This window comes from Rhodococcoides corynebacterioides (assembly GCF_019834675.1).
GTDB lineage: Bacteria > Actinomycetota > Actinomycetes > Mycobacteriales > Mycobacteriaceae > Rhodococcoides > Rhodococcoides corynebacterioides_A.
Window position 1 is genome coordinate 57,672 of sequence record NZ_JABUBU010000006.1, and the last position, 57,671, is coordinate 115,342.

Genomic DNA, 57,671 nt, shown 5'->3' on the forward strand with positions numbered 1-57,671 from the left:
ACCGACGCGAATCGCCGTTCTCGTCCGGCGTGAAGCGCGCGACGTCCTCGCCGCCCTCACCGGAGTTCGAGCGACCGCCGAGGCGGTTCATCGCGATGGCGAGCGTCTCGTGCGCCTCGGCGGAGATGGAGCCGTAGCTCATCGCGCCGGTGGAGAAGCGCTTGACGATCTCGCGCGCCGACTCGACCTCCTCGATCGGGATCGGGCTCCGGCCCTCGGTGCGGAAGCGGAACAACCCGCGCAGCGACGCCAGCCGCTCCGACTGGTCGTCCACCATCTGCGTGTACTCCTTGAACACCCGGTACTGGCCGGTGCGCGTGGCGTGCTGCAGCTTGAAGACCGTGTCCGGGTTGAACAGGTGGTACTCGCCCTCGCGGCGCCACTGGTACTCGCCACCGGTCTCGAGCTCCCGGTGTGCGCGCTCGAACTTGTTGTCCAGGTAGGCGACTCCGTGGCGCGCGGCCACGTCGGCAGCGATCTGGTCGAGGTCGATACCGCCCAGCGGCGAGGTGACGCCGTGGAAGTACTCGTCGATCAGGTCCTGCGAGAGACCGATGACCTGGAACAGCTGGGCACCGGTGTACGACGCCAGCGTGGAGATGCCCATCTTGGACATCACCTTGAGCACGCCCTTGCCGGCGGCCTTGATGTAGTTGCGCACGGCGGTGTCGTACTCGACGCCCTGCAGGTTGCCGCGCTCGATCATGTCCTCGATGGACTCGAAGGCCATGTACGGATTGACCGCGGCCGCACCGAATCCCACGAGCGTGGCCATGTGGTGCACCTCGCGGGCGTCACCGGCCTCCACGATCAGACCCACCTTGGTGCGCGTCTTCTCCCGCACCAGGTGATGGTGGACCGCCGAGGTGAGCAGCAGCGACGGGATCGGCGCCAGCTTCTCGTTGGACTCCCGGTCCGACAGGATGACGATGCGGGCGCCGCCGGCGATGGCCGCGGACACCTGCTTGCGGATGATCTCCAGCGAACGACGCAGTCCCTCACCGCTTTTCGCCACCGGGTACAGGCCGCGGACGACCACCGAGCGCAGCTCGTCGAGGTTGCCGTCGTCGTTGATGTGGACGAGCTTGGCCAGCTCGTCGTTGTGCAGAATCGGCGAGTGCAGCACGATCTGGCGGCACGCCTCGGCGGTGGGCTGCAACAGATCCCGCTCCGGGCCGATGGTGCCGCCGAGGCTGGTCACCACTTCCTCGCGGATGGCGTCGAGCGGCGGGTTGGTCACCTGCGCGAAGAGCTGCGAGAAGTAGTCGAAGAGCATCCGCGGACGGGCCGAGAGCACCGCGACGGGCGTGTCCGTGCCCATCGAGCCGATGGCCTCGGCGCCGGTCTTCGCCATGGGGGCGAGCAGGACGTTCAGTTCCTCGGTGGTGTACCCGAAGATCTGCTGGCGGATGAGCACGCGGTCGTGCGACATGTGCACGTGCGGCCGCTCCGGCAGCTGGTCGACGCTGAGCAGGCCCTGATCCAGCCATTCCTGGTAGGGGTGCTCGGCCGCGAGCTCGTCCTTGATCTCGTCGTCGCTGACGATGCGGCCCTGCGCGGTGTCCACGAGGAACATGCGGCCCGGCTGCAGGCGGACCTTCTTGACGATGCGCGACGGCTCGATGTCGAGAACGCCGACCTCGGACGCCATGACGACCAGACCGTCGTCGGTGACCCACAGACGCGAGGGACGCAGACCGTTGCGGTCGAGCACCGCACCGATGACGGTGCCGTCGGTGAAGCACACCGACGCGGGGCCGTCCCACGGCTCCATCAGCGTCGAGTGGTACTGGTAGAACGCCCGGCGCGCGGGGTCCATGGTCTCGTGGTGCTCCCAGGCCTCCGGGATCATCATGAGGACCGCGTGCGGCAGGCTGCGGCCGCCGAGGTGCAGGAACTCGAGCACCTCGTCGAAGCGTGCCGTGTCCGAGGCGCCGCGCGTGCACACGGGGAAGATCGCGTCGAGCTTCTCGCGGCCGCCGAAGGCGTCGGAGTCGATCAGCGCTTCCCGCGCGCGCATCCAGTTCTCGTTGCCGGTGACGGTGTTGATCTCCCCGTTGTGGGCGACCCGCCGGAACGGGTGGGCCAGCGGCCACGACGGGAACGTGTTGGTGGAGAAGCGGGAGTGCACCAGACCGAGAGCGCTCTCGACGCGCTCGTCCTGCAGGTCGAGGTAGAAGCCCTTCAGCTGCGGCGTCGTCAGCATGCCCTTGTAGACGATGGTCGACGGCGACAGCGACGGGAAGTACACGGACTCGCGGCCGGGGCCGTCCTTGCCCGGACCCTCGGTGCCCAGCTCGTGCTCGACGCGCTTGCGCGCGACGAAGGCCCGACGCTCGAGGTCCAGCCCGGTGAGCGACCGGTCCGGAGCGGCGACGAACAGCTGGCGGAACGTCGGCATCGCGTCGCGCGCCAACGCGCCCAGGGACGCGTCGTCGGTCTCGACGGTGCGCCAGCCCAGAACCTCGAGGCCCTCCTCGACGACGATGCGCTCGACCCCGGCGACGGCTTCCTGCACCGCGGCGCGAGCCTGCGGGAGGAAGGCGATGCCGGTGGCGTAGGCACCCTCGGCCGGAAGCTCGAAGTCCACGACGGCGCGGTAGAACGCGTCCGGCACCTGGATGAGGATGCCCGCACCGTCACCGGTGTTGGGTTCGGCGCCGGCGGCGCCGCGGTGTTCGAGATTGACCAGCGCGGTGATCGCCTTGTCGACGATGTCGCGGCTGCGACGGCCGTACATGTCGACGACGAACGCGACACCACAGGAATCGTGTTCGTGGGCGGGGTCGTAGAGGCCCTGTGCTGCTGGGTACCGGTGACCGGGAATCTGCATGGTGTCTTGCCTCACTGCGAGTCGAGCCAGAATCCGCGTCGGCCGATTCCTCGGGCACGCTCGCCGAGACGAGATCGAGCGCGCGAGGCGATCAGGAGCCGCCGCGGGGCGGTTCGAGAGCGGGTTCGCCGTTGAACACACACTCAGGTCGGGCTACCGGTCGGACCCATGGCCGCGCCGCTCGATGATGGTGCTCGAGCGGTGCGCCGGGCGGCCGAACCGGGTGTTGTCCGGGCAGGGGGGAGTGCTTGTGGGTCCACCCCGCGAGGAAAACGATAGGTCAGCACCCCGACAACATCACAAACAAGGGTAACCTTCTCGGCCCCTACCTGCGACGACGTCGGTGACGACGACGGAAAGCGGGCCGCCGGGCGACGCTGCCCGGCGTCGTGAGGGCCCGTCCGCGGGCGGGCGGTCGACGGAACCGATCGGGAGAACCCGGGGCGGTCGACGCGCCGCATCGGTGAGGACACGATCACGCAACGCCGACGATACCGGGCCGACACGAACCGCAACAGAGACGTGCACGACACAGGCGGTACAGGGACACAGGCAGTACAAGGAAACGGAGAAGGTCCCGAAACGACTACTGGCCGTAGCGATGAGAATCAGCTACGGCCAGCGTGGTGGGCGAAGGGGGACTTGAACCCCCACGTCCCGAAGGACACTGGCACCTGAAGCCAGCGCGTCTGCCATTCCGCCACTCGCCCGAGCGACCCGAGAACGGTAGCACGACGGTTCCGCCGAGCCGAAATCGTCGGCGCCTCGACGACCCGTCCGGACCGTTCGCCGGTTTTCGCGGGCCGCGGCCGAGCCGAGCGACGGATTCGGCCGTATAGCATGAATGAGCGTTCCCGGACCGCCGGGACACGCAGTCGTGTCCGAAGCGCAGTCGAGGGAGGGTGACGTGGGAGTCGTTCAACGGTTCGAGCGCAAGCTGCAGAGTGCCGTCGGCGACGCTTTCGCGCGGGTGTTCGGCGGCGGAGTGGTGCCGGCGGAGGTCGAGGCAGCCCTGCGCCAGGAAGCCCTCGGCGGGATCCGCACGCTCGACGGCGGACACGTCCTCGCGCCCAACGACTACGTCATCACCATCAGCCCCGCCGACCACGAGCGGCTGGCCTCCGACCAGGATCTGACCACCCGCGCGTTCTCCCGTCACCTGCAGGACTACATCGCCGAGCAGGGATGGCAGACCTACGGCGGCGTCGTCGTCCGGTTCGAGGCCGCGCAGTCGCTGCACACCGGTCAGTTCCGCACGGCCGGCCGCGTGGACCCCGACGCGGGGACCGACCGCGACCGCGTCCCCGCCGCCGGTCAGACTCGAGACCGTCCGCACCGTCCCACCCCGTCGACATCAGGAGCCGTCTCCATGACTCAGAATCCCGGGAATCGCACCGAGGGCGACGAGCCCGATCGCGACGCCGGATCCGTCACCCACGGCCCACGCAACGGCAGCGCCTACCCGGGCGAGACCGCGTCGGGCCCGGAGTCGGGCAACCGCGTTCGGCCGCCCGCCGGGTACCCGGGGCGTCCCGCGGCGGACGCACGGTCGCGCGGCCCGGTCGCGCCCTACGGCGCGCCGAACGCCGACCAGGGTGACCGTGCCGACGGCCCCGGCGGCGACCGCGGCCAGGACGATCGCGGCGCGGGCCGGGGCGGCTACGACTCCCCGTACGACCCCCAGTACGACGCGCAGTACGGCCAGGGCGGCTACGGCCGTGGCGGGTACCAGCCGGGCTACGAGCAGGCGGGCCACGACCAGCGCGGCTACGGCCAGGGCGGCTACGGCCAGGGCGGGTACCAGGGTGGGTACGGTCAGGGCGGATACCCGCCGGGTCGCTACCCGCAGGACGATCCGCGCGGCTACGGCCAGGGTGGCCAGGGCGGATATCAGCCGGGCTACGAGCAGGCGGGTCAGGACCAGCGCGGCTACCCGCAGGGCGGGTACGGCCAGAGCGGATACGACGACCGCGGCTACGGCCAGGGCGGGTACGACGACCGCGGCTACGGCCGTGGCGGCTACGACCAGGGCGCGTACGACCAGGGCGGGTACGGGCGGCCGGGTCCGGATCCGCGTGCGTACGGTCGTCCCGACCAGCCGGGTCACGACGCACGACCGGCGTACGACCAGCCGGCGTACGACCAGCCGGGTCACGAGCAGCAGGCCTACGGCCGGGCGCCCTACGACCCGTCGGCCGCGGACTCCCGCGCGTACGGCGGCGGTGCCGGGTACGACGGCGGCGCGGGCTACGACAGCGGCGCGGGCTACGACGGCCCGTCCACCCAGGGCTACCGCGCTCCCGACCTGCACGACGCTCCGGTGGGGACGACCACCGCGACGTTGTCGCTCGAGGACGGCAGCGGACGCCAGTTCCAGCTGCGCGACGGCGCCAACATCGTCGGCCGCGGCCAGGACGCCCACTTCCGGCTCCCCGACACCGGCGTCTCGCGTCGTCACTTCGAGGTGCGGTGGGACGGCCGCGTGGCGACGTTGTCCGATCTCGGCTCGACCAACGGCACCACGGTCAACGGGTCACCGGTGCAGGACTGGCAGCTGGCCGACGGGGACGTGGTGCGGGCCGGGCATTCCGAGATCCTGGTGCGCATCGTCTGATCCGCAGACGGCGGGCGGTCGCACCGACGTGGCGTCGGTGTACCGCCGCTGTCACCCCCTGCCCCTATGATGCTGCGAGGCGGCACACGTGACCCGTGTGCCGGCTCGATCCTGTCCACCCCGTCAACGCTGTCCACCCCGTCGACCACCCCGTCGACGCTGTCGAACCCCGGTCGAGATCCCCGTCGACGACCCACCGGTGCCACGAGGAGGTGATCGCTGTGCAAGGACTCGTGCTGCAGCTCACGCGCGCGGGCTTTCTGGTGGTGCTGTGGCTGTTCGTGTGGGCCGTCCTGCGCACTCTGCGCTCGGACATCTACGCCGCCTCCGGACTCCGCGTGCCACCCCGCTCCCGCAAGACACCGGTGTCGCTGCCGGGCCGCAAGCAGAAGGTGGCCAAGTACCTCGTCGTCACCCAGGGCTCGTTGGCCGGCACCCGCATCACCCTCGGGACGCAACCGGTCCTCATGGGGCGAGCCGACGATTCCACCCTGGTGCTCACCGACGACTACGCGTCCACCCGTCACGCGCGGTTGTCGCCGCGGGGCAGTGACTGGTACGTCGAGGACCTCGGGTCCACCAACGGCACCTACCTCGACCGCGTGAAGGTGACCACGGCCGTGCGCGTTCCGCTCGGCACCCCCGTCCGCGTCGGCAAGACCGTGATCGAGTTGCGCCCGTGACCCTCGTTCTCCGCTACGCCGCTCGCAGCGACCGGGGCCTCGTGCGCTCGAACAACGAGGACTCCGTCTACGCGGGCGCCCGTCTGCTCGCCCTCGCCGACGGCATGGGTGGCCACGCGGCGGGCGAGGTCGCCTCCCAGTTGATGATCGCCGCGCTCGCGCATCTCGACGACGACGAGCCGGGCGACGATCTCCTCGGCAAACTCGAGCGGGCCACCCGCGAGGGCAACGCCACCATCGCCGAGCAGGTCGAGGAGGACCCCGAGCTCGACGGGATGGGCACCACGCTGACGGCCATTCTGTTCGGCGGCCGCAAGATCGGCCTCGTCCACATCGGCGATTCCCGCGCCTACCTGCTGCGGGACGGCGAGCTGACGCAGATCACCCGCGACGACACCTTCGTGCAGTCGCTCGTGGACGAGGGCCGCATCACCGCCGAGCAGGCCCACTCGCATCCGCAGCGGTCGCTCATCATGCGCGCGCTGACCGGCAACGAGATCGAACCCACGCTCACCGTGCGCGAGGCCCGCGCCGGCGACCGCTACCTGCTGTGCTCCGACGGTCTGTCCGACGTCGTGAGCAGCGAGACCATCGCCGACACCCTGCGCGAGGGCGAGAACGACGAGTGCGCCGACCGCCTCATCGAACTCGCGTTGCGCAGCGGCGGGCCGGACAACGTCACCGTCGTCGTCGCCGACGTCATCGACCTCGACTACGGCCAGTCGCATCCGATCCTCGCCGGCGCGGCGTCGATGGACGACGACGAGGACACCCCGCCGCCCAACACGGCGGCCGGTCGGGCCGCGGCCATGCGGCCACCCCGCTCGACGCCGAAGCGGGTCGCGCCGACGCCTCCCCCGGCGCCGGAGAAGACGTCGCACAAGCTGCGGTGGACGCTGGTGTCCGTGGCGCTCGTGGCGTTGCTGGCGGCCGGCGCCATCGTCGGATGGTCTCTGCTGCAACGGAACTACTACGTGGGCACCGACGACGGCCGCGTGGTCGTCATGCGCGGCGTGCCCGGCTCGGTCCTGGGGTACTCGCTGCAGACCGTCGACCTGGTCGGGTGTGTCCGCGAGACCGCCGCGACCACCCCGGGTACGTCGACGGCACCCACCACGACCACCGCCCAGCCGACCACCGCCCCGCCGACCACCGAGGCGTCCGCCGCACCGGCGGCACCCGATGCCCCGGTGGATCCCGCGTCCCCCACAGCTGCACCCACGCAGGCACCCACTCCGGCACCCGAGCCGGAACCCGAGCCCGCCACCGTCGATCTCCGATCGCCGTCCGAGGCCGGTGACTGCCGCGTGCTCGGGGTGGACGATCTGCAGCCGTCGGCTCGCGAGCAGGTGCGGTCCGGGTTGCCGTCGGGAACCCTCGACGACGCCCGGTCGCAGGTGTCGCGCCTGGTGGCGACCGATCTGCTGCCGGTGTGCGAGGAGACGTCGACCACGACGCCGACCACACCGTCGGCCCCGACCACACCGACCGAGACGGCGCCGCCCGCGGATCCCGCCGCGCCGCCGACGGCACCGGTGACGGAGACCGCTACGCCGACGCCGACGCCCGCCCCCGTGGCCGGTCAGACGTGCCGGGTGGGTAGTCGATGACGGCGCCCTCCCAGTCCTCGGCGTCCTTCCCCAGCCCGCCCGGCGGGTTCGCCCCGGCGCCGCCGCAGTCCACCCGGCGCGGCGTGGAAGCAGCGCTGCTGGCCGCCGCGACGCTCATCACCACCCTGTCGTTCGTGCTGGTGGAGGCGAGTCAGGAACAGGCCGTCACGTGGGACCTGGCCAAGTACGGGCTGGCGTACCTCGCGATGTTCGCCGTGGCCCACGCCGCGGTGCGCCGGTTCGCCACGCACGCCGATCCGTTGCTGCTGCCCATCGTGGCGCTCCTCAACGGTCTCGGGCTGGTGTTGATCCATCGACTGGACCTGGCGGCGCAGGAGTCCGCGCGCTATCTGGGCACGGAGGAGCCGTCGCCGGACGCCAACCAGCAGGTGTTGTGGACCGCACTCGGCATCGCGTGCTTCGTCGCCGTCCTGATCCTCGTGCGGGACTACCGAACCCTCGCCCGCTACGGGTACACCCTCGGTCTCGGCGGGCTGGTGTTCCTCGCCCTGCCCGCGGTGCTGCCGTCGTCGCTGTCGGAGGTCAACGGGTCCAAGATCTGGATCCGGTTGCCCGGCTTCAGCATCCAGCCCGGTGAGTTCGCCAAGATCGCCCTGCTGATCTTCTTCGCCTCGGTCCTGGTGGCCAAGCGCGAGCTGTTCACCACCGCCGGCAAGCACGTGCTCGGCATGGATCTCCCGCGGGCGCGGGACCTGGGACCGGTCGTCGTCGCCTGGATCGTCTCCATCGGCGTCCTCGTCTTCGAGAAGGACCTGGGCACGTCGCTGCTGATCTACTCGACGGTGGTGGTGATGATCTACATCGCCACCGAGCGGGTCGGGTGGATCGTCGTCGGACTGACGCTGCTGCTCGCCGGATTCGTGCTGGCCTACAACAGCTTCGGCCACGTCAAGATCCGCACCGACACCTGGCTGGACCCGTTCGCGGACTACAACGACACCGGCTACCAGATCTCGCAGTCGCTGTTCGGACTCGCGACCGGCGGCATGGGCGGCACCGGCCTCGGCAGCGGGCGCCCGTCGCAGGTGCCCTTCGCCAACACCGACTTCATCGTCGCGACGGTGGGCGAGGAGCTCGGTCTCATCGGCCTCGCCGCGGTCCTGATGCTGTACCTGCTGTTCGTGCTGCGCGGGGTGCGGACCGCACTCGCCGTGCGCGACAGCTTCGGCAAACTACTCGCCGCCGGGCTGTCGGTGATCATCGCCGTGCAGCTGTTCGTCGTGGTGGGCGGGGTGACCAAGCTGATCCCGCTGACCGGTCTGACCACCCCCTTCATGTCGTACGGAGGGTCGTCCCTGCTCGCCAACTACGTCCTCGTGGCCCTGCTGATGAAGATCTCGGACGCCGCGCGCGCACCCGTCGTCCCGCAGAAGCGGGCGGCCGCCGGACCGCAGATCGGCGACGCACCCACCCAGGTGGTGAAGCGCTCGTGAACACACCCCTGCGCCGCGTCGCGATCGGCATCATGGCGATGGTCGTCGTGCTGCTCGCCAACGCCACGTACGTCCAGGTCATCAAGGCCGACGATCTGCGGACCGATCCGCGGAACTCCCGAGTGCTGCTCGACGAGTACGCCCGCCAGCGCGGTCAGATCTCGAGCGGCGGCCAGGTGCTGGCCGCGTCGATCGCCACGGACGATCGGTACAAGTACCTGCGGACCTACCCGTCCAACCCGGCCGCGCCGTCCAGCGCTCTGGCCAACGCGCCCGTGACCGGCTTCTACTCGATGCTGTACTCGAGCACCGGGCTCGAGCGTGCGGAGGACTCGGTGCTGAACGGGTCGGACAACCGGCTCTTCGGCAAGCGGTTCTTCGACCTGCTCGCCGGCCGCGACCCCCGCGGCGGCAACGTCGTGACCACCATCGATCCGGTGATGCAGCAGGTCGCGTACGACCAGCTCACCAGCAAGGGATACACCGGATCCGTCGTCGCCATCGAGCCGTCCACCGGCAAGATCCTCACGATGGTGTCCACCCCCAGCTACGACCCCAACGAGCTGGCCTCGCACGACGGTGAACAGACGGCGGCCGCCTGGGAGCGGCTCAGCCAGGACCCCACCAACCCGCTGGTCAACCGGGCCGTCTCGCAGACCTATCCGCCGGGATCGACGTTCAAGGTCGTCGTGACGGCCGCGGCTCTCGCGGCCGGTGCGTCCCCCGACACGCAGTTGACGGCGGCGCCCACCATCACCCTGCCGGACACGGCCACCACGCTCGAGAACTACAACGGGTCCACGTGCGGCGGCGGCGCCACCGCGTCGTTGCGGGAGGCCTTCGCGCGCTCGTGCAACACCGCGTTCGTCGAGCTCGGCATCGACACCGGCGCGGGCGCGGTGTCCGACACCGCCACGGCCTTCGGCGTCGGCGAATCGCAATCGGTTCCGCTGCCGGTCGCCCCCAGCACGGTCGGCGACATTCCCGACGACGCCGCCCTCGGTCAGTCGAGCATCGGCCAGCGCGACGTCGCCCTGACCCCGCTGCAGAACGCCGAGATCGCCGCGACCATCGCCAACCGTGGGGTCCGCATGGCACCGCACCTGGTGGCGCAGCTGCAGGCTCCCGACCTGTCGACGCTGGACACCACCGAGCCCACCTCGCTGGGTCAGGCCGTGTCCCCCGAGGTCGCGGGCACCCTCACCGACCTGATGATCGGCGCGGAGAACAACTCCGGCTCCGAGGGACGCATCCCCGGGGTGCAGATCGCGTCCAAGACGGGCACCGCGGAGCACGGCAGCGACCCACGCAACACGCCGCCGCACGCCTGGTACATCGCGTTCGCCCCGGCCGAGGACCCGAAGATCGCGATCGCCGTCATCGTCGAGGACGGCGGTGACCGCGCCCTGGCCGCGACCGGTGGATCGGTGGCCGCGCCGGTGGCACGCGCCGTACTCGGCGCCGGATTGCAGGGGAGGTGAGCCACGGGATGAACGGTGGACTGAACAGCGGTGCCCTCGTGGCGGATCGCTACCGGCTGATCCGGCTCATCGCCACCGGCGGCATGGGTCAGGTGTGGGAGGCGACGGACAACCGGCTGGATCGCCGCGTCGCGGTGAAGATCCTCAAGCCCGAGTTCTCCGACGATCCGGAGTTCGTGGAGCGCTTCCGCATCGAGGCGCGCACGACCGCGCTGCTGAACCACCCCGGCATCGCCAACATCTACGACTACGGCGAGGTGCGTGACCCGAGCGGTCAGTCGCTGGCCTACCTGGTGATGGAACTGGTCGTCGGCGAACCTCTCAACGCCGTGCTCGGCCGCATGGGTCGGCTGCCGCTGGTCCACGCGTTGGACATGCTCGAGCAGACCGGTCGGGCGCTGCAGGCCGCGCACCGCGCGGGCATCGTCCACCGGGACGTCAAGCCCGGCAACATCATGATCACGCCGGACGGCACGGTGAAGATCACCGACTTCGGTATCGCCAAGGCGGTCGACGCCTCGCCCGTGACCCGCACGGGCATGGTCATGGGGACCGCTCAGTACATCGCGCCGGAGCAGGCGCTGGGACAGGACGCGACGTCGGCGTCCGACGTCTACAGCCTCGGTGTCGTGGGGTACGAGGCCGTCTCGGGCCAGCGGCCGTTCGTCGGTGACGGTGCGCTCACGGTGGCCATGAAGCACGTGCGCGACGCCGCCCCGCCGCTCCCGGCGGACCTGCCCCCGCAGGTGCGCGAGCTCGTCGAGATCACCATGACCAAGGATCCCGCGGCCCGCTACGCCAACGGCGGGGAGTTCGCCGACGCCGTCGCGGCGGTCCGAGCCGGTCGTCGACCGCCGCACCCCGGCACCCCCCGTCCGTCGACGGGCACCACCCGAGTGGTGCCGCCGGTCGCCGGCGGTCCCGCGAGCACCCGCATGATGGGCACCGCGGCCGGCCGGTACGCCGCCGCGACGCCGCGGGAGCCGGAGCCGGATCGGAGCGGCATGAGTCCCGGTCAGAAGGCCCTCGCGTGGGCTGCGGCCGGGTTGCTGCTGCTCGCCGGCATCGTCGCGTTCGGCCTGTTCGTGTTCTCCGAGAGCGGCGGCGGTCCGACGGTCCCGGCGGTCACCTCGACCACCACGCCGACGCCGACCACCACCGAGCCCACCACGACGACGACGCGGCCGACGACCACCACGACGACCACGACCACCACCACCACGACCACGACGACGACCACCGAGCCCACCACCACGACCACCACCACGACGCCGAGCACCACCACGACCACCCCGGGCGGTCTGTTCGACATCCCCGGTCTGGGCGGCAACGGCAACGGGAACGGCAATGGACCGGGCAACGGGCCGGGTAACGGCGGACCGGGAGGAGGACAGCGATGACGACACCGCGCAAGCTGTCCTCTCGCTACGACCTCGGCGAGATCCTGGGCTTCGGCGGCATGTCGGAGGTGCACCTCGCCCGCGACGGTCGCCTGGACCGCGACGTCGCGATCAAGGTGCTCCGTCAGGACCTCGCCCGTGACCCCACGTTCTACCTGCGGTTCCGCCGCGAGGCGCAGAACGCCGCCGCGCTGAACCATCCGGCCATCGTCGCGGTGTACGACACGGGCGAGGCCGAGACCGAGACCGGTCCGCTGCCGTACATCGTCATGGAGTACGTCGACGGCGAGACGCTGCGCGACATCGTGCGCGCCGAGGGTCCGATGGCCCCCAAGCGGGCGATGGAGGTCATCGCCGACGTGTGCGCGGCGCTCGACTTCAGTCACCGCAACGGCATCGTCCACCGGGACGTCAAGCCCGCCAACGTCATGATCAACCGTGCCGGCGCGGTCAAGGTGATGGACTTCGGTATTGCCCGCGCCATCGCCGACAGCTCGAGCCCCATGACGCAGACCGCTGCCGTCATCGGCACCGCCCAGTACCTCTCACCGGAGCAGGCCCGCGGCGAGCAGGTCGACGCGCGCTCGGACGTGTACTCGCTCGGCTGCGTGCTGTTCGAGATCCTCACCGGCGAGCCGCCCTTCACGGGTGACTCTCCGGTCGCCGTCGCCTACCAGCACGTGCGCGAGGATCCGCGGTTGCCCTCGTCCGTCAACGCGGACATCCCGGGCGAGCTCGACTCGATCATCCTCAAGGCGATGAGCAAGAACCCGGCCAACCGCTACCAGAGCGCGGCGGACATGCGGTCGGACCTGATCCGCGTGCTCGGCGGTCAGCGCCCCAGCGCCCCGATGGTGATGAGCGACGACGATCGCACCACCATCTTCGGTGGTGCCGACGGCCCTCGCGTGCCGGATCGCGGACCGACGGACGTGCCGCCCCGCACCAGCGGTCGGCACGCCGAGCCCGTGCCCGACGACGGACGTCGCAGCCGCGGCAAGATCGCCCTCGCCGCCCTGGCCGCCCTCGTCGTGGTCGGAATCGTCGGGGCGTTCCTGTGGAATCTCGGGCCCGGCGCCGAGGCGCGGTCGGTGTCCGTTCCGGACGTCACCGCCCTCTCGGCCGACGACGCCCGGACCACGCTCGAGAACGCGGGCTTCCGTGTCGACGTGCAGCAGCGCACCGACGCGACGGTGCCCGAGGGTGCCGTCATCGGTACCCGGCCGGTCGCCGGTACGACGGTCGACGAGAACAGCACCCTCGTGCTCGAACTCTCGACCGGACCGGAACAGATCCAGGTCCCGGCGTTGACCGGGCTGACCAGCGACGCCGCGGCCGCCGCCCTCGATCAGGCCGGGTTGACCCTCGACCGGTCCGTGGGCCGGGCGCCGTCCGCGCGCGACCAGGTCGACAAGGTGGTCTCCCAGGAGCCGGCGCGCGGCTCGACGATGGTGCAGGGTTCGGCCGTGCGCATCACGCTCGGATCCGGTCCGCGCCAGGTCCGCGTGCCCGACGTCGTGGGGCAGAACATCGAGGTGGCGCAGCCGAACCTCGCCGGGGCGGGCTTCGTCGTCGACCGACGCAGCGTCGACTCGACCCGGCCCGCGGGCGAGGTCGTCTCGACGTCCCCGGCCGGTGGTGGCTCGGCGAGCGAGGGCGACACGGTCACGGTGCAGGTGTCCAACGGCGCGCAGTTCCTGCTGCCCGACCTCACCGGCCAGACACCGGTGCAGGCCGTCGACACGCTCCGCGCCGCCGGGTGGCAGGGCACGGTGGCCGACCTCGACCAGGTGGACGTGCCGACGCTGGACACCGGCCAGGTCAATCGCATCCAGCAGCAGGCCACGCCCGAGGGGACGACCCTGGCGAAGACCGCGCGGATCGGCGTCTCGGTGGGCAAATTCGGCCTCTGACGGGCACCCCCCGCGCCACCTCGGCCGCGAGGATGGACGCGGACCGCGAGGATCGCGCGCGGACCGCGACGGTCAGACCCGGGCCGCGCCCTCGAGGGTGCGGACCAGCGTCTCGGACGGCGCGTCCCCGCACACCTCGAGCCAGTTGGCCAGCATGCGGTGCCCACCGTCGGTCATGACCGACTCGGGGTGGAACTGCACCCCGTGCACGGGAAGTTCGCGGTGTCGCATCGCCATGACGATGCCGGTCTCGGTGGTGCCGGTGACCTCGAGCTCGTCGGGAATCGTCTCCGGGCGCACCGTCAGCGAGTGGTAGCGGGTCGCGGTGAAGGGATCCGGCAGGCCCGCGAGGACACCCTGCCCGGTGTGGTGCACCCGGCTGGTCTTGCCGTGCAGCAGTTCCGGGGCCCGGTCGACGACACCGCCGAACGACGCTCCGATCGCCTGATGCCCCAGGCACACCCCCAGCAGGGGAGTCGCGGTGCGGGCGCAGGCCTGGACCATGTCCATGGTGACGCCCGCGCGGTCCGGGGTGCCGGGCCCGGGGCTGAGCAGAACGCCGTCGGCGCGGGCCACGGCGGCGTCGACGTCGAGCAGCTCGGGATCGTCGTTGCGCAGCACGGTCGGCCGTGTGCCCAGCTGGCCGAGGTACTGGACCAGGTTGAACACGAAACTGTCGTAGTTGTCGACGACGAGAATGCGCATGCGAGCAGCCTAATCGCGTGAGTGGTGTGGTCCCCACCGACGCCGTCGGGCACGCACCGCGGCGGCGATCGTTCCGAGCACCAGCAGCAGACCGAGTCCCTGCAGGCCGGGTGAGTCGTCGGCGCCGCCGGCGATGACCGCGGCGACACCGACGACGATCCCGGCGAGCGTGAGCGACCAGCGGACCCACGTCACGGCCGTCACTCCTCCACCCACTCGAGCAGGTCTCCGGGCTGACACTCCAGCACCCGGCAGATCGCCTCGAGCGTGCTGAAGCGGATGGCCCGCGCCCGCCCGTTCTTGAGAACGGCCAGGTTGGCGGGCGTGAGTCCCACCTGGTCGGCGAATTCCCCGACCCCGATCTTGCGTTTGGCCAACTCCACGTCGAGACGCACCACGATCGGCATCAGATCACCGCGTCGAGGTCGGTCCGCAGGTCGGTCGCCTGGCGCAGGAGCGCCCGCATGACCACCATCAGCAGCGCGGCGACGGCGATGACGACCACCATGAGGAAGAGGAGCAGGGGCAGTCCCGGATCGGTCGCGGCGAACCCCACGGCGAGGAAGACCACCACCAGCACCGCCCAGGCGGCGACGATGGCACCGAGGATCACGTCGACCCACCGCCGCGACGACGCGGTGAAGATGCGGTTGCGCTGCACGAGCGTGAGCAGTTTCCAGGTCGCGACCACCACGACCTGGATGCACAGCACCCAGAAGATCGACACCGCGGTCAACGGCCAGCGCAGGCCGGCGTCCTCGGGGCTCTCCTCGGCGAGGTGGGCGAACTGGCCCGGCAGCGAGAACACCTGGAGGACGACCAGCACCGCGAACAGGACGGTGAGGACGAGACGGAGGAGGGGAACCACTCGACGTTCGATGGACATACACCGACTATCGACATCGATCTATCGATTGTCAACAGATCTGGTCGAGCCGTCAGTCGAGCCGACCCAGTATGCACGGGCGGCGACGATAGAGTGTCGATCGACGCCGGGGCACGCACCGCACGCCCCGCCCAGATGCCCCGCCCCCGGAATGAGGACGCCCGATGCCGAAGTCGAAGGTCCGGAAGAAGACCGACTACACGCTCGACCCGACCAACCGCACACCCGTCAAGGTGAAGGCGGCGCCGTCGAGCACGCTCTACCTGTCGGTGATGTTCGGTTTCATGTTGCTCGGTTTGGTGTATCTCATCGTGTACTACCTCGCCCAGGACGACATCGCGTGGATGGCGAACCTCGGAGCCTGGAACCTGCTCATCGGTTTCGGGTTCTGGATCATCGGCCTCGTCATGACGATGAAGTGGCGGTGACCGGCGGTTGCGGCGTCGTGCGCGCGCGAATTACACGCGTGTTGTTCATCAACAGTGTGGATAACTCCTGTGGATAACTCGTCCCCGGGCTCGGCCCGCACGTGGGGGACACCTCCGGCGCTGCTCGCGGTGTTGGTGATCGGCGGCGTGGTTCTGCTCGTGGCCGCCGCGCTGACCAGGGGCGATACGGCCGGGCAGCTGCTGATCGGACTGGCGGCGCTGTGCGCACTGGGTCTGGCCGCGGTCGGTGCCCGGCGGCGCCCCCAGCTCACGCTGACCGACGACGCTCTCCATATCAAGGGAATCCGCGGCGTGCGTCGCTACACCCGGGGCGACGTCGACACCGTTCGTCTGGTGCCGTACCCGCGACTCGGTCGGCGCGTCCCCATGATCGAGATGGATCTGCGCGAACCCGACGCGTCCGAGCGCCTCGTCATCCTCGGCCGGTGGGATCTGGGTACCGATCCGCGGACGGTGTTCGACGAGCTCGACGCCGCCGGGTGGGTGCCCGAGGGCTTCTCGTCGCGGTAGCCGCTCGGCCGCGGTGAGAGTTCGGCGGAGTCGCTCAGCCGAGCAGCACGCCCGCCCGCACCACCACGGCGAGCAGGGCGAGAACGCCGACCCCGGCGACGCCGACCCAGCCGAGCAGGCGCGTGCGCGCGGGATCCCCGCCGCGCAGGAAGAGCACGGCCGCGGTGGCGGCGGCGCCGGCGGCGAGACCACCGAGATGCCCCCACAGCGAGATGCCGGGGATGGCGATCGACAGCACGATGTTGAGGCCGATGATCGCGAGCACGGGCGTCGGGCTGCGCCGCAGGCGAACCAGGACGACGGCCTGGGCGCCGAGCAGTCCGAACACCGCACCGGACGCCCCGACGGTCGCCGACACCGGCGAGGCCAGCCACATCACGGCGGCGGCGCCGCCGAGCAGGGACACGGCGTACACGGCGAGGTAGCGCGCGCGGCCGAGTACGGCCTCGCAGTCCCGACCGATGACGTACAGCGCGAACATGTTGACCGCGAGATGGACGATGCCCGAGTGCAGGAAGCCGCTGCCGACGACACGGGCGTAGTCGCCGTCGGCGACCAGGATCGGGACCAGGGCGAACGACCGGAACAGTGCGCTCGCCTGATTGCCGACACCGCCGGCCTGCGCGGCGGTGAGGGCGTAGACGGCGACGTTGATCGCCATCAGCGTGAAGGTCACGACGGGCGTCGCGACGGCGGTGCGAAGCGTGCCACCGGCAACGGTGCGGGCCTGCGGCACCGAGCCTCCGGCGGCGGCCACGCAGTCGACGCAGTGCTGCCCCACGGACGCGGGGCGCAGGCACTGCGGACAGGCGGGCCGACCGCATCGAGTGCAGGACAGCCCGGTGGGAACGGTCGGATGGCGCACGCAGCCCGGCTGGGGCGGCATCGGAGCGCCGCCCCAGCCAGGTGTGCTCATCAGGAGATGGTGACGCGCTCGATGACGACGTCCTCGACCGGACGGTCGCCGCGGCCGGTGGGCGTCGTGGCGATCTCGTCGACGACCTTCTGCGACGCAGGGTCGACGACCTCGCCGAAGATGGAGTGACGACGGTTCAAGTGGGGGGTCGGGCCGACGGTGATGAAGAACTGCGACCCGTTGGTGCCGGGGCCGGCGTTGGCCATCGCGAGCAGGTACGGACGGTCGAAGGACAGTTCCGGGTGGAACTCGTCGCCGAACTTGTAGCCGGGGCCGCCGGTGCCGGTGCCCGTGGGGTCACCGCCCTGCAGCATGAAGCCGGCGATGACGCGGTGGAAGATGGCGCCGTCGTAGAACGGGCCTTCCGACGTGCCGGCGGCGTTCTTGGTGCTGTACTCCTTGGTGCCCTGCGCGAGACCGACGAAGTTCTCGACGGTCTTCGGCGCGTGGTTGCCGAAGAGCGCGATCTGGATGTCGCCGCGGTTGGTGTGCAGCGTCGCTGTCTGGGTCTGAAGTGGTGAGGTCACGTCGTCCATCGTGCCAGGCGCCCGATGTGCGAAGGTGAAGGCATGACGACTGCACCGGATCGTGCGACGGCGAAGAAGGCCCTGGGGATCGCCCGCGAGACGGCGACCACCCTGGCGAAGGGCCCGGCGGCCACGGGATTCGTGGTGACCCGGAAGGGTGTGCAGGTGCTGCGGGCACGTCGCGCCCGCGCCCGCGAGGACGGTGGGGTGTCGACGCCCGTGCGTGCACCGCGTACGACGCGCCGGTCGGGTCGATCGCGCGTCCTGCGTCTGGGGTTGCTCGGCCTGGTTGCCGCCGCAGCCGCCGGTGCGATCGCCGCGGCGCGATCGCGCCGCACGGAGCTGCCGCCCCCGGCCGCCGAGCCGCCGCGTCTCGACACGCCCGTGACCGGGACGTCACCGCAACCGCAGCAGTAACCGGAGAACGTCGGCGACGTCGATCGAGCGTGACCCGGGCACCACCTCGGTGCCCGCCACGACGGCCGCGACGTTCGACGCCGACACGCTGCCCGCGTCGAGGTACGCCGAGTGGCCCATGGCCCCGTCCGCGGCCAGCACCGTTGCTCCGGGGAGCTCGCTGGGATCGGTGCCGAACCGGCCCAGATCGGCCACCGGGTCGGTCGGCGCCTCGAGCACGAAGGGCGCCGGTGCGTCGGGCGGCGGGTCGTTCCACCCCGGCGACCCCATGAGCACCACCGCGTCCGCCGATCCGCCGTCCCGGAGGGCCTCCGCCGCGAGGACCGTTCCGTAGGAATGCGCGACGACGGCCACGCGGGGTGCGTCGTCGGTCAGGTGCCGGGGCATGTCCACCGCGCGCAGGGCGTGGGCCAGTGCCTCCGCGCCGGCACGGGCCGGGCCGAGGCCGGCCACCGATCGAGCCGGGTCGACGAGCTCGCCGTTCCAGGCCGGCGCCTCGTAGCCGAGCCACGTGATGCCCGCGACCACCTGGTCCGTGCGGCGCCCGGCGTCGGCCACGATGCGCGCGGTCTCCTCGTCGCGGGCGGCGAGATCGCCGTCGACCGTGGTCCCGGCGCCCGGGACGAACACCGCCACGCGATCCGCCCCGTCGATCGGCCCGACCGCGACGGCGACGGTGGTGCGGCGCGGGCCCTGGTCGTACTGCACGAGGCGTCGGCCGGGTTGCGCGAGCACGGCAATAGTCGAGTCGAGCGCGGCCAGCCGGGCGCGTGTCTCGGCCAGACCGGCGTCGGCGTCGGTCGTCAGGCCGCCGAGAAACGAGCGCTCCACCTCCGCGGCCAGGTCGCGTTCGACGCGGCGCAATGCCTCTCGATCGGCGAGCAGCCGCGGCCGGTGCACCGCGTCGAGCACACTCGCGGCGTCGACCCCGGCCGCGGCGGACGCGGCGTCGACCCCGGCCGCGTCACCCCCGTGTCCCGAAGTCGTGAACGCGGCCGCCACCCGCGCGTCCAGCTCGGTGCAGACGACGTCGTCGGGCGCGCCCCACCGTTCCAGCGCCGCACGTTCGTCCCCCGCGTCGACGGCGACGGCGCCCAGCCGTCGCAGCGTCGACACCGCGTCGTCGAAGCCGGCGAGAAGGGTGCGCACCCCGGTCCGAGCGGCGGTGGCCGCGGGGCCGTCCCAGTCGCTCGGGCGGAGGCAGACGGCGACGCGGTCGAGCACCGACTCGAGTTCCGTCACCGCCACCGTGAGCATCCGCCCCCGCTGCCACATGTCCTGTGCTTGCCACACGTCCCGCCCCGTCCACTCGTGACGGGCCGTTCCAGCGACGGTCCGTCCCCCACAGTGGACCGCACCGCACCGACCGCTCGGGCCGTTCATCCCCGGGGTGCGCGGTTGTCCCCGGGCGCGGCCGTCACCGGCTGTCGGCGGACGCGCCCGCGTCCTCGACCACCGCGCGGGGGACCGGGCGCGCCAACCGGTCCGCCCCGCGGGCGCGCTTCGCGCGGTAGAGCTCAGCATCGGCGGCGCGATAGATCTCCGACCAGCGCCGCACCGTCGGCATGCACACCAGCCCCACGCTCCACTCCGCCGAGTGCGCGCGGCGTAGTTCGTCGAGCAGGACGGCGGCGTCGTGCTCGGTGGTGCCCGGCATGAAGAGGACGAACTCGTCGCCCCCGAGCCGGCCCAGGACGTCCCCCTTGCGCAGCCGCGCCCGCCACGACGCCGCCACCCGCTCGAGGAGAACGTCGCCCGCGATGTGCCCGTACCGATCGTTGACGGTCTTGAAGTTGTCCAGGTCGAGCACGGCCATGCTGACGGGCAGACCCCGGGCGGCGTACGTCGGCAGCAACTTCTCCACACGCGCCTCGAGGCCCTGCCGGTTGAGCAGGCCCGTGAGGGGATCCCGGTTCGCGGAATGCCGCATCCGCCGACTGTGATTGCCGAAGAACTCCGCCGCGGCGACGATGCCCAGCGCGGTCAGCAGGTACGCGACGGCGGGCATGGTGGACGGGGACAACGCGGCGGCGACGACGCATCCGGCGAGGAGTACGACCACCCACACCCAGCCGCCGCGCTCGCTCCAGTACCCGGTCAGCTGCATCGCGAGGAGCATGGCCGCCTGGGTCAGGAGCAGGTAGGCGACGGCGCCGTCGGACGTCAGGAACACCGCCCACAGGCCTCCCACCGCGACTCCCGTGGCGATACCCAGGGTGCGGGTGGGAGTGGGGTGCGGGCCGAAGTGGACCAGGGCCGCGGCCACGGATTGCGCGACACCGACGACGATCATGACGACGGTGCCCGACGTCGTACCGGAGAACGCGACGGCGCCGGCCACGAAGAGAATCGACGTGAGGCCGAGATACGCCACCAGCGCGGTGGACGCCTCGAGGCGGCGGGCTGTGTTCACGTCAGCCAGTATCGGGGACGCCGGCCGATCACGGGACACCGCTGCCGTGGTGAATGGTGAGCAAGTGTGGGGACGATCGTCCCGAGAGAAGAGAGGGAGTGGAGCCTAGGAGATTCGAACTCCTGACATCTGCCTTGCAAAGGCAGCGCTCTACCAACTGAGCTAAGGCCCCGTCTCGGTGTCGGACAGCGAGTGCCAGACGCGACTCTCACGCACGATGGCGCGAATCGCGGCCGCCGTGGCGACCACCACGAGTGAGAGGGCGAACTTCATCGGTGACCTCCACACTCGATCGTGGGCCTAGGAGGACTTGAACCTCCGACCTCTTCCTTATCAGGGAAGCGCTCTAACCGCCTGAGCTATAGGCCCGCACCGTCGATCCGGGCAGCACCGTGATGCTTTCCGAACCGAGGCACGAGATTACCGCACCGCGCGGCCAGGACCAAAACGCCGCCGGCCGCCGACCGCGCGGTCCGTCAATCCCGGTCCGCGAGAGTCACTTCCAGCCCACCGACCAGGTCGGAGGACAGGTTGTAGACGAAGGAGCCGACCGTGGTGAGCGCGGTGAAGAGAACCACGTTGATCAGACCGATCACGGCCGCGTAGCCGAAGATCTGACCCGCCGACACCAGACCGGCGTCGCCGGACGAGGCCACGATGTCGGAGAACGCGTTGTTCAGCCGATCCCAGACCCCCATGCCGTCGAGCACGAGGTACAGCAGCCCGACGGCCACCATCCACACGAAGAACAGCGACACCGAGATCACCAGGGACAGCTTCAGCATCGACCACGGGTCGAGCTTCCGGACCTGCACGGTGGCACGCAACGGCTCACCGGGCGCCGACGGACGCGGTGTCGCGACCGGGAGGGCCCGCTCGGTGCGCGGTTCCTCGTGACCCGGATGCCGCACGGTGGACAGATCCGGCATGTCCGTCGGCAGATCCTTGCGCTCGATGTTGCGCGTGGGTCCGTCGATGACAGCGGCCTTGCTCGCCTTCGCACCGCCGTCGGATCGGCCCTGCGCCGCGGGGCCGCTGGGGCCGCCGGAGCCGCTCGGTCCGACGGGTCCCGCCGGAGCGCCCGGGCCGGCCGGAGGCCGGGGGCCGGCGGGGGGTCGAGGCCCTGCCGGCGCCGCGGGGCCGGACCCCTGCTGTCCGGACCCCGGTTGCACCGACGAGGCGGACCCCGCCTGGCCGGGTCGCTGCTGCAGGTTGGTCTGCGGCTGACGCTGCGGACCCTGCTGCACCCGACCCTGCTGCCCTGGAGACTGCTGGCCCGGGCCCTGCTGCGGACCCTGCTGCGCCGGGCGGGCCGGACCCTGCTGCGCCGGACCCTGACCGGCGGGCCGCGGCGGAGCGGCGTCCGCCCGCGGGGTCCCGGTGGGGGGTGTGGCGTCGGAACCGGTCGGCGCGCCGTCGGCTCCGGTGGGGCGACCGGCTGCGGGCGTGTCGGGATTGGTCACGGTGCTTACGACTCCTTCGATCCGTCGGTGTCTCCCGTCGGGAGATCCTCCGGCTCGTCCGCGTTGCGTGCGATGGCCAACAAGGTGTCGCCGTCCCCGAGGTTCATCAGACGCACGCCCTTGGTCTGGCGTCCGGCCCGTCGAACCTGCTTCGCCGCGGTGCGGATGACACCGCCGCTCGAGGTGATGGCGTAGAGCTCGTCGTCGTCGTTCACGATGAGCGCTCCCACCAGCGTGCCACGACGGGCGTCGAACTGGATGGTCAGCACGCCCTTGCCGCCGCGTCCCTGGGGCGGGTAGTCCTCCATGGCGGTGCGCTTGGCGTAGCCGCCGGAGGTCGCGACCAGCAGGTACGTGCCTTCCTTGACCACGTTGAGCGAGAGCAGTCGGTCCTCGCCGTTGAAGCGCATGCCCTGCACGCCGGAGGTGGCGCGGCCCATCGGCCGCAGGACCTCGTCGGTGGCGGAGAACCGGATCGACTGACCCTGGGCGGAGACGAGCAGCAGGTCGTCGTCGGCGCTGCACAGGACCGCGCCCACCAGCTCGTCGTCGCCGCGCAGGTTGACGGCGACGATGCCGCCGGACCGGTTGGAGTCGAAGTCCGAGAGCTTGGACTTCTTCACCAGGCCGGCCTTGGTGGCGAGCACCAGGTAGGGGGCGTCGTCGTACGTCTTGATCTGGATGATCTGCGCGATGCGCTCGTCGGGCTGGAACGCGAGCAGGTTGGCGACGTGCTGGCCGCGCGCCGTGCGATTGGCCTCGGGCAGCTCGTACGCCTTGGCCCGGTAGACCCGGCCCTTGGTGGTGAAGAACAGGATCCAGTCGTGCGTCGAGCAGACGAAGAACTTGCTGACGATGTCGTCCTGCTTGAGTCCGGCGCCCTGCACGCCCTTGCCGCCGCGCTTCTGCGAGCGGTACAGGTCGGTGCGGGTGCGCTTGGCGTAGCCGGTCTCGGTGATGGTGACGACGACGTTCTCCCGCGCGATGAGGTCCTCGTCGCTGACGTCGCCGTCGCTGGCGATGATGCGGGTCCGGCGATCGTCACCGTGCTTCTCGACGATCTCGGCGAGTTCGCTGCGGACGATCTCGCGCTGGCGCTCCGGCCGGTCGAGGATGTCCTTCAGGTCGGCGATCTCGAGCTCGATGGCGGCGAGGTCGTCGACGATCTTCTGACGCTCGAGCGCGGCCAGACGACGCAGCTGCATCGCCAGGATCGCGTCGGCCTGGATCTGGTCGACGTCGAGCAGGTCCATCAGGCCCTGGCGCGCGACGTCGGCGTCGGCCGACCGGCGGATGAGGGCGATGACCTCGTCGAGCGCGTCGAGCGCCTTGACCAGTCCGCGCAGGATGTGGGCGCGTTCCTCGGCCTTGCGCAGCCGATACCGCGTGCGCCGGACGATGACGTCGAGCTGGTGGGTGACGTACAGCCGGATCATCTGGTCGATGCGCAGGGTGCGCGGCACGCCGTCGACGATCGAGAGCATGTTGGCGCCGAAGCTGGTCTGCAGCTGGCTGTGCTTGTAGAGGTTGTTCAGCACCACCTTGGCCACCGCGTCACGACGCAGCTTGATGACGATGCGCATGCCGACGCGGTCCGAGGACTGGTCCTCGATGTCCGAGATGCCGGCGATACGACCGTCTTTCAGCTGCTCGGCGATGGAGGCGATCATGTTGTCCGGGTTGACCTGGTAGGGCAGCTCGGTGATGACGATCTGCGTTCCACCGCGCTCGCCCTCCTCGATGTCGACCACACCGCGCATGCGGATGGATCCGCGGCCGGTGCGGTACGCGTCCTCGATGCCCTGCGAGCCGACGATCAGTCCGTGCGTCGGGAAGTCCGGGCCCTTGATCCGCTCGATCATGGCCTCGAGGGCCACGTCCTCGGGGGCGTCGTAGTTGTCGAGCGTCCAGTACACGCCCTCGGCGAGTTCCCGAAGGTTGTGCGGCGGAACGTTGGTCGCCATGCCGACGGCGATACCGCCGCTGCCGTTGGCGAGCAGGTTGGGGAAGCGGCTGGGCAGGACCGTCGGCTCGAGCGTGCGACCGTCGTAGTTCGCGACGAAGTCGACGGTCTCCTCTTCGATGTCCGCGAGCATCTGCATCGCGAGCGGCGTGAGGCGACATTCGGTATAGCGCATGGCCGCCGGACCGTCGTTGCCGCGCGATCCGAAGTTGCCCTGGCCGTCGACCAGCGGGTAGCGCATCGACCACGGCTGCGCCATGCGCACCAGCGTGTCGTAGATCGAGCTGTCACCGTGGGGGTGGTAGTTGCCCATCGTCTCCGCCACGGGCCGTGCGGATTTCACGTAACCGCGGTCGGGGCGGTAGCCGTTGTCGAACATCGCGTAGAGCACGCGACGGTGCACGGGCTTGAGGCCGTCGCGCACCTCGGGCAGCGCGCGTCCGACGATCACGCTCATGGCGTAGTCGATGTAGCTGTTCTGCATCTCCTGCTGGATGTCGACAGGCTCGATGCGGTCCGAGGTGGGGCCGTCCCCACCGGTCGGCGGGAGGGTGGTGTCGGTCATGCTGATCTCCTTGTGCGAGACCGCATCCCGCGCACAATCGGTCGTCCGTCGGGACGGCCACCGGGCGCGGGCGCGGCTGGTCGCTACACGTCGAGGAAGCGAACGTCCTTGGCATTACGGGTGATGAAACTGCGGCGAGCCTCGACGTCCTCACCCATGAGGATGGAGAACAGCTCGTCGGCGGCAGCGGCGTCGTCGAGGGTGACCTGCCGCAGCACGCGCACGCTCGGATCCATCGTGGTCTCCCACAGCTCCTTGGCGTTCATCTCGCCCAGACCCTTGTAGCGCTGGATGCCGTCGTCCTTGTTGATCTTCTTGCCCGCGGCGAGTCCCGCCTCGAGCAGACCGTCGCGCTCGCGGTCGGAGTACGCGAACTCCGGTTCCGCGCCGCGCTGCCACTTGAGCTTGTACAGCGGCGGCATCGCGAGGTAGACGTAGCCGTGCTCGACGAGCGGGCGCATGAAGCGGAACAGCAAGGTCAGCAGCAGCGTCGAGATGTGCTGCCCGTCCACGTCGGCGTCGGCCATGAGCACGATCTTGTGGTACCGGAGCTTGGCGATGTCGAACTCGTCGTGGATGCCCGTGCCGAACGCCGTGATGATCGACTGGACCTCGGTGTTCTTCAGCACGCGGTCGATGCGCGCCTTCTCCACGTTGATGATCTTGCCGCGCAACGGAAGAATGGCCTGGTACATCGAATCGCGGCCCGACTTGGCGGAACCGCCGGCGGAATCGCCCTCCACGATGTAGATCTCGCACTTGCTGGGATCGTTGGAGCGGCAGTCGGCCAGCTTGCCGGGCAGGCCGCCGATGTCGGTCGCGCTCTTGCGCCGCACCAGATCTCGCGCCCGTCGCGCCGCGGTCCGCGCCTGCATCGAGGCCACCGCCTTGCTGACGATGAGCTTCGCCTCGGCGGGGTTCGCCTCGAACCAGTGCGTCAGGTGCTCACCGGCGGCCTTCTGCACGAAGGACTTCACCTCGGTGTTGCCGAGCTTGGTCTTGGTCTGTCCCTCGAACTGCGGCTCGCCGACCTTCACGGAGATGATCGCGGCCAGACCCTCGCGGATGTCGTCGCCGCTGAGATCGCCGTCCTTCTCCTTGACGAGCTTCTTCTCCTTGGCGTACTTCTTCACCACCGTCGTCAACGCGGTGCGGAACCCTTCCTCGTGGGTGCCGCCCTCGTGCGTGTTGATGGTGTTGGCGAAGGTGTGGACCGACTCGGTGTACGTCTGGTTCCACTGCATGGCGATCTCGAGCTCGTGGCCGGTTCCCTTGGCGCCGAAGCCGATCACCGACGGGTGCTGCGCCGTCTTCGACTTGTTGATGTAGCGGACGTAGTCCTCGAGACCACCGGGGTAGTGGTAGGTCTTGGTCTTGACCTTGGTGTCCGCGTCGCCCTCGGCCTTCGGCATCTCGGCGAGCTCGTTGTCCGCCGTCTCGTCGGCGATCCGCTCCGCGTCGGACGCGCGCTCGTCGGTCAGCACGATGGTCAGTCCCTTGTTGAGGAACGCCATCTCCTGCAGCCGCCGCGCGACGGTCTCGAACTTGAAGACCGTGGTCTCGAAGATGTCCGGGTCCGGCCAGAAGGAGATCGACGTCCCGGTGCGGTCCGTCGGCTCGCCCTTCTTCAGCGGCCCCGGAACGGACCGGTCGTAGGTCTGCGTCCAGTGGTGGCCGGCGTTGTCCACCTCGGCGAGCAGCGTCGTCGACAGCGCGTTGACCACGGAGATACCGACACCGTGCAGACCGCCGGACACCGCGTAGGAGTCGGAGTCGAACTTGCCGCCGGCGTGCAGCTGGGTCATGACCACCTCGATGGTGGGGATGCCCGACGCGTGCATGCCGGTGGGGATACCGCGGCCGTCGTCGACCACCCGGACGCCGCCGTCGGCGAGCAGGGTGACCTCGACGGTGGTGGCGTGGCCGGCCATCGCCTCGTCGACCGAGTTGTCGACGACCTCCCAGATCAGGTGGTGCAGTCCGCGCTCACCGGTGGATCCGATGTACATACCGGGGCGCTTGCGCACCGCCTCGAGTCCCTCGAGGACGGTGATCGACGACGCGTCGTACTGCTTGGACTTGTCGCCGGGTGTGTCGCTCTTCCCCGAATTCCGGTCGGCCACGATCAGCTGTTCTCCTTCACGCCTCGTCCGCTCCCCCGCACACACCGGGACCCCGGTGACGTCGGCAGAGGACCTCGACCGAATGCGCGCGGCGCCACGACGGGGCCGCGCTCGGTGGTCTGTACCGGTCCATCGTACCGGTAACCGACGGCGAGAGCCGCACCTTGCCGTGCGAAACGCGGCCTCAGTGCCACAGAGACGGACTTTCGCGCCCTTCTGCGGGTCCGATCATGGGTCCGGGCGGTCGGGAACGTCCACGCGGTCAGAGGTCGAGAACCAGATCCTCTCCGGCCGCCCGCGAGACGCACACCAACATGTGGTCCTCCCGCTCGGCCGGGGACAGCCGCCGATCGCGGTGGTCCGGCGTTCCGTCCAGCACGCGAACCCGGCACGTTCCGCAGAACCCCTGCCGGCAGGAGTAGGCGATGTCCGGTCGGGCCTCGCGCAGGACGTCGAGGGCGGTGCGGTCGGACGGCACCTCCACGGTCTCCTCGGACCGGGCGAGCGTGATGCGGAACGGTTCCCCGGACACCACCGGCGGCGGCGAGAACCGCTCCAGGTGCAGCCGCGTCGCACCGGTCTGCTCGATGCCGCCGCGCACCAGATCCATCATCGGGGGCGGACCGCAGGTGTAGACCGAGCCGCCGTCGGGAGCGTGCCGCAGGAGGTCGGCCGCCGTCGGCAGACCGTCGACGTCGTCGCTGCGCACCGTGACGCGCTCGGGCTCCCACGTGGAGATCTCGTCGAGGTAGGGCGTCGCCGCGCGGGAGCGACCGGTGTGCACCAGGTGCCAGTCCATCCCCACCGCGCGGGCACGACGCACCATGGGCAGGATCGCGGTGATCCCGATGCCACCCGCGACGAACAGCGCGGAACCGGCGGCCACGAACGGAAAAGCGTTGCGCGGCCCCGTGATCACGATGCGGTCGCCCACCTCGAGGCCGTGCATCTCCCGCGAACCCCCGCCGCCGTCGGGAATCAGCCGGACCGCGATCGTGTACGCGTCCGACTCGAGCGGATCACCGCACAGGGAGTACTGACGTCGTCGTCCCGAGGGGAGTTCGACGTCGACGTGACTGCCCGGATGCCACGAGGGCACGTCCTCGCCGTCGACCCGGCGGAAGGTGAACTCCACGACGTTCTCGTCGACGCACACCGTCCGGCGCGCCACGAGGGTCATGTCCAGCCGGCGGACGACGGTCGGCGCCCCGACCCCCCGGAACTCCGACAGATCGAGCATGGCGAAGACCTTGTCGAGCCCGTCGGTGATCTGGGCGAGCGCCTCGTCCTGCTCCGGCCCGCCGAACAGATCCGTCGGAATGGTGCGGCTGGCCCGGTATCCGCGCACCGTCTCGAGGACGCGGGCGGCTTTGCGCCGTCGGCTGCTCACGTCGCGGCGGCCCGCGCCGCGGGCGACGACGCGAGGTAGTTCACGGCCAGCGCGGTGGAACTCTCCTGCGAGGGGTGGAAGTCCTTGGCGAAATACCGCACCGACGCCTTGGCGATGTCCTTCGCCGAGGGGAACAGGCCGGCCTTCATGACCCGGCGAACGTCGCGCAACCGCGCCTTGCGCTGCGACGGCGGCAACGTCGGATCGTTCTCCATCATGAACTTCAGTCCGCGTCCCCACATCGAGACGATGGACGGCGTCACCATGATGTAGGTCCGGACGCGGCGCCACCGGCTGGTGTCGAAGTACTGCAGCACGTCGAACGCGACCGCCCGGTGCTCCACCTCTTCGGCCCCGTGCCAGCGCACCAGGTCGAGCATCGTCGGATCGATGTCGGCCTCGTCGAGTGCCGGTTCGGTGAGCACCCAGTGGCCGAGGAACGACGTCAGGTGCTCGATGGCCGCGATGAGCGACAGGCGTTCGACCAGGCTGTTCTTGGTGTCCGTGGGTCGCTTGTCCAGCGCCACCCGGAACAGGTATTCCATGTGGCTCACGTACGGGGTCGGGTCGAGGCCGCGACTCTTCAACCAGTCGTGCACGCCGGTGTGCGCCTGGGCGTGCATCGCCTCCTGGCCGATGAAGCCGATGACGTCCTGACGGAGCTTCTCGTCGTGGATCATCGGCAGCGCCTCGGTGAACACGCGCACGAACCACTCCTCGCCCTCGGGGAGGAACAGGTGCATCACGTTCATCAGGTGGGTGGAGACGACGTCGTCGTTCATGTAGTGCATGCGCATGTCGTCCCAGCGGAACTCCACGTCCCGCGCGGTCAGCGTCACAGGTCCCGGGTCGTTGGTCACCGACACGATTGTTCCTCCTCAGCCCTGGTGAGCGGTAGGCGGGGCTCGTGCGGATATTCGGTCCGACGCCGACGCCCGGACGGGTACGACAGTGGGTAGAGCCGTCGAACGGTCCGTGACCTGCCCCTCGTCCCGACCGTAGAACGGCCCGCGCGACGGATCAACAACTGTTGAGAATTGTCAGCACGACGCTGCGCGGACGTTGTCACCCGTCGGCGACCGGTCGACCGCGGACCGGCGTTCGGTCAGCCGTACGTGTCGCGCGGACCACGGCCGGAGACGTGCCTCTCGCCCTTGCGCCAGCTCGGCGCGGCCGGCCCGGTGATGCGCAGACTCGTGACCACGCCGCTGCCGACCGCCGCGGCGATCCGGCCGAGGATCTGGGACTGCATCAACCGCAGCTGCGTGGCCCAGGCCGTCGATTCCGCCGTCACGGCCAGCACGCCGTCCCGCAACGTCGACGGCTGCGCGTGCGCGGCGATGTCGGATCCGACCACCGACTCCCAGCGGCCGAAGACCGTGCCCTCGTCCACCTTGGCCGACCACCCGCGCGACGCCGCCAACGACGCGGCGAGCGCCCCGAGGGCCTGCGGATCACGATCGTCCGGGCGCGCGGACGACCACGTGCGCGTCCGACGGGGACGGCGGACGTACGGCGAGCGACCCTGCCCCACCGCCTTGCCGTTCGCCTTGGCCGCGGCCCGCGCCGCCTCGAGGGCCTGCCGCGCGATGTCCGACCCCCGCGGAGCGGACGACGGGGACTCGTTCGCGCCGGAACTCGCCGGTGTCTCGCTCATACGTCCTCCTCCGTGTCCTGTCGAGTCTGCACCCGGTCACCGACACCCGACTCGGGAACGTGGTGCGTCGCCACGGACGCGCGGCTCGGTGTCCCGTCCGCGGTCACCGTGTCGTGCGCCCGGACGTCGACGCGCACCGCCGACAACTCGTCGGGCACGTCCTCACCGACCGCGGCCGTCACCAAAACCTGCTCCGCGGTCGCCGCCACGCGCGCCAGGGCGGTTCGGCGGGCACGGTCCAGTTCGGCGAACACGTCGTCGAGCAGGAGCACCGGATCGCTGCCCTCGCTGCGCAGAAGCGCGAACGCACCCAACCGCAAAGCCAGGGCGTACGACCACGACTCACCGTGACTGGCGAAGCCCTTCGCGGGATCGGTGCCCAGCACGAGCTCGAGGTCGTCCCGGTGCGGCCCGACCAGCGTGGTGCCCCGCTCGATCTCCCGGGTACGCACGACCGAGAGTTGCTGCAGGAACGCCGCTTCCAGGACATCGACGTCGTCCGGCTCCTCGGCACGGTCGAGATCGAACAGCTCGGGCGGGGCGGAGTCGCCGATCGAACACTTGTAACCCACCCGCGCGGGTCGCGACCCCGGCGCGATGTCGCGATACGCCTGCGACACATGGGGTCCGACGTCGCGGCACGCGCGCAGTCGATGCGCGACGATCTCGGCCCCGAACGCGGCCAACTGGCTGTCCCACACCTCGAGTGTCGCCAGCGCCGACGCGCCGTCCTGCGACGTCGTGCCGCGGCGCAGCGCGTAGCCACCGGACTTGAGCAGTGTCGACCGCTGACGGAGCACGCGGTCGTATTCCGTTCGGACAGCAGCCATTCGAGGCGACCGGGCCACGATCAACTCGTCGAGATAGCGACGACGCTCGGTGGGCTCGCCGCGCACCATCGCCAGATCCTCGGGCGCGAACAGCACCGTGTTCAGCACCCCGAGGATCTCCCGCGGACGACGCACGGGGCTGGTGTTCAGCCGCGCACGGTTCGGTCGGCCCGCCGCGATATCGACGTCGACGGTCAGCTCACGACCGAGGTTGACCACCGTCGCGCGCACGAGGGCCCGGTCGGCGCCGGTTCTGACGAGCGGGGCATCCGTCGCGACCCGGTGCGAGGACAGGGTCGCGAGGTACCCGAGCGCCTCGAGCACATTGGTCTTGCCGTGACCGTTGGGCCCCACCAACACGGTGGCGCCGGGGGTCAGCTCGAGCGCGAGCCGTTCCCAGGAACGGAAATCGACCAGCGTGGTGGATCGAACGAACACCTACGCACCGGTGGTCTCGGTGTTCGGGGCGCGCTGCACCGCGTGGCCACCGAACTGGTTGCGCAGAGCCGAGACCGCCTTCATCGCCGGGGAGTCCTGCTGACGCGACGCGAACCGCGCGAAGAGCGCCGCGGAGATCACGGGAGCCGGCACGGAGTGGCGGATCGCTTCCTCGACGGTCCACCTGCCCTCGCCGGAATCCTGTGTGTACCCGGAGATCTCGCTGAACGCCGGGTCCTCCTCGAGCGCCTTGACCAACAGGTCGAGCAGCCACGACCGCACGACGGTGCCCTTGGTCCAGGCCCGCACCACGCCGGTGACGTCCTCGATGAGATCCTCGGCCGCGAGCAGCTCGTAGCCCTCGGCGTACGCGTGCATCAGGCCGTACTCGATGCCGTTGTGCACCATCTTCGCGTAGTGACCGGCACCGACCGGGCCCGCGTGGACGAAGCCGTCGGCGCGCTCGCCCTCGGGGCGCAGCGCGTCGAAGATCGGCATGGCGCGCTCGACGTCGCCGGCGGCGCCGCCGACCATGAGGCCGTAGCCGTTGTCGAGACCCCACACGCCGCCCGAGACGCCGGCGTCGAGGTAACCGATACCCTTCTCGGACAACATCTTTCCGTGCACGGCGTCGTCGGTGAAACGAGAGTTGCCGCCGTCGATCACCAGGTCGCCCTCGGACAGGACGTCGGCCAGCTCGGTGACGGTCTCGCGCGTGACCGGGCCGGAAGGCACCATGACCCACACGATGCGCGGAGCCGGCAGCGCCTCGGCGAGGGCCGCGAGAGACGTCACGTCGGTGACCTCGGGCCGCGGGTCGTACCCGACGACCTCGATGTCGTGGCGGCGCAGCCGCTCGCGCATGTTGAACCCCATCTTGCCGAGTCCGATCAGTCCGATCTTCATGCGTGGTGTCCTCTCGAAATGGCGGTGAGCTGTCGACCGGGGGCGACTCAGCCCGGAAGGCGTACCGGCATCAGCAGATACGTGTACTCGCTGCGGGGAGCGGCGAAGGTGCCGCTCTCGTCGGCGGTCAGCTCCTCCTCGCCGGCGGGCCGCAACACGGCCGGACGGCTGGGGGTGGTGAATCCGAACGACACGCGCTCCGCGTGCAGCGAGTTCAGACCGTCGGTGAGGTACCCGGGGTTGAACGCGATGGTGAGCGGTTCGCCCTGGAAGTGCGCTTCGATGGACTCCTCGGCGCGACCGGCGTCGTCCCCGCCGGCCGACAGCGTGACGGTGTCCGCGGCGAACTCGAGGCGCACCTGGGCGCCCCGCTCGGCGAGCAGAGCGACGCGCTTGATGGCGTCGAGCAGCGGGGCGATCGGCACGGTGGCGACGGCGGTGTGCTCCGCCGGCAGGAGCTGACGGAACTTGGGGAACTCGGCGTCGAGCAGCCGCGTCGTGGTCCGACGGCCGTCGCCGACGATGCCGAGCAGACCGTCGTTGCCCACGTGCGAGGCGGATCCGAGCGCGAGCTGCACGGCCGAATCACCGCCTCCGCCGATGCTTTTCGCGGAATCCGAGAGCGTCTTCGCCGGGATGAGCACGGCGGCGCTGGTCCCGGCGGCCGCGGGGCTCCACTCGAGCTCACGCACCGCGAGACGGAAACGGTCGGTCGCGGCCAGGACCACGGCGTCGCCGTCGATCTCCATCCGGATGCCGGTCAGCATCGGCAGGGTGTCGTCCTTGCCGGCGGCGACCGCGACCTGCGAGATGGCCTGCGCGAAGACGTCGACGGGCAGCGTGCCGGTCTGCGACGGCAGCTCGGGCAGCGACGGGTAGTCCTCCACGGGCATCGTCGGCAGCGAGAACTTGGCGGTGCCGCAGGTGATGAGCACCTTGGTGCCGTCGACGGTGACGTCGACCGGCTTGGCGGGGAGCGACTTGGTGATGTCGGCGAGCAGCTTGCCCGACACGAGCACCTGGCCGCTGCCGGCCACCTCGACCGGAACGCGCACCTGCGCCGAGACCTCGTAGTCGAATCCGGAGACGGTCAGCCCGGCGTCGTCGACCGCGAGGAGGACCCCGCCGAGGACGGGAACGGCCGGGCGAGACGGAAGCGATCGAGCCACCCACGCGACGGAATCGGAGAAGTCGTCTCGAGCGACTCGAAACTTCACGGTGCCCAGCTCCATCGCTCGGGTGATCCTCTCGGTCGGCGGCTCGTGGTCGGTACGGCACCACGCGAAGCGGTGGGCACAGCACACGCTAGGCGCTCGACGGCTCGCTGGAAAGTCGGGGCCACGGACCGCTCGGCGGCGGATCGGATGGCGGGTCGGGCCGCCGAACGGGTGTGGACCGATCGCTCCCCACACCTCTTTCGAAAAGAGTGTTCTTGGAAAGAACTACAAGCAACAGTCATAGGTCCTGTGGAACCTGTGGAGCGAGCCCATCCGGCGCTGGTGACACGGCGTGGCGGCTCGAGGATCGACCCGGGAGTGGATTCGGGACGCGGGCGGCCCGGGTGTGGACGGCCGATGACCCGTCGGAGAACTCCACGTTTCATCCCCGGGGAATCCCCGTTTTCCACACAGTTGTCCACAGGTGTGTATCGACGTGAGGTCGAGACGCAGAACGGCCCCCGATCGGTCCGCGCGGGCGGTGATCGGGGGCCGTCGAGACCCTTCGAGTGATGACGAGGGGCCGGGAGTCAGCGACTGGAACGTTGTTTGATGCGCGCGGTGAGTTCCTGAACCTGGTTGTACGTCCGATGCCGCTCGGTCATCTCCTTGCGGATCTTTTTGTCCGCGTACATGACGGTGGTGTGGTCCCGGCCGAAGGTCTGACCGATCTTGGGCAACGACAGGTCGGTGAGCTCGCGGCACAGGTACATGGCGATCTGACGGGCCTGGGCGATCGCCCGGGCCTTCCCGGGTCCGCACAACTCCTCGATGGTGGTGTCGAAGTACTCCGCGGTCACCGCCATGATCGTGGCGGCGTTGATCTCCACGCCGGGGGCGTCGGGAATGAGGTCGTGCAGCACCACCTCGGCCAGCTTGGTGTCGAGGGTGTGGCCGTTGAGCGAGGCGAACGCGGTCACCCGGATCAACGCGCCCTCGAGCTCGCGGATGTTGCGCTCGATGCGACTGGCGATCAACTCGAGGACGTCGTGCGGCACGTCGAGGCCGTCCATCTGCGCCTTCTTGCTCAGAATCGCGATGCGCGTCTCGAGCTCCGGCGGCTGGACGTCGGTGATCAGACCCCACTCGAACCGCGTGCGGAGCCGCTCCTCGAGGGTGGCCAGCTGCTTCGGCGGCCGGTCGGAGGACACCACGATCTGCTTGTTCGCGTTGTGCAGCGTGTTGAAGGTGTGGAAGAACTCCTCCTGGATACCTTCCTTGCCCTCGATGAACTGGATGTCGTCGACCAGCAGCACGTCCGTCTCCCGGTAGCGGCGCTTGAACGCCACCTTGCGGTCGTCCCGGAGGCTGTTGATGAAGTCGTTGGTGAACTCCTCGGTCGAGACGTACTTCACGCGCATCCCGGGGAAGAGGCGCTGCGCGTAGTGGCCGGCCGCGTGCAGCAGGTGCGTCTTGCCCAGGCCGGAGGAACCCCACACGAACAGCGGGTTGTACGCGCGGGCGGGGGCCTCGGCGATGGCGACGGCGGCCGCGTGCGCGAATCGGTTGGACGCGCCGATCACGAAGGTGTCGAACGTGTACTTCGAGTTCAGGCTCGTCCCGGTCGGCGCGGAGGTGCTGGCGCGCGGCGGCGCGGTGTACGACGTGGGCCACGAGTTCTGGACGGCGGTCAGCGCGTCGCGGTCGTCGTCGACCTCCTCCTGGTCACCGCTCTCGGTGTCCGACGGTTCGCCCGTGGACGAGTCCGAGAGGAAGCGTCGACGGAACACCGGTCCGGACGGAGCCGGCTCGTACTTGTGGTCCGGCTCGTCGTCCTCCACCTCGTCCGCGTGCGGAGCCAGGCGAACACCGAGCCCCTCCACGGGAACGGCGAGGTGGCGGCCCAGGGCGGAGAGGATGGGTTCGCGCAGCCCGCGCTCGACGGCTTCCTGCGCCAGCGGCGAGGGCACCGACAGCAGGGCGAACCCCTGCGTGAGGGTGATCGGGCGCACCAGAGCCAGCCAGGCCTTCTGGGCGCGCGAGAGTGTCGCGCCGGTGTTCGAGCCGTCGGTGAGTTCGGCGACGACATCGGGCCACACTCCGGCCAAAACGTCCGGATCGTCCTGCACGATGTCCTCCCAGTCGGGCCGGGAATCACCCGCGGCCGATGTGACGCGAGCTCCGTGCGAGCCGGCGTCGGCACTCGCGAATATGCCACCCGACCAGTGTTTCCACATAATTATCCACAGCTGTGGACGAACGACACCGGTGTAGCCCGCGCGCCCGGCGGGATCACGGTGTCCCGACGGCGGAGAGCACGGGCCGCGCGGTCGACACGGCCTCCGACCTGCATCGATGTCGACGACACGCGGTCTGCGGCGGCTCGACGGCACGTCGGCTGCGGTGGTGCTGAGGTAGGTCGGTCCCCCCGGCGGTGACGATTCCGCATCCGCCCGCGGGAGAAATTAGCACCCCGGGCGACGCCCAACAAGGCAAACGGTTCGGTCCGGTCGGATTGCTCGCTCCCCGGGGTGCTCGGCCTGCAGTTTGACCCTGTTCGCCGCCGTCAGTACCCTCGAACGGTCACCTGCTGCGCACATGTGCGGTATGCGAATCCGCCGCGGCGGCCGCGCGGGTGGCCACCCGAACTCGAGTTCACCGAACTCGCGACCACCAGCACACCATCGGCGCCCGTCGCGGCGTCGACGTATCGAGGAGTTACACCGTGGCCAAGGGCAAGCGGACGTTCCAGCCGAACAACCGTCGTCGTGCACGCGTGCACGGCTTCCGTCTGCGCATGCGGACCCGCGCCGGCCGCGCCATCGTGTCGGCTCGTCGCAACAAGGGTCGCGCGTCCCTGACGGCTTGATCCGTCTCGGCGCACGCACAGCCAACCGTCCGGCGCGGTGATCGGAGGCTCGGGTGCTCCCCGATCGGCATCGCCTCCATCGCTCGGCGGATTTCCGAGCGACGACGCGCGGCGGCCGACGTGTGGGCCGGCGTGACCTGGTCGTCCACGTGACGACCCGTCGCGCCGGTGATCCGTCCGTCGCCGGACCGCGAGTCGCGCGGGTGGGCTTCGTCGTCAGCAAAGCAGTGGGGCCGGCGGTGACTCGACATCGAGTCGCTCGCCGGCTTCGTCATGTCTGCGTCCCGGTCGTGACCGCCCTGGCGGACGACGTCGACGTGGTCGTGCGAGCCCTGCCCGGGGCGGCGACGGCCTCGTCGTCCGAACTCGACCGCCAGCTCCGGTCCGGACTGCGTCGACTCGGCGCGTTCGCCGAGACCCCGAGCGCTGCGCCCGCACCCGGTCGCAGCCCCGCCGCGCGGTGACCACTCCCGCGCGTGGCCTGCGGGCCGTGGCCTCGTGGCCCGCTCGCGGCGCGATCGTCCTGATCGAGCTGTACCGAACCTACGTCTCTCCGTTGCGTCTTCCGACGTGCCGGTTCACCCCGACCTGCAGCGAGTACGCCGTCGAGGCGCTGCGGACGCGCGGTCTGGTGATCGGCACGATTCTGAGCGTCGTGCGTCTGCTGAAGTGCGCGCCCTGGCACCCTGGAGGATGGGACCCGGTGCCGGAACGGCGCCGCCGCGGTGCCCCTCCGGTGTCGGACCGGCGCCACGACGAGTCCGGTCCCGATCATCCGCACCTGGATGGAACGAACATAAGGAGTACCTAGAGTCGTGCTCGACTTCATCTATTACCCGGTATCCGGAATCCTCTGGGTCTGGCACAAGGTGTTCGGTGCCGTCCTCGGCGCCGACTCCGGCTTCGCCTGGGCCCTGTCGGTGGTGTTCCTGGTGTTCACCCTGCGACTGCTGCTCTACAAGCCCTTCGTCAAGCAGGTGCGGACCACGCGTCAGATGCAGGAACTGCAGCCGCAGATCAAGGCGCTGCAGAAGAAGTACGGCAAGGACCGCCAGAAGCTCGCCCTGGAGATGCAGAAGCTCCAGAAGGAACACGGGTTCAACCCGATCATGGGCTGCCTCCCCGTGCTGGCCCAGGCGCCGGTGTTCATCGGTCTGTTCCACGTGCTGCGCTCGTTCAACCGCACCGGAACCGGGCTCGGTCAGCTGGGCCTGAGCCCCGAGGTCAACGCGAACACCCCCAACTACTTCTTCAGCGTCGACGACGTGCAGTCGTTCCTCTCGGCCCGGCTCTTCGGTGCGCCGATCTCGGCGGCGATCACCTCGCCCGACTCCGTGCTCATCGCGTTCGAGCCGTTCGGCGGCATCCCGTCCGTGTGGCCGATCGTCGCGGTGTCCGTGCCGCTGATGATCATCGCGTCGGTGGCGACGCACCTGAACTCCCGCGCGTCCGTGGCCCGGCAGTCCGCTGCGGCGGCCGCCAACCCGCAGGCCGCGATCATGAACAAGCTCGCGCTGTACGTCTTCCCGCTGGGCGTGCTCGTCGGTGGACCGTTCCTACCCGTCGCGATCCTTCTCTACTGGGTGAGCAACAACGTGTGGACCTACGCGCAGCAGCACCTGGTGTTCGGCCGCATCGACAAGGAAGAGGCCGCGGCCAAGGAAGCCGCCATCGAGCGTCGCAACGACAACGCGCCCAAGCCCGGCGCTCGCCCCGACCTCGCCAAGAAGAAGCCGGCCCCCGGAGCCAAGCCGCAGCGTCCCGTGGCGTCGACCGACGACGCGAGTGCCACGGGAGCCGCCGGTTCCGGCAGCCCGACCACGCCCAAGAAGAAGAAGACCCCGCCGGGTCGGGTGCGACCCAAGGGTCAGCGCCGGCGCTGATCGGCGCTCTCTGCTCCACCTTCTCCGCATTCCCTCCCCTCCCCCTCCGCGAACCGGAGGACGACGCGAACGGACACTGGACCTGTGACCACCGACGCACGCACCGACGCAGCCGCCACGACTGCCGACGCCGATGCCGCCACGACCGCCGACGTCGCCGAGACGTCGCCCGAGCAAACCGCCGCGACTGTCGACGCGCAGAGCGACCCGGCCACGGCCGAGGACGACGAGTCCGAGGACGGCGAGGACTACCTCGTCGAAGAAGGCGAGATCGCCGGTGACTACCTCGAGCAGCTGCTCGACGTCCTGGACTTCGACGGTGACATCGACCTCGACGTCGAGGGCGACCGCGCGGTCGTCTCGATCGACGGCGGCAAGGATCTGACCAAGCTGGTCGGGCGGACCGGCGAGGTCCTCGACGCGCTGCAGGAGCTCACGCGACTGGCGGTGCAGCAGAGCACCGGCGAGCGCAGCAAGCTGATGCTCGACATCGCCGGGTGGCGCGCCGCCCGCCGCGAGGAACTGACGTCGCTGGGCACTGCGGCGGCCGAGCGGGTCGCCCGCGACGGTGGACGTGAGGCGCTGGATCCGATGACCCCGTTCGAGCGCAAGATCGTGCACGACGCCGTCGCGACGGTCGACGGCGTGACGAGCGAGAGCGAGGGCGCCGAGCCGAACCGGCGGGTGGTCGTCGTCAAGGAGTGACGCGACCGGTTCCACCGGGACACCGAACGGGGTGCGGCTGATGCCGCGCCCCGTTCGTCGTCTGTGGGGGTCGACGCTCGGCCCTCGGTGTCCCCGGTGGACGTCGGTGTCGGGCGCTAGAGTGCGTCGTCGGGTCGGACCCGGACTGCTCCGAGACGACCTTCCGAATTACACGAGTGTGGTTTCGAGCGCGGCGAGGCGACACGAGAGGATGTTTCACGTGGAACACGACAGCACGGACGAGTCCGCCGACTGGGTGCCCGATGCGGTGCAGCGGGTGTTCGGGGATCGCGCCGATCTGGCCCAGCAGTACTGGACGTCGCTGAGCACCGACGGCGTCGAGCGCGGGCTGATCGGTCCGCGCGAGGTGCCCCGGCTGTGGGAGCGCCACCTGCTCAACTGTGCCGTGGTCGGCGAGTTGATTCCCGACGGCGCGTCGGTGGTCGATGTCGGCAGCGGAGCCGGGCTGCCGGGTATCCCGCTGGCGATCGCGCGACCGGACCTGACGGTGTTCCTCGTGGAGCCGCTGCTGCGGCGGTCGGTGTACCTCGCCGAGATCGTCGACGCGTTGGGACTGTCGGCCACGGTGGTGCGCGGGCGTGCCGAGCAGCCCGGTGTGGTGAAGGAGGCCGGGGGCGCCGACGTGGTGACCTCCCGCGCCGTGGCGCCGCTCGAGAAGCTGGCCCGCTGGTCGCTCCCCCTCGTGCACGAAGGCGGCGTCATGCTGGCCCTCAAAGGCAGCACCGCGGAGGACGAGATCGAGCGCGACCGGGCTGCGCTGACACGCCTCGGCGCTTCCGGCCCCGACGTCGTGCTGTGTGGTCGGGACGTCGTCCCGCAACCCACTATCGTGGTACGTGCGGAGCGGGTGCATAGAACCCACCGCGCCTCACGCTTCTCCGCCGGCTCCTGAGTCCGGGCCGAACCGCGAGACCTGAAGTCACCACACCCTGAAGGAGCCTGCATGTCGGGTGAGTCGACCAATCACGTTTCACGTGAAACACCGGCCTCGGTTTCACGTGAAACCGGTGTGGGTTCGGGTGGACCGACCAGGGGGGCCGACCCGTACGGCTACTCGCCGATGACGACGGACGACACTCCGATCGGGGCGGCCGCGCAGCGCGCGAGTCAGGTGCTCCACCCGAGTGGCGTGTCCCTGCCGAAGCCGAAGCACCGCCGAGTCCTGACGATCGCCAACCAGAAGGGCGGCGTGGGCAAGACCACCACCGCCGTGAACCTCGCCGCGGCACTCGCGATCCAGGGCCTGTCCGTGCTCGTGGTGGATCTCGATCCGCAGGGCAACGCGTCGACGGCTCTCGGCGCCGAGCACACCTCGGGGACCCCGTCGAGCTACGAGTTGTTGCTCGGTGAGATCGCGGCCGTCGATGCCATCCAGAAGAACCCGAAGAACCCCCGACTGATGTGCATCCCCGCCACCATCGACCTGGCCGGCGCGGAGATCGAACTGGTGTCGATGGTCGCCCGGGAGGGTCGCCTGAAGACTGCTCTGTCCGACAGTGCGCTCGACGAGTTGGACCTCGACTTCGTCCTCATCGACTGCCCGCCGTCGCTGGGACTGCTCACCGTCAACGCGATGGTGGCGGCGTCGGAGGTGCTGATCCCCATCCAGTGCGAGTACTACGCGCTCGAGGGCGTGGGGCAGCTGCTCCGCAACATCGAGCTGGTCCAGGCGCACCTCAATCCCGCCCTGCACGTCTCGACCGTGATCCTGACGATGTACGACGGACGCACCAAGTTGGCGGATCAGGTCGCGGACGAGGTGCGGAGCCACTTCGGCGGCGCCGTCCTCAAGTCCGTGATCCCGCGCAGCGTGAAGGTGTCGGAGGCACCGGGGTACGGCATGACCGTGCTCGACTACGACCCGGGTTCACGTGGAGCGATGTCCTATCTCGATGCGGGCCGCGAGATGGCGGCCCGTGACGCATCCGAGCGGGCAGGTACGGAGGTCTCGGGCGCATGAGTCAGACACGCAAGGGCGGTCTGGGCCGCGGACTGGCCGCTCTCATCCCCACCGGACCCGGCCAGGGTTCCGGACTCGGTGCCGCCGCGGCGGACGTCGTGATCGGTGGCGACGCGGCGGCGACGGCGCCCACCCCCACTCCCCCGGCGGTGACGTCGGAGGAGGACTTCGCGCCCGCCGGCGCGACCTATCGCGAGATCCCGCCCGGCGCCATCGAGCCGAATCCGAAGCAGCCGCGGACGGTCTTCGAGCAGGACGCGCTCGACGAGTTGGTGCATTCCATCCGCGAGTTCGGGCTGATGCAGCCGATCGTCGTGCGCCAGATCGGCCGGGATCGGTACCAGCTGGTCATGGGCGAGCGCCGGTGGCGGGCCAGCCAGGAGGCCGGGCTGGATGCCATTCCGGCCATCGTGCGGGAGACCGCCGACGACACCCTGTTGCGCGACGCGTTGCTCGAGAACATCCACCGAGTGCAGCTGAATCCCCTCGAGGAGGCGGCGGCCTACCAGCAGCTGCTCGAGGAGTTCGACGTGACCCACGATCAGCTCGCGGCGCGGCTCGGTCGTTCGCGGCCGGTCATCACCAACATGATCCGCCTGTTGCGACTCCCCATCGCGGTACAGCGCCGCGTCGCCGCCGGCGTGCTCTCCGCCGGGCACGCCCGCGCTCTGCTCTCCCTCGAGGCGGGCGCCGCGGCGCAGGAGGAGCTCGCGGCTCGGATCGTGGCGGAGGGCATGTCGGTTCGCGCCACCGAGGAGGCCGTGACCCTGGCCAACCGGGAGGGTCCCGCCGGCCCCGCCCCGGCGCCTCGTCGCAAGCCGATCCAGATGCCCGGCCTCCAGGACGTCGCGGAGCGGCTGTCCAACTCCTTCGACACCCGCGTCACGGTCAGTCTGGGCAAGCGCAAGGGCAAGATCGTGGTCGAGTTCGGCTCGGTCGACGATCTCGAGCGGATCGTCGAGATGATGGAGCGGCAGAAGTCGTCGTGACCCCGGTTTCCCCGTACCGGGAACACCGCCACGTTTCGTCACTGTGACGATACGGCGACTCTGGTGACGAATGTCGTTGTGACACAACGGTATCGGGTGCCCGACCACCGGTCACCGCACCGATCGGTCCGGGTCGGCCCCGATCGCCTATTCTGAAAGGCGTCAGGGCGGTGCGAAGCTCCCGCCTTCGCACGTCGGGGTACGGAGGATGAGTCAGCGCGTGTCCATCGTCGTCTCCACACTCACCCTCGGCGGGTTCGACGCCCTCCCCGCTCACGATCGTCGGTGCGCCTTCTGGACGATGGACCCCGCGAGCCCCACCGTCGTCGACGCGGTCGATCCCGAGTTCGAGAAGGAAGCATGGTTGTCCATGCTGATGCTCCAGTGGGGACCCTGCGGTCAGGTGGCCACCGGGGCGACCGACTCGGCGGTCCCCGCGTCCGCGGACGCCATCGGCTGCGCGCTCTACGCACCCCCCGATTCCGTTCCGCGGGTGTCGCACTTTCCCACCGCCCCCGTCAGCCCGGACGCCGTGTTGCTGACGTCGCTCTCGACCCCGCCGGTGGACGACTCGGGACAGGCCGACGAGGTGCGGGAGGCACTGCTCGGCGCGGTGGTACGCGATCTGGTCAATCGCGGCGTGCGCGCCCTCGAGTCGTTCGGGGTGCGGCGAACGGACGACGAGATCGCCGCCGAACGGGACGGTGGCCTGTCGGGCCGGTGCGGAGACACCACGTGCATGACCGACGCGGCCTACCTCGAGAAGTACGGGTTCGAGGTGGTCGCACCCCATCACCGGTTCCCACGCCTCCGGCTCGAGCTCGACCGCGACCACGGGTGGAAGGAAGACGTGGAGGCGGCACTGGACCGTCTGCTCGAGGCGGCCGCACTCACCGTGGTCGAGCAGGACGCTCGGGTGGCCGTCGGAGCTCGGTGACGGCGCCGGGACCGGATGTCGGGTCCCGCGGTCAGGACCGTTCGGCTGCGGCCAACTCGTAGGCGAGCAGCTCGGCGAACGTGAAGGTGCCGGTGGGCTGATCGTCCTGGCCGAGCAGGTACAGCCGCTTGACCGCCACCAGGATGGCCTCGGCCACGATGTCGCGCTGACGGGGATCGGCCAGCACGGCGACGTCGTGCTCGTTGGTCAGGTAGCCGAGGTCCAGCTGCACCGTCGGCATGTTGGTCAGGCGCAGGAGATCCCACGTACGGCCGTGAGAACGGCAGTCCTGCAACGACGTTCGCGCCACGATCTCACGCTGGATGTAGCTCGTGAGCACCTGTCCGATGAGCGAGGTCGAGCCGTGCGAATTGCCGAAGTGGAAGCTCGCCACCCCGCCGGCCAACGGGCTCGAATGGGTGCTGCAGCGCAGCGAGATCATCAGATCCGCGCCGATGCTGTTGGCCGTCTCGGCCCGCTGTGCGGTGGTGGGATCGGTGCCCCGCGCGCGCGAGAGGTAGGTCTCCATACCCGTGGCCGCCATACGGCCCTCGAGCCGACCGGCCAGGTCCCACAGGATGGCTTCCTCGGTGATGGTGCTGCCGTCGACCGAGACCACCGCACCGGTGTTGTCACCGCCGAGACCGGGGTCGATGACGATGCGCTTGCCGGACAGTTGCGGCCCCGCGCTGCGCACCAGCTCCTCCTCGGAGATGGCGTGCGGCGACCCACCGGTGACGCGGGTACCCAGCAGATCGAGCGCGCGCAGCGTCGCCGGTCCGCAGATGCCGTCGGGCGACAGGCCGATCTCGCCCTGGAACGACGACAGGCTCTCGTGGGTCTGGGCGCCGAAGTACCCGTCGACTCGGCCGTCGTAGAAGCCGAGGTCCTGTAACCGGCGCTGCAGCGTGGCGACGTCGTCGCCGTACAGCGGGGCGGCCAGCTGGTAGATCAGCGTGCGCGCGCCGAGCCGGAAGGAGGCTTCCTTGATGGAACGGTAGGTCGCGGTGTCGACCTCGCCGGTGACCAGCAGACCGCGCTGCTGCTGGAATGCGCGGACGGCCTCACCGAGACGAACATCGAACGCCACGTTCGGTTCGGTCCAGGCAGCTGACCGGTCCTGGGCCGAGTCCGGCGGAGCCAGGAAACCGAGGGTGCTCAGAATGTCCCTGATCTCCGCGACGGCCGGACCGGTGTCGCCGTGACGGAGTGGTTTCATGCTGTTCGGCCCTTCCTTCGTGTCGGTCGTCGTCTCCCCGGACGCCGGACCGTTCCGGCGGCCCCGCGTGAGCAACCGTCCGATTGTCTCAGACGATGATGCGCGCCGGACAATCGTCGCGCCCCGCTACGGCACGACGCCCGGCGTGTCGCGCACACCGGGCGTCGTGAAACAGATCGAGACGGACGATCAGGACAGCACGTCCTCCAGGTCGCGGAGCAGGGCGGCCTTGCCCTTGGCGCCGACGATGGTCTTCACGGGCTCCCCGCCTTTGAACAGGATCATGGTCGGGATCGACATGACCTTGAAGTCACGCGCAGCCTTGGGGTTCGCGTCGATGTCCAGCTTCGCGACGGTCAGCTTGTCGCTGTGCTCGCCGGCGATCTCGTCGAGAACCGGGGCAACCATCTTGCAGGGGCCGCACCAGGTGGCCCAGAAGTCCACGAGAACGGGCTTGTCGCTCTCGAGAACCTCGGAGCCGAAGGTGTCGTCGCTGATCGTGACGGTGTTGGACATGCGCTTCTCCATCGAGGGGTGGTGGGTGGGGTCGGGGAACGGGGGGTCAGACGCTGACGGCGTCGACGTCCCGGTCGGCGTTCTCGATCGTGTTCTCGGTGATCTCGCCCTGCTCGGCGAGCCACCGCTCGGCGTCGATCGAGGCGGAGCAGCCGGTGCCAGCGGCGGTGATGGCCTGCTGGTAGACGTGGTCGACCAGGTCGCCGGCCGCGAAGACGCCGTCGATCGAGGTGGCGGTGGTGGGCGCCTGGACCTGCACGTAGCCGTCGTCGTCGAGGTCGACCTGACCGCGCACCAGCTCCGAGCGGGGGTCGTGGCCGATGGCGACGAAGATGCCGGTGACGTCGAGGACTCGCTCCTCGCCGGTGACGGTGTCCCTGATCTTCAGGCCCGTGATTCCGGTGTCGCCCTGCATCTCGAGGACCTCGGCGTTGGTGACGAAGGAGATCTTCTCGTTGCTCTTGGCCCGCTCCAGCATGATGCGGGAGGCACGGAACTCCTCCCGGCGGTGCACGATGGTGACCGAGCGCGCGAACCGGGTGAGGAACGTCGCCTCCTCCATCGCGGAGTCGCCGCCGCCGATCACGGCGATGTCCTGGTCACGGAAGAAGAAGCCGTCGCAGGTGGCACACGCGGAGACGCCGCGGCCGAGCAGCTCCTGCTCGCCGGGCACGCCGAGGTAGCGCGCCGCAGCGCCCATCGCCAGGATGACGGCGCGGGCGGAGTACACGGTGCCGTCGACGGTCACCGTCTTGACGTCGCCGGTCAGATCCAGGGCCTCGACGTCCTCGGTGCGGATGTCGGCGCCGAAGCGCTGCGCCTGCTCGCGCATCTGCTCCATGAGGTCCGGGCCCATGATGCCGTCACGGAAGCCGGGGAAGTTCTCCACCTCGGTGGTGGTCATGAGTGCGCCACCGAACTGGGTGCCCTCGAACACCAGGGGCTTCAGTTCCGCCCGCGCCGCGTACACCGCTGCGGTGTATCCGGCAGGGCCGGATCCGACGATGATCAAGTCGTGGATGTCCGTGCTCTGGATGTCCGGGGTCGTCATCTTCGCCTTCCGTGGTGAGGGTGCCGTGCAGGGAAACACACGGCCGGCGGTGCACACACCGTGTGTCGCCGTCGATCGCCTCAACACTAGGTCAGCGGCAGTTGTTCCCCGTCAGCCGATGTCCGCCCGCGAGACGGTGTCGGGGATGCCGGGTCCGCACCGCGGCCCGACGGCGAGGGCGATCAGCGCGCCGGGTGTCCGACCGGGCAGCACCACCAGAGTCGCCTCCCGCCCGTCGAGCGTGACGGGCCCCGACCCCAGAACCGGCGTGTCGGCCGCGACACCGTTGGCGGCCAGACACGCCGTCAGGGCCGACGCGGTCGCGAACGGACCGTCGTCCCGCCGACCGATCAGCGTGGACACCTCGGCGCGGATCACCTCCGCGCGCGGGGCGGCCACCGGGACGGACGTGGTGTCGGACGCGGGCCACAGAGTCACCCCCGCCCCGACTCCGACCACCAACGCCGCCGCCGCGGCCACCGCGCCGAGTGCTCCCCGCCGAGACGACCCCCACGACGACGAACCGTGCGCCGGGGCCGCCGCGAGCGCCGCGTGCACTCGTGCCGCCACGTGGGGCGGAATCGGGGCCTCGGCCTTGAGATCGGCGCCGCGAGCCCGCAGGAGCCGCCGCACGTCCTCGAGTTCGTGGAGGGGGACGACGGCATCGCGGGGCGCGGAGGCGGGCGGTCCGACGCGTGCCTCGTCGGCCCGGTCGCCGTCAGTGGTCATGCCCTCTTGGACGCGCCACCGGTCGATTCGGTTCCCGGTGCCGGGCGGGCGCCGGTCCGGCGCGCCGACCCGGACGTCCCGGAAGCCGAGACCGTTCGGCGGCGGGTGTCGGGGGCCGATGCCGCGCTCGCGTCGGGTCCCGCGTCGTCGATCCGAACCGACCGCAGAATATCGGCCAGCTTCTGCCGGCCACGGGCGCAGCGGCTCTTGACGGTGCCGGGCGGCACCCCCAGCGCGGCGGCGGCGTCGGCCACCGAGTACCCCTCCATGTCCACCGCGACGATCGCGGCCCGCTGGTCCGGCGGCAGGGTGAACAGCGCCCGCTCGACCACCATCGACAGATCCAGATCGGCGTACCGATCGGACGGATCGCGGGGTTCGCGCACGTCGTCGTCCAGCGGGACGGTGGGGCGCACCCGGTTCCGGCGGATGCGGTCGAGGCACGCGTTGACCACGAACCGTGTTTCGAGCGTTGGTTGGCACAAACTAGCGTTGATCAAGTTGGCGACCTGGCGTTTCACCGCTTGCGGCGTTGGTTAGATCCAGCTGTTACTTGCTCTGCTGCGGACGGGCTGCGGACAACATGCCCTGCTCGTCGTTGACGAAAGCGCGTGACACTGGGGGCAACCGGATTCGTCAAAGATGCTTCGCTCACACGTTCGATCGACCTGCTACCGTGCGCTGGCGGGCCGGGTGGGAGCTGTGGCTCCGGGAAGCATCCGGCCCGCTCTGCGAGCTACCAATCTGCGGGCTTGGTCCATCGCGCCGCGACCGTCTCGGGCAGTTGGTTGTCCTGATAGTGTTTCGGCGACAACTGTGCCCAGAAGTGCCGCCCTGGTCCGTCTGTTTTCAGGCCCCTCAGGGCGCCGGCCAAGGGCTTATCGCCAGGGTTGACCGTGCCAACAGGCACAAAAGTCCGAGCGATCTCAAGCGGGAGGGCCAGGTCGGAGTCGTTCGAGATCACGATCGCACCGTCGACCTGGTTCGTTAGGACGTCCGCGAGGAGGTGGGTCGCCACATTGACGTCCGAGCCCTTCTCCTCCCTCATTCGCACGGTCGCCAAGAGCATGCCAGCGGGCACCTTTGGATTCCGCTCAAGAGAGATCGGCAGCGAGGACGTCCAAGATTCGGTGCCGTCCGGTACTAGAAGCTCCGCTTTCCCGTTTGGCTTCTTCACCGCAAGCGGGGCGCGCTTGGGCCACGCTACGTAGCGGCCGAGCTGAAGTGCGTCGATAGATCCGTGCGCCTTGAGAGCCTTCAGGTAGATGTCCTGGTCGGTGTAAGCGCTCTGATCGTCGTTTGGGTCGACCCGCGCGGTGCAGTAGACAACCCTTGCGACAGTCGCGCCCTGCCAACCGCACAGCGACTCCGCCAGAGCTCGGACATCGAGCCACCGCCACCCGGAAGTTCCGCGACCGCAGAACGACCGGCCTCCGTAGTAGAGGTTGTATGCATCGACATAGACACCGACCTTCACCCGGCGGATCGTACCTTCAGGTACGCGGGCGACCGGCGAGAAGTTGTCTCTAGATAAAAAAAGACCCAGCCCTAACGAGAGGGCTGGGTGGGTAAGAACAAAACTAGGCAGCTGCCCAAGTGATGTCAACTCTGACTCGCGACCTCTTGAACAGGCAAAACTTCTAGATCGCACGTCACGCAGCACTTGTGGTCCCACCGGTCCGGCACGACAGGATTGGGCCAAAGATCCAGCATGTTGGACGTGAGAGGCCTCTATTAGGCCCCTCTACTTAGGCCTGCGACCGACGTCAAGAACCAGTATGTGCAGGAATGTGATCTGTGTCACATGACGTCCCGATGCGGAGGAAACGCTTCACTCTGGCGCCACCTGACCCAGGCACTGTGGTCGAGACTGACACCGGTACTCGCCCGCTCGGCGGATGGTGGTGTTCCATGTGCTGAAGGTCCGATGCACCTGCCACAGCGGCTCGCCGCACTGGACGCACTCGACCGATGTACGCCGCCACTGCTCCGATGTGGGCATACCGTTTAGTCTAATCGCCGACGCCGGCAGTAGCCCTGATGTAACGACTCGTGTCTCCTACCAGCGAAGTTGCTGGCGCCGGCAAAATGGTCCGGCAGGACGCTCAGCGCGACCGAGCCGGCCGACCAGGGCATCGATGCGCAACGGCCTCGACTCGCGCTTCTCCGCCCCACCGCAGGACGAATAAGCGCTAAGAACGCACGTACCGCGAAGGGCACATCACAGGGACTAGGTACGTAGACATGGGAGGGCTATGCGTACCGGGGCGGGGCATGAGGGAGGCTTGAGACCCCCGCCAGGGGTGGGTGCTCAAGTCACTGTCAGCGGACCGTGTGGTCTGCCATCATCGTGCGGTGACTCAAGCTCCTGCGCCTGGCTGGTTCCCTGACCCGGACGGCAGTGGTCGTCAACGGTGGTGGGACGGCCGGCAGTGGTCGGACGCAACCTCTCCATTGCCGGGCACTACTGGTACGTCCGCGGGCCGTGACACCGCAGGTTCTGCTTCGCCTCAGGTGGACAAGCAGCAGTGGAGCCGTTCCGTTCTACTCGTCTGCGGAGCGGTGGTAGCGGTGATGGTGTTGATCGGCTTGGTTGTCAGCTTCTTCTCGCCCAGCTCTCCCGACGATTCGGCAGGTGCTGCAGCGTCTGACTCAAGCGCTGCTGCCGCAGTGGACCAGTCGCGTTTGGATCGATCGAGCTACGCGAACCTTGATGACCGGTCGCTGTCCATGGTTCTGAGGGACCCGGAGGCAGAGAAGGGTCGGCGGGTCGTTCTCTACGGCGAGGTCACGCAGTTCGACACAATCACAGGCCCGGAGTTGTTCATGGCTCAGGTCGCCGGCGCACCTTCGGACGCCGGGTACACCAACTCGATCTTGGTGCGGTTGCGAGATGCGGCGGTCGCGCGAGACGTGGTCGAGGACGATCTGGTCACTCTGTACGTGGAGCTTGACGGAGTTCAGTCGTACGAGAACAGGTTGGGGCAGGAGACGCAGGCCGCTGTCGTTTGGGCCAACATCGTCGAGGTCACCAGCCCGCGGTAACCCTTCACTCCCACGGGTCGGGCTTACGTCGCCCTGATTGCAGTCCGGGATGCGACTCCGTGGGGAGTCGGAGGCTGTTGCGTCGGCGGGCGTGGCCAGCAGCGATCTCGTCGCGGGTCTTCGCCGAGTGACAGGTGCGGCAGAGGGTCTGCAAGTTGTCCAGGGTGTCCGAGCCGCCGGACTCCTTGTTGAGGATGTGGTCGGCGAAGAGCGTGTGCGGTCCGCCGCCGATGTACCCGCACTGCCGGCAGGTGTGGTGGTCCCTCTTGAAGCACCGTTGCTGGAGCCTGTGTGGGACGTGGCGGGTGTCGCTGTTGCTGTCCCAGGTCATGCTGCCGGCTTCAGGGGAGGGAGTTCGTTGCGGCAGAGGGCGAAGAAGTCGGGGGCGGTGTCGAAGAGGCCGGCGCTGGAGAAGGTGGCTTGCTTGATGAGGAACGACAGGGCGAAGGTGAGTTCGGCTGCTGGTGTCTCGGGTTGGGTGTAGCGCTCGACGACGTCCCAGTAGCGGTCCCAGTCACCGATGTACATGCACTCGGCTATGTCGAGAGCGTCTCGTTGTACCTGTGCGTTGTCCATGGTGTCCTCCGTTGGTGCGTGGGGTTCCCCGACCCGCGGTGTCCGAGGAGGGTCGCCGCGGGTCCGGGGGGGTGTTCCCGGTCGGGGGTCTCGAGGAGAGGCTGCCTCTGGGTTGCTCCCGCGTGCCCATTCGTGGGAGCAGTCGCCCCGACCGGGAAGTGTGGTCAGCCGGGGATGCGGGCGGCGCCGGCTGCTGGGGTGACGTGTTCGGGTGCTCGGAAGGCGTTGGCGCGGCGGTCGTAGACGAGGCCGTCGTGGGTGTCGACGCGGCCTTGCGCGTAGCCGCGGCCGACACTCGCTGCTGCGGTGGCGCCGGTCGCGCTCTGGTCGTCGGCGTGATGCCGCTGCTCAGCCAAGGCGAGTTGCTCGGGGAAACGCTCCGTGTCGTCCGGTCCGAAGGTGGCCTCGATGGCGTCGGAGAGGACGGTGGTCCGCGACTGCCCGGTCTGCGCTCGGTACGCCCCGTCCTTGATGAGCGTGCGGTAGGCCCGGTCGGCTTCCTTGTCGGTGACCCGTCGGGGTTCGAGCTTGGCGGTGATGTCCCGGCTGCGGTTGGCGACGCGGATGGTGGTGTCGAGGTCCCGCTGAGCGGTGGACTCGGCGAGAGCTCGCAGCCAAGCCTCGTCGCGCTCGTTGCTGGGCTTGCCCTTGCTGTCGACGGCGACGCTGCGGCCGTTGACGTTCACGGTCTCGACCTTGTCGGGGTCGGCCTGCTCGCGTCGTTCGGCGAGCTCTCGGCCGGCGGTGATGGCGGCTTCGAGGGTGGGGCTGATGTTGGTGGATGCCATGGGCTTACCTCTTTCGTGTGATTGGTCAGCGACCGCCGAACGCCATAGCGGCCTTCTGCTGTTCGAGTTGGTGCTTGCGGAATGCCTCGTCGATGCTCGAGACGTGGAAGTGGGTGTGCTGCTCCACGACTCCGCGCGCCTGATCGACGACGGTGTTCGACGAGGGTGGGGTGGCCGACCCATAACTCGGATTGGCCGACGGTGCGGTGGAAGCGAACGCCTTCTGCAGATCCATCGCCGCCTGCACGTACCGGTTCGACGCCGGATCCAACGGGGTCCCCGAGATACCGAGGATTTCCGGGATGGCGGACTTCACGATGCCGCCGACCTGCTCCCCGTACTGCGCGAACCGCTTCCGGGCGTACTCGTTCGGATCGACGTAGCCGCCTTGTGCGAAGTGCGCCAGGTTCTTGTTGAACCCGTCGAACAACTGCCACTGCGTGTTCGTCAGCACCGCTTCCGGCTTACCGGAGGTGTTCCACCCGATCGTGCCGTTCGGAAAGATGCCGCCGGAGTCGTAGCCGTGGCCCTGACCCCACATCTGCGACAGGTCCGCCCCGTACCGAGCCCGGTAGTACCGCAATGCCGCAGAGATCGACGCATCCGGGTTGGTGCGGTCGTTCGGTAGGTCCGGGTTGCGGTGCGTTGCAAACGTGCCCGGAATGACCTGCAGCAAGCCGACGGCTTCGTTGCCGCCCGAGTTGACGTCTTGCACCTGCTGGACGGCGTTCGGGTTGCCCGACGACTCCGACTGGATCTGCGACAACGTCAGGTTGATGTTGCCGTCGGTGACCGGGAACCCTTCACGCTTGAGGGCTTCGATGACGTTGGGGCGCCACTGCTCCGCACCCGCACCGATGTTGAACGGTGTCGTCCCCGCGTCGGCCGACCCGCCACCGGACGCGCCGGCGATCTTCGACCGCACGTATTCCACCGCGGCGTTCTTGATTTTGTCGTACATCTGCCTCGGCAACTGACCCACCGCCGACGGTCCGAAGTCCGGGATCTGCGACCCCAGAGCGTTCAGCGGTGCCTCGAACAGGGACGCCACCTGGTTCGCCAGGCGCTGACGGATCGACGCGAGGATCCCACCACCACCGCCGGATCCGGGTCCGCCGGAGACGAACTGACCGGCCAACTCCTGCAGCGTGAACGCCAACGGGAACGTGTCCGACCCACGAGCCGCGCCGCCCCACTGCACACCGTTGCCACCGGACGATTCGGCGTTGGTGCCGTCGATGGTGCCGCCCATGTGCGAGTTCGGCCCACCACCACCGCGGGAGATGCCGATCGTCACGCGACCACCCAGGCCGGGCGTCCACCCCATCGACTCGAAGTCGGACTCGGTGTTGAACAGTCGACCCGACGTGGCGGGGCGACCGTTGATGACGTTGACGATGCCCGACCACAGACCGGAGCAGTCCCACGACGGGTCACCGACACCGCCGTACTGGTACGGCTTGCCGTGCTCCCCCGCCATGAACCGCTTCGCCCGCTCGACAGCTTCGTCGACGGAACCGCCGACAGCCATGCGGACACCGGCGAACATGCCCTCCCCCAGCACCTTCCCACGTGCCTGCACGGGGTTGGTGTTGAGACGGTTGAGGTTGTCGACGCCGATCTTCTTCACCGCGGACGCCCGCAGGACGTACTCGCCGTTGGAGAGCATCGCGGGGATCTTGTCGTCCGTCGGGCCGCCGGCACCGAACACCGGTCCACCCGACGCACGGCGGATCGGCTCCGGGGCGCGGGTCTCCCGACCCATGTTGCCCTGCGGGGTTTCGATGCGGGCGACACCGTTCCACTCCGGCAGCCCCAGCAGGCCCGCGACAGCGTTCCAGGCGTTCTTCAGGGTGCCGTTGATGACGGTGTCGATGATCCAGTTGATCGGCCGTGCGGCGAGGTCCTTGAGCTCGTCCCACTTCTTGCCGATGCCGTCCACAACCGTGCCGAAGAACGTCTTGACACTATCGAGGGCACCGGTGAGCTTCGTGAAGACGACGTCGGTGAGGGTGGTGACGACGGTGGAGATGCTGGTGCCGAGGTTCGACCAGAACCCACCGATGTTGCCGAGCCACTCCCCGACTCGGTCCTTGAGGTCGGAAACCTTCGCCTTGCCGACGTCGATCAGCCCACCGATGGTGGTGGTGACCGCGGAGACTTTGTCCTGCAGGGACTGCCACGCACCCGACGCGGTGGCGCCGAGATCCTGAGTGAACCCCTGGGCGAGGTTGCCGGCCATGATGCGGAGGCCGTCCATCGACACGGAGGCGTTGCGCATCGCGGCTTGGAACGGCGACTCACCCTCGGCGGGGTTCAGGAACGACCAGGCGTCGCCGCCGAAGAAGTCGCCCAGCCGGTCGAGACCGTCCCAAGCCTTGCCGACCGGGTCTCGTTGGTACACGCCATTCTCGTCGGTCGCGCCGAGGAATGGACTTCCCGCATTGGGGGCGGCTTTGTTCGGGAGCAGTAGGTCCCCGGCCGCATTGACTCGATCGCCCGCCGATCGGCTCGAACCGGGCGCATCGGTACCGACAATCCGGAGCACCTTGTCGGCGAAGACGGTCGCGTCCTTGATGAGGGTGAGCATGAGGGTCGCGGCATCTTTGGCGCTCTCCCAGAACTCGGACATACGAACCTGTCCATCAGGCGAATTGAGCCAGTCCGCGAACTTGTTCAACTCGGAGGTCAAGCCGGAAACCATCGACTGCCCGGTGGCATCGGAGGTCGAAAACAGTCCGCCTACAACGCGACCGATCGCACCGAACAGATCCAGGATGTCCTTCAGCGCCTCGATGGAGTCGCGCATGAACTCGCGGATCTTGTTCTGCCCGGACTCGGACTCCGTGAACTCGCGGAACTCCTGCATCACGTTGGAGAAGGAGTCACCGAATCCGGGGAGGAACTCCGAGCCGATGGCGGCGATGTTGGTGAGGGATCCGAACAGGTCGTTGAGCCCGTCGATGAGCGGGCCAATGGCCTGCTTGGTGTTCTCGAAGATCTTCGTCCAGTCCAGAGCGGAGGATTCGCTGGAGAGGTCCTCCAGGGCACGACGCAGACCGCCGTTGATCTCCGTCGCGATACCGCCGAGACCGTCCGTTAAGACAGGGAAGTACCGGCCGGCGAGATCGGTGATGGAGTCCCCGAGGCCGTCGAAGAGGTTGTCCTGCACAACGAGGCGGAGGTCGCGCCAGGCGTCACCGAGGTCGCGGGTCTGAGTGACGAAGTCGCGGGCGTTCGGGGAGAGGTTCGCCAGCGCCTCGGCATACTTGTCGGCTGCGGTCGCGGCGCCAGTGGTGGCAGTCGCTGCCGCGGTCTGAGCGTCGGTGAGTGCTGTCTGAGCCTCGATCACTGCTTGCTGGGAGTCGAGCACCGACTGCCTGGCGTCCGCGACCTTGAGGTCGGCGTCGGCTACGGCTTCCTGCGCTTGGACCACCTGAGCGGATCCATCGACGCCGGCCTTGTTCGCCGCGTCGGTTTGGGTCCGCAGATCGGCGTTCCGCTCACGCACCTCGTCGATGCGCTGCTTCGCCTGATCCACACCGAGGACGGCTTCCTCGAAATCGAGGGCGGTGACGGGTTGTCCGTCCTTGCCGAGCTCGGCGAGACGCTGCTGGGCTCGGCGGAGGGAGAGCTCGGCGTCCCGCTCGTCGAGTGCGGATCCCTTGAGCGCAAGGTTCAGGTCCTCGATCTGCTCTGCGGCGTCTTTACGGGCCTGCGTAAGCGATTCCTGGGCACGTTCGGATGCTTTCTGGGCATCGGCCACCCCACGCTCGGCACGGACGACACCGGCCTGCGCGGAGGTGACACCGCGGGCTGCGGACTCGACCTGCTTCTGCGCTGCGGCTTGTGCTTTCGACGCAGCGGCGGCGTCGGTGGCGGCGGACTCCGCGGCCTTGGCACCGGCGGAGAAGGCGTCCCCGATACCGGAGGATCCAATGACCACGGTGGCGAGGGACGATGCAGCTGCGGCTGCTGCCGCTGGGATGAGCGAGATGACTCCGGCGGCCTTGGCGAGCTGACCGACGAGGGGCACCAGGTTCACCGCAGCGAGACCGACGAGGGCGGCTTTCGCGGCACCGGCGGCGGCGGGAATCGGACCGAACCCGCCAGCGATCGAACTGCCGCCACCGGCTCCGCCGATGTTCAGGTTCGGCGTGCGGCGGCCGATACCGGCCGCGGCTGCTCGGACGGCGGCGATCTGTGCCATGGCCCGGCCGGTGTCGACGTCGACCCGGACGCGGACGTTGCGAGATGCTTCGGCGCGGAACGCTGCCAACTGGGCGCGAGCTCGGGTCAGGTCGAGATCGACGGGAAGCTCGACCCCGTGGCCGGTATGAGCTGCAGTGTAGGAACGGAGTTCGCGATTGAACCCGGAAAAATCTGGCCGGACGCCGACGCTGATCGAAGCCCGGAATCGACCCAGGCCGCGTTCAAGGTCGGGCCGGAACTTGTCGAAGTTGGGGACGATCGTGACGGGGGCCTGTGCTGGGTCCGCCCGCAACTGCACACGCAGTCGCTTATGGAAGTTCGACAGGTCGGGGACGATCGGGAGCTTCGCGCTGCTCACCGAGTAACTAACGGCCACCGGACCTCCGGGGGATCAGGCTGCGGCGCCCCCCTCGCACAACCGGCGATAGGCCACCACAACGTCGCGGTCGAACTGCCACGCACCGGCCCCAGATCCGGTGCGTTGCCCGTCCAGTGATCGTGCGATCCGCTGAACGTGACGGCGGGTGTAACCGAGTATTTCCGCGGCCTCACTGCTGTCAATTAGTGATGCTTCCGGAATGGTACGAATGGCGACGTCGCTATGTCGTTCTCGCTGTTCCTGCCGTGTCGCCTCGTTCAATTCTTCGAGAATGCGGTGCACGTACGCCGTCGGGTCTTGCCGATGTTCGACCTTCTTCTTGTTCACGCCGATGAAGAAGTAGAACTGCACGGTGCGCAACGCAGCTCCCTGCAACAGGATCGCGTTACCGAAACGCTGTATATCAGGGCCGGCTTCAGTCATTCGGCGCCCCGTATTCCGCCGACGCGGCGATCGCAACGATTTCCTGCATCTTCTCCGCGAACTCTTCGGTGTCCACCTCGCCATTGACAATGCCGAACACCGCGTACGCGCTGGCCAACGTCATTTCGCCCACACGATTCAGCTCGTGCGCCTCGTCGATGATCGAGATGACGGCGGCGATGTCCTGCCGGCCAGCGTGCGTGATCGCCGCGAACGCTCGACGGAGATCGCCTGCGTCGATGAGATCGAACAGCTCACGGGTGAAGACTTTGGAGTAATCGTGGCTCATGATGCCTCTTTTCGAATGCGGTACTGCGGTCGTCGGGCGGCGACCACGTGCGTGAGTGGATACGGGAATGCTTCGTTGGAGTAGGCCCGGCAGGGGAGCAGTTCGGGGCACTTCCGGCAGAGGGCTACCGCAGCGGTGTGGCGATAGTCGACGTCGTCGAGGGTCTCGCCGGATGAGGGCTCGTACCCGTCGAACAGCTCGTGCCGTCCCCGGCAGGCAGCCTCTGGTAGATCGGGAGCCGCCATCAGAGCTTCTGCAAGATCACCCCACGCGGTCACGACACGTCCCTTCCGCTGTCGGCGAGCGCGGTGGCCCACTCTGTGGAGATGGACTGTCCACGCTTGCGAACGCCGAGCGTCTGCGCAGCGCTTTTCACCGCGTCGCGGCCGTACCCGGCTTCGAGCCCAGCGGCGTAGGCGTCCGCTGCTTTCACCCAGGGGTGCTCCTGGTCGCGGAGCCACCCGGACAACCAGCTCTCACAGGTGACGATGGTGTTGCCGCTGCCTGTACCGAGCGTCCACACGGTGACCGAACCGCGGCGCGCGGAGACGGAGATCAGGGGCGACTTCCTGACCGCCTGGCGGAGCGCGTCGATCTGGTACCCGGCTTCGGTGCCGGCGCTGTAAATGTCGGTGGACTCGACGGTGTCGATGCCCTTCGCGAGAAGCTCGGATGCGCGGCTGTCGACCCACTCGCGGGCAGTACCTGGCCGGGGTGCCGTAGGGGTATCGGACACCGCGTGCAGAGTGCGTGGGGAAGCGGTCGATGAGGTGTCAGGCATGGCATGATTGCTCTCGTTCGAGTTCACCGGTGAACTATGGTTCTCCCCATCTGACCTGGTGTTTTGTGGGGTGAACTCCGGTTCACCGGTGAACTCATCCGAGATCTCGAGGCGCTCCCCTCGGTCGGTGGACCGAGCAACGATCAGACCGTCCGCGATCAGCGCCGGAACCACTGAATCGAAGATCTCCCTGTACTCCTTTTTGCCCATCTGACGCCGGGCGTCCGATCGAGAGCACGGTCCGGAGCCGAGCACCGTTAGCACTCGTCGGCGGACTACCTCGCCGCGTCGGTCGTCGATGAACTCCTCGCCTACGGCGCGGCTGATCGCCCTCTCTCGCACCTTCGCCCGTGCTGCCTTTTTGCTCTCGCCGACGACCCACTCGCGGGTGCGGTTCGACAGTTTCATCACGGCGCCGGACAGCTCCCAGTCCAAGTCCGAGACGACAATGCGGTGATGCAGGATCGCGAGCGTCGAGGCGACCTTGCAGCGGGTGAGCATCGCGTGGCCGTCGAGGGCGTCGTCTTGGCCGCGCTGGCGGGCGATGTGCGCGTCGATGATGGTCCGCGGGATCTCCTGCGGCCCGTAGACGACCTCGACGACACCGTGCTGGTCGGGTCCCCACATCGGTAGGCGAGTGTCGAGAGGGTCAGGGTCGGGTCGGACGTCGGCGGGCATGTTCGGGTCGGTCGTCGGGAACCACAAAAACCGCTGTGGGGTGCCGCCGGTGGTGTCGTCGAAAAGCACCCCGGTGTGCGTGGGCTGCGCGCCGACGGACAGGCACAGCCGGTACGTGTGTGCCGGGACGATGCGCGTTGTCGCTTCCGAGCTGTTGGACTGCCCGAGCTGTTCGCCCATGGCCGCAGACTTGAGCTGCGCGAGGAGGATCGACCCCTGTCTCGAGGCAATGCCGGCAAGGGTGTCCACCTCGGGGACGGAGATGATCGCCCTGGTAACCGGTTCGACGCCCTCCTTCTTAGGTGGGACGAACGTCGC

52 protein-coding genes, 3 tRNA genes and 2 pseudogenes (2 of these 57 cut by a window edge) are annotated in these 57,671 nt (G+C 69.2%); 21 read left to right on the plus strand and 36 right to left on the minus strand.

The window, feature by feature from the left end:
- Both gltB and HQ603_RS09740 read right to left on the minus strand, forming a co-directional pair.
- A protein-coding gene (gene gltB, locus HQ603_RS09735) for a glutamate synthase large subunit (protein WP_222684347.1) crosses the window boundary here: on the minus strand, positions 1–2,833 show its 5' portion. Its footprint begins 1,769 nt before the window's first position; 2,833 of the gene's 4,602 nt are visible here — the first part of the coding sequence; it begins with the start codon at positions 2,831–2,833; the stop codon falls past the left edge of the window.
- A gap of 624 nt (positions 2,834–3,457) precedes the next feature.
- Positions 3,458–3,543 (minus strand) — tRNA-Leu (locus HQ603_RS09740).
- 197 nt (positions 3,544–3,740) lie between these two features.
- Between HQ603_RS09740 and HQ603_RS09745 the strand changes: the two genes are divergently transcribed.
- The 7 genes from HQ603_RS09745 to pknB all read left to right on the plus strand — a co-directional run bounded on the left by HQ603_RS09745 (position 3,741) and on the right by pknB (position 13,988).
- Positions 3,741–5,447, plus strand: a complete 1,707-nt coding sequence (locus HQ603_RS09745; protein WP_308126443.1) for a DUF3662 and FHA domain-containing protein — start codon at positions 3,741–3,743, stop codon at positions 5,445–5,447.
- A 221-nt stretch (positions 5,448–5,668) separates the two neighbouring features.
- Positions 5,669–6,130 carry an FHA domain-containing protein FhaB/FipA gene (locus HQ603_RS09750; protein WP_068106642.1) on the plus strand — a complete coding sequence of 154 codons (462 nt, stop codon included), beginning with the start codon at positions 5,669–5,671 and terminating at the stop codon, positions 6,128–6,130.
- Positions 6,127–7,740 (plus strand): PP2C family protein-serine/threonine phosphatase, encoded by a 1,614-nt coding sequence (locus tag HQ603_RS09755; RefSeq protein WP_222684349.1) that lies wholly within the window; start codon positions 6,127–6,129, stop codon positions 7,738–7,740. Before HQ603_RS09750 ends, HQ603_RS09755 begins: the two co-directional genes overlap by 4 nt.
- The gene (locus HQ603_RS09760; RefSeq protein ID WP_222684350.1) at positions 7,737–9,194 is read left to right on the plus strand and encodes an FtsW/RodA/SpoVE family cell cycle protein; all 1,458 of its coding nucleotides are present in this window, start codon (positions 7,737–7,739) and stop codon (positions 9,192–9,194) included. Before HQ603_RS09755 ends, HQ603_RS09760 begins: the two co-directional genes overlap by 4 nt.
- Positions 9,191–10,675 (plus strand): peptidoglycan D,D-transpeptidase FtsI family protein, encoded by a 1,485-nt coding sequence (locus HQ603_RS09765; protein ID WP_222684351.1) that lies wholly within the window; start codon positions 9,191–9,193, stop codon positions 10,673–10,675. Before HQ603_RS09760 ends, HQ603_RS09765 begins: the two co-directional genes overlap by 4 nt.
- Positions 10,676–10,683: 8 nt before the next feature.
- Positions 10,684–12,075, plus strand: a complete 1,392-nt coding sequence (locus tag HQ603_RS09770; protein WP_222684352.1) for a serine/threonine-protein kinase — start codon at positions 10,684–10,686, stop codon at positions 12,073–12,075.
- Positions 12,072–13,988 carry a Stk1 family PASTA domain-containing Ser/Thr kinase gene (gene pknB, locus HQ603_RS09775; protein WP_222684353.1) on the plus strand — a complete coding sequence of 639 codons (1,917 nt, stop codon included), beginning with the start codon at positions 12,072–12,074 and terminating at the stop codon, positions 13,986–13,988. The genes HQ603_RS09770 and pknB overlap by 4 nt, the downstream gene beginning before the upstream one ends.
- A gap of 72 nt (positions 13,989–14,060) precedes the next feature.
- Here pknB and HQ603_RS09780 read toward each other — a convergent pair whose 3' ends face one another.
- From HQ603_RS09780 to HQ603_RS09795, 4 genes are read right to left on the minus strand one after another with little or no spacing between them, the layout of a single operon-like run.
- Positions 14,061–14,693 (minus strand): aminodeoxychorismate/anthranilate synthase component II, encoded by a 633-nt coding sequence (locus HQ603_RS09780; protein WP_222684354.1) that lies wholly within the window; start codon positions 14,691–14,693, stop codon positions 14,061–14,063.
- Between the two features lie 9 nt (positions 14,694–14,702).
- Positions 14,703–14,888 (minus strand): hypothetical protein, encoded by a 186-nt coding sequence (locus HQ603_RS09785; protein ID WP_222684355.1) that lies wholly within the window; start codon positions 14,886–14,888, stop codon positions 14,703–14,705.
- A gap of 5 nt (positions 14,889–14,893) precedes the next feature.
- Entirely contained in the window at positions 14,894–15,100 is a 207-nt protein-coding gene (locus HQ603_RS09790) for a helix-turn-helix domain-containing protein (protein WP_222684356.1), read from the minus strand.
- Positions 15,100–15,579 (minus strand): DUF2975 domain-containing protein, encoded by a 480-nt coding sequence (locus tag HQ603_RS09795; RefSeq protein ID WP_222684357.1) that lies wholly within the window; start codon positions 15,577–15,579, stop codon positions 15,100–15,102. Before HQ603_RS09795 ends, HQ603_RS09790 begins: the two co-directional genes overlap by 1 nt.
- A gap of 164 nt (positions 15,580–15,743) precedes the next feature.
- Between HQ603_RS09795 and crgA the strand changes: the two genes are divergently transcribed.
- Complete coding sequence (gene crgA, locus HQ603_RS09800) at positions 15,744–16,007, plus strand: cell division protein CrgA (protein WP_222684358.1); 264 nt, start codon at positions 15,744–15,746, stop codon at positions 16,005–16,007.
- A 69-nt stretch (positions 16,008–16,076) separates the two neighbouring features.
- The gene (locus HQ603_RS09805; protein ID WP_222684359.1) at positions 16,077–16,538 is read left to right on the plus strand and encodes a PH domain-containing protein; all 462 of its coding nucleotides are present in this window, start codon (positions 16,077–16,079) and stop codon (positions 16,536–16,538) included.
- Between the two features lie 34 nt (positions 16,539–16,572).
- Here HQ603_RS09805 and HQ603_RS09810 read toward each other — a convergent pair whose 3' ends face one another.
- The gene (locus tag HQ603_RS09810) at positions 16,573–17,454 is read right to left on the minus strand and encodes a rhomboid family intramembrane serine protease (RefSeq protein WP_222684360.1); all 882 of its coding nucleotides are present in this window, start codon (positions 17,452–17,454) and stop codon (positions 16,573–16,575) included.
- Entirely contained in the window at positions 17,454–17,990 is a 537-nt protein-coding gene (locus tag HQ603_RS09815; RefSeq protein ID WP_222684361.1) for a peptidylprolyl isomerase, read from the minus strand. The genes HQ603_RS09810 and HQ603_RS09815 overlap by 1 nt, the downstream gene beginning before the upstream one ends.
- Positions 17,991–18,023: 33 nt before the next feature.
- Between HQ603_RS09815 and HQ603_RS18925 the strand changes: the two genes are divergently transcribed.
- Positions 18,024–18,398, plus strand: a complete 375-nt coding sequence (locus HQ603_RS18925) for a hypothetical protein (protein ID WP_261773639.1) — start codon at positions 18,024–18,026, stop codon at positions 18,396–18,398.
- Here HQ603_RS18925 and HQ603_RS09825 read toward each other — a convergent pair.
- The 14 genes from HQ603_RS09825 to dnaA all read right to left on the minus strand — a co-directional run bounded on the left by HQ603_RS09825 (position 18,378) and on the right by dnaA (position 35,432).
- Positions 18,378–19,673 carry an alpha/beta hydrolase gene (locus tag HQ603_RS09825; RefSeq protein WP_222684362.1) on the minus strand — a complete coding sequence of 432 codons (1,296 nt, stop codon included), beginning with the start codon at positions 19,671–19,673 and terminating at the stop codon, positions 18,378–18,380. The genes HQ603_RS18925 and HQ603_RS09825 overlap by 21 nt on opposite strands.
- Positions 19,674–19,815: 142 nt before the next feature.
- Entirely contained in the window at positions 19,816–20,811 is a 996-nt protein-coding gene (locus HQ603_RS19110; RefSeq protein WP_222684363.1) for a GGDEF domain-containing protein, read from the minus strand.
- A 99-nt stretch (positions 20,812–20,910) separates the two neighbouring features.
- Positions 20,911–20,983 (minus strand) — tRNA-Ala (locus HQ603_RS09835).
- A 123-nt stretch (positions 20,984–21,106) separates the two neighbouring features.
- Positions 21,107–21,180, minus strand: a tRNA-Ile gene (locus HQ603_RS09840).
- 107 nt (positions 21,181–21,287) lie between these two features.
- Complete coding sequence (locus tag HQ603_RS19115) at positions 21,288–22,274, minus strand: DUF3566 domain-containing protein (protein ID WP_308126444.1); 987 nt, start codon at positions 22,272–22,274, stop codon at positions 21,288–21,290.
- Between the two features lie 5 nt (positions 22,275–22,279).
- On the minus strand, positions 22,280–24,802 hold the full coding sequence (gyrA, locus tag HQ603_RS09850) for a DNA gyrase subunit A (protein WP_222684364.1): 2,523 nt from the start codon (positions 24,800–24,802) through the stop codon (positions 22,280–22,282).
- A gap of 83 nt (positions 24,803–24,885) precedes the next feature.
- Entirely contained in the window at positions 24,886–26,925 is a 2,040-nt protein-coding gene (gyrB, locus tag HQ603_RS09855) for a DNA topoisomerase (ATP-hydrolyzing) subunit B (RefSeq protein ID WP_308126445.1), read from the minus strand.
- 262 nt (positions 26,926–27,187) lie between these two features.
- A complete protein-coding gene (locus tag HQ603_RS09860; protein WP_308126446.1) occupies positions 27,188–28,315 on the minus strand; it encodes a PDR/VanB family oxidoreductase in 1,128 nt (375 codons plus the stop codon).
- Complete coding sequence (locus HQ603_RS09865; protein WP_371831034.1) at positions 28,312–29,181, minus strand: metal-dependent hydrolase; 870 nt, start codon at positions 29,179–29,181, stop codon at positions 28,312–28,314. Before HQ603_RS09865 ends, HQ603_RS09860 begins: the two co-directional genes overlap by 4 nt.
- Positions 29,182–29,420: 239 nt before the next feature.
- Positions 29,421–29,972 (minus strand): DUF721 family protein, encoded by a 552-nt coding sequence (locus HQ603_RS09870; RefSeq protein WP_222684365.1) that lies wholly within the window; start codon positions 29,970–29,972, stop codon positions 29,421–29,423.
- Positions 29,969–31,240 (minus strand): DNA replication/repair protein RecF, encoded by a 1,272-nt coding sequence (gene recF / locus HQ603_RS09875; RefSeq protein ID WP_222684366.1) that lies wholly within the window; start codon positions 31,238–31,240, stop codon positions 29,969–29,971. The genes HQ603_RS09870 and recF overlap by 4 nt, the downstream gene beginning before the upstream one ends.
- Complete coding sequence (gene gnd, locus HQ603_RS09880; RefSeq protein ID WP_261773660.1) at positions 31,241–32,197, minus strand: phosphogluconate dehydrogenase (NAD(+)-dependent, decarboxylating); 957 nt, start codon at positions 32,195–32,197, stop codon at positions 31,241–31,243.
- Positions 32,194–33,378, minus strand: coding sequence for a DNA polymerase III subunit beta (gene dnaN, locus HQ603_RS09885; protein WP_222684368.1), 1,185 nt, complete (start codon positions 33,376–33,378; stop codon positions 32,194–32,196). Before dnaN ends, gnd begins: the two co-directional genes overlap by 4 nt.
- Before the next feature lie 515 nt (positions 33,379–33,893).
- The gene (gene dnaA, locus HQ603_RS09890; protein ID WP_222684369.1) at positions 33,894–35,432 is read right to left on the minus strand and encodes a chromosomal replication initiator protein DnaA; all 1,539 of its coding nucleotides are present in this window, start codon (positions 35,430–35,432) and stop codon (positions 33,894–33,896) included.
- A 596-nt stretch (positions 35,433–36,028) separates the two neighbouring features.
- Between dnaA and rpmH the strand changes: the two genes are divergently transcribed.
- The 9 genes from rpmH (at position 36,029) to HQ603_RS09935 (ending at position 42,667) form a co-directional block, all read left to right on the plus strand.
- Positions 36,029–36,172: a 50S ribosomal protein L34 gene (rpmH, locus tag HQ603_RS09895; protein WP_222684370.1), complete on the plus strand. Its 144-nt coding sequence runs from the start codon at positions 36,029–36,031 to the stop codon at positions 36,170–36,172.
- Between the two features lie 53 nt (positions 36,173–36,225).
- Complete coding sequence (gene rnpA / locus HQ603_RS09900) at positions 36,226–36,636, plus strand: ribonuclease P protein component (RefSeq protein ID WP_222684371.1); 411 nt, start codon at positions 36,226–36,228, stop codon at positions 36,634–36,636.
- Positions 36,633–36,983: a membrane protein insertion efficiency factor YidD gene (gene yidD / locus HQ603_RS09905; protein WP_222684372.1), complete on the plus strand. Its 351-nt coding sequence runs from the start codon at positions 36,633–36,635 to the stop codon at positions 36,981–36,983. The genes rnpA and yidD overlap by 4 nt, the downstream gene beginning before the upstream one ends.
- 4 nt (positions 36,984–36,987) lie before the next feature.
- Positions 36,988–38,055 carry a membrane protein insertase YidC gene (gene yidC, locus HQ603_RS09910; protein ID WP_222684373.1) on the plus strand — a complete coding sequence of 356 codons (1,068 nt, stop codon included), beginning with the start codon at positions 36,988–36,990 and terminating at the stop codon, positions 38,053–38,055.
- Between the two features lie 84 nt (positions 38,056–38,139).
- Positions 38,140–38,760 carry a Jag family protein gene (locus tag HQ603_RS09915; RefSeq protein WP_222684374.1) on the plus strand — a complete coding sequence of 207 codons (621 nt, stop codon included), beginning with the start codon at positions 38,140–38,142 and terminating at the stop codon, positions 38,758–38,760.
- Positions 38,761–38,971: 211 nt separating this feature from the next.
- A complete protein-coding gene (gene rsmG, locus HQ603_RS09920; RefSeq protein WP_222684375.1) occupies positions 38,972–39,673 on the plus strand; it encodes a 16S rRNA (guanine(527)-N(7))-methyltransferase RsmG in 702 nt (233 codons plus the stop codon).
- Positions 39,674–39,724: 51 nt separating this feature from the next.
- Positions 39,725–40,741 (plus strand): ParA family protein, encoded by a 1,017-nt coding sequence (locus tag HQ603_RS09925; RefSeq protein WP_222684376.1) that lies wholly within the window; start codon positions 39,725–39,727, stop codon positions 40,739–40,741.
- Positions 40,738–41,730, plus strand: coding sequence for a ParB/RepB/Spo0J family partition protein (locus HQ603_RS09930; RefSeq protein WP_222684377.1), 993 nt, complete (start codon positions 40,738–40,740; stop codon positions 41,728–41,730). Before HQ603_RS09925 ends, HQ603_RS09930 begins: the two co-directional genes overlap by 4 nt.
- A gap of 220 nt (positions 41,731–41,950) precedes the next feature.
- The gene (locus tag HQ603_RS09935) at positions 41,951–42,667 is read left to right on the plus strand and encodes a GNAT family N-acetyltransferase (protein ID WP_222684413.1); all 717 of its coding nucleotides are present in this window, start codon (positions 41,951–41,953) and stop codon (positions 42,665–42,667) included.
- 31 nt (positions 42,668–42,698) lie between these two features.
- Here HQ603_RS09935 and HQ603_RS09940 read toward each other — a convergent pair whose 3' ends face one another.
- The 6 genes and pseudogenes from HQ603_RS09940 to HQ603_RS09965 form a co-directional block, all read right to left on the minus strand.
- Positions 42,699–43,886 (minus strand): N-acetylmuramoyl-L-alanine amidase, encoded by a 1,188-nt coding sequence (locus HQ603_RS09940; protein WP_222684378.1) that lies wholly within the window; start codon positions 43,884–43,886, stop codon positions 42,699–42,701.
- A gap of 189 nt (positions 43,887–44,075) precedes the next feature.
- Positions 44,076–44,402, minus strand: coding sequence for a thioredoxin (gene trxA / locus HQ603_RS09945; protein ID WP_222684379.1), 327 nt, complete (start codon positions 44,400–44,402; stop codon positions 44,076–44,078).
- Positions 44,403–44,448: 46 nt separating this feature from the next.
- The gene (gene trxB / locus HQ603_RS09950; RefSeq protein WP_222684380.1) at positions 44,449–45,453 is read right to left on the minus strand and encodes a thioredoxin-disulfide reductase; all 1,005 of its coding nucleotides are present in this window, start codon (positions 45,451–45,453) and stop codon (positions 44,449–44,451) included.
- Between the two features lie 111 nt (positions 45,454–45,564).
- Positions 45,565–46,182: a hypothetical protein gene (locus HQ603_RS09955; RefSeq protein WP_222684381.1), complete on the minus strand. Its 618-nt coding sequence runs from the start codon at positions 46,180–46,182 to the stop codon at positions 45,565–45,567.
- Positions 46,183–46,334: 152 nt separating this feature from the next.
- A pseudogene (locus tag HQ603_RS09960) lies at positions 46,335–46,637 on the minus strand (sigma-70 family RNA polymerase sigma factor); the annotation flags it as partial.
- Between the two features lie 281 nt (positions 46,638–46,918).
- Positions 46,919–47,659 carry an NYN domain-containing protein gene (locus HQ603_RS09965; RefSeq protein WP_222684383.1) on the minus strand — a complete coding sequence of 247 codons (741 nt, stop codon included), beginning with the start codon at positions 47,657–47,659 and terminating at the stop codon, positions 46,919–46,921.
- Positions 47,660–48,537: 878 nt separating this feature from the next.
- Between HQ603_RS09965 and HQ603_RS19245 the strand changes: the two are divergent.
- Together HQ603_RS19245 and HQ603_RS09970 are read left to right on the plus strand one after the other, a co-directional pair.
- Positions 48,538–48,633, plus strand: a pseudogene (locus tag HQ603_RS19245) (DUF2510 domain-containing protein); the annotation flags it as partial.
- 63 nt (positions 48,634–48,696) lie between these two features.
- A complete protein-coding gene (locus HQ603_RS09970) occupies positions 48,697–49,227 on the plus strand; it encodes a hypothetical protein (RefSeq protein ID WP_261773642.1) in 531 nt (176 codons plus the stop codon).
- Between the two features lie 4 nt (positions 49,228–49,231).
- Here HQ603_RS09970 and HQ603_RS09975 read toward each other — a convergent pair whose 3' ends face one another.
- The 8 genes from HQ603_RS09975 to HQ603_RS10010 form a co-directional block, all read right to left on the minus strand.
- Complete coding sequence (locus tag HQ603_RS09975) at positions 49,232–49,558, minus strand: HNH endonuclease (RefSeq protein WP_222684385.1); 327 nt, start codon at positions 49,556–49,558, stop codon at positions 49,232–49,234.
- A complete protein-coding gene (locus tag HQ603_RS09980; RefSeq protein WP_222684386.1) occupies positions 49,555–49,803 on the minus strand; it encodes a hypothetical protein in 249 nt (82 codons plus the stop codon). Before HQ603_RS09980 ends, HQ603_RS09975 begins: the two co-directional genes overlap by 4 nt.
- Positions 49,804–49,967: 164 nt before the next feature.
- The gene (locus HQ603_RS09985) at positions 49,968–50,591 is read right to left on the minus strand and encodes a hypothetical protein (protein WP_222684387.1); all 624 of its coding nucleotides are present in this window, start codon (positions 50,589–50,591) and stop codon (positions 49,968–49,970) included.
- A gap of 25 nt (positions 50,592–50,616) precedes the next feature.
- Entirely contained in the window at positions 50,617–55,161 is a 4,545-nt protein-coding gene (locus tag HQ603_RS19120) for a transglycosylase SLT domain-containing protein (RefSeq protein ID WP_222684388.1), read from the minus strand.
- A 33-nt stretch (positions 55,162–55,194) separates the two neighbouring features.
- Positions 55,195–55,605: a hypothetical protein gene (locus HQ603_RS09995; protein WP_222684389.1), complete on the minus strand. Its 411-nt coding sequence runs from the start codon at positions 55,603–55,605 to the stop codon at positions 55,195–55,197.
- Positions 55,598–55,894, minus strand: coding sequence for a hypothetical protein (locus HQ603_RS10000; RefSeq protein WP_222684390.1), 297 nt, complete (start codon positions 55,892–55,894; stop codon positions 55,598–55,600). The genes HQ603_RS09995 and HQ603_RS10000 overlap by 8 nt, the downstream gene beginning before the upstream one ends.
- The gene (locus tag HQ603_RS10005) at positions 55,891–56,172 is read right to left on the minus strand and encodes a hypothetical protein (RefSeq protein WP_222684391.1); all 282 of its coding nucleotides are present in this window, start codon (positions 56,170–56,172) and stop codon (positions 55,891–55,893) included. Before HQ603_RS10005 ends, HQ603_RS10000 begins: the two co-directional genes overlap by 4 nt.
- Positions 56,169–57,671: the 3' portion of a hypothetical protein gene (locus HQ603_RS10010; RefSeq protein WP_222684392.1), read on the minus strand. The gene runs 297 nt beyond the window's last position; only the last 1,503 of its 1,800 coding nucleotides appear in the window; the start codon falls outside the window, past its right edge — the gene reads right to left on this strand; its stop codon occupies positions 56,169–56,171. Before HQ603_RS10010 ends, HQ603_RS10005 begins: the two co-directional genes overlap by 4 nt.

Bases quoted from the DNA above. Each gene is read 5' to 3' on its own strand.
- HQ603_RS09985 (WP_222684387.1), bottom strand. From the start codon at position 50,591: ATGGCATCCACCAACATCAGCCCCACCCTCGAAGCCGCCATCACCGCC.
- HQ603_RS09815 (WP_222684361.1), bottom strand. From the start codon at position 17,990: ATGGACGACGTGACCTCACCACTTCAGACCCAGACAGCGACGCTGCAC.
- HQ603_RS09930 (WP_222684377.1), top strand. From the start codon at position 40,738: ATGAGTCAGACACGCAAGGGCGGTCTGGGCCGCGGACTGGCCGCTCTC.
- HQ603_RS09795 (WP_222684357.1), bottom strand. From the start codon at position 15,579: ATGTCCATCGAACGTCGAGTGGTTCCCCTCCTCCGTCTCGTCCTCACC.
- dnaN (WP_222684368.1), bottom strand. From the start codon at position 33,378: ATGGAGCTGGGCACCGTGAAGTTTCGAGTCGCTCGAGACGACTTCTCC.
- HQ603_RS09825 (WP_222684362.1), bottom strand. From the start codon at position 19,673: ATGTGGCAGCGGGGGCGGATGCTCACGGTGGCGGTGACGGAACTCGAG.
- gyrA (WP_222684364.1), bottom strand. From the start codon at position 24,802: ATGACCGACACCACCCTCCCGCCGACCGGTGGGGACGGCCCCACCTCG.
- trxB (WP_222684380.1), bottom strand. From the start codon at position 45,453: ATGACGACCCCGGACATCCAGAGCACGGACATCCACGACTTGATCATC.
- HQ603_RS09995 (WP_222684389.1), bottom strand. From the start codon at position 55,605: ATGACTGAAGCCGGCCCTGATATACAGCGTTTCGGTAACGCGATCCTG.
- HQ603_RS09790 (WP_222684356.1), bottom strand. From the start codon at position 15,100: ATGCCGATCGTGGTGCGTCTCGACGTGGAGTTGGCCAAACGCAAGATC.
- HQ603_RS18925 (WP_261773639.1), top strand. From the start codon at position 18,024: ATGACGACTGCACCGGATCGTGCGACGGCGAAGAAGGCCCTGGGGATC.
- pknB (WP_222684353.1), top strand. From the start codon at position 12,072: ATGACGACACCGCGCAAGCTGTCCTCTCGCTACGACCTCGGCGAGATC.
- HQ603_RS09955 (WP_222684381.1), bottom strand. From the start codon at position 46,182: ATGACCACTGACGGCGACCGGGCCGACGAGGCACGCGTCGGACCGCCC.
- HQ603_RS09810 (WP_222684360.1), bottom strand. From the start codon at position 17,454: ATGAGCACACCTGGCTGGGGCGGCGCTCCGATGCCGCCCCAGCCGGGC.
- HQ603_RS09770 (WP_222684352.1), top strand. From the start codon at position 10,684: ATGAACGGTGGACTGAACAGCGGTGCCCTCGTGGCGGATCGCTACCGG.
- HQ603_RS09925 (WP_222684376.1), top strand. From the start codon at position 39,725: ATGTCGGGTGAGTCGACCAATCACGTTTCACGTGAAACACCGGCCTCG.
- HQ603_RS09780 (WP_222684354.1), bottom strand. From the start codon at position 14,693: ATGCGCATTCTCGTCGTCGACAACTACGACAGTTTCGTGTTCAACCTG.
- HQ603_RS09760 (WP_222684350.1), top strand. From the start codon at position 7,737: ATGACGGCGCCCTCCCAGTCCTCGGCGTCCTTCCCCAGCCCGCCCGGC.
- HQ603_RS10000 (WP_222684390.1), bottom strand. From the start codon at position 55,894: ATGAGCCACGATTACTCCAAAGTCTTCACCCGTGAGCTGTTCGATCTC.
- rsmG (WP_222684375.1), top strand. From the start codon at position 38,972: ATGTTTCACGTGGAACACGACAGCACGGACGAGTCCGCCGACTGGGTG.
- HQ603_RS09975 (WP_222684385.1), bottom strand. From the start codon at position 49,558: ATGACCTGGGACAGCAACAGCGACACCCGCCACGTCCCACACAGGCTC.
- crgA (WP_222684358.1), top strand. From the start codon at position 15,744: ATGCCGAAGTCGAAGGTCCGGAAGAAGACCGACTACACGCTCGACCCG.
- HQ603_RS09940 (WP_222684378.1), bottom strand. From the start codon at position 43,886: ATGAAACCACTCCGTCACGGCGACACCGGTCCGGCCGTCGCGGAGATC.
- trxA (WP_222684379.1), bottom strand. From the start codon at position 44,402: ATGTCCAACACCGTCACGATCAGCGACGACACCTTCGGCTCCGAGGTT.
- HQ603_RS09870 (WP_222684365.1), bottom strand. From the start codon at position 29,972: ATGAGCGAGACACCGGCGAGTTCCGGCGCGAACGAGTCCCCGTCGTCC.
- HQ603_RS09980 (WP_222684386.1), bottom strand. From the start codon at position 49,803: ATGGACAACGCACAGGTACAACGAGACGCTCTCGACATAGCCGAGTGC.